This is a genomic window from Kitasatospora sp. NPDC043949 (assembly GCF_056435365.1).
The window spans coordinates 1-56488 of the sequence record NZ_JBWKEQ010000046.1 but is presented as its reverse complement, the minus strand read 5'-3'; the positions used below and the strand labels follow the sequence as shown (position 1 = coordinate 56488).

The window sequence follows — 56488 nt, the reverse complement described above, 5'->3', positions numbered from 1 at the left end:
CGTCGGCCGCACGGCTGTTCGCCCGGCGTCAGGGATTCGTCAGGGCGGCGGCGCGGCGCTTGCCCCGGTCCGCGCCCGCCGGTTGGATGAGGAGCATGAACCGCCCGGCACGCCACCACGACCGCCCGCCGCATCCGCGGCCGCCGGTCCGCGTCGCCGCGGCCGCCATCGCCGTGCGCTGATCCGCGCCTCCCCGCCGGAGGGCACGGCACGTGCCGCGCCCCGCCCCGTCGCCCGATCGGCGCGGGGTGCGGGCGGGCGCGCGAGTTCCGCATCTCATCAGGTCTTTTGAGCCCGCACCCCGGCCCGGACAGGGCCGGCGGTGCCCCGCACCCTGGGAACGGTCATGTCCGAATCCGCCCTGTCCGCTCGTACCGCCCTCGTCACCGGCGCCTCCTCCGGCATCGGCTGGGAGACCGCCCGGCTGCTCGCCGGGCTGGGCGCCACCGTGCTGGTGCACGCCCGGACCACCCCGGAGGCCGAGGCGGCCGTCGCCCGGCTGGTCGACGCCGGCGCCCGCCGGGACCAACTCGTCGAGCTGGCCGCCGACTTCACCCGCCTCTCGGAGGTCGCGGTGCTGGCCGGTACGGTCGTCAAGCACTACCCGGCGCTGGACCTGCTGGTCAACAACGCCGCCGCGATGGCGCCCGAGCGCTGCACGCTGACCGACGACGGCAACGAGGTCTCGCTGCAGGTCAACTTCCTGGCCGCGCACCTGCTGGCCAGGCTGCTGCGGGCGCCGCTCTCGGCATCCGGCGACGCCCGGATCGTCAACGTCTCGTCCTCGCTGCACCGGACGGCTTCGATGAACTGGTCGGACCCGCACCGGGTGAAGAGGTACTCGCGGGTGGCCGCGTATGCGCAGTCGCAGCTCGCGCTCACCATGGCGACCGCCGACATGGCCCCGGCCGGCTCCGGCATCACCGCCGTCAGCCTCAACCCGGGCCTGTGCGACACGGCGCTGCTGCCGCTGTACGGGCGGGCCGGCGCGCCGGCGGCGGAGGGTGCGGCGGCCGTCGTCCGGCTCTGCCTGCCGGACGTCGCGGTCGCCAACGGCGCCTACTACGACGGCGGTTCGGTGGCGCCGGTGGCGCAGGCCGCCCAGGAGGAGCGCTCGCTGAAGCGCCTGGTCAAGCTGGCAGACCAGTTGGTCGGCCAGGCCGCTTGAAGCCCTTCCCCGGAATCGGAGAGCACGCGATGTCCAAGCGCGCCCGCAAGAAGAGGGCCCGGCGGAAGAACACGGCGAACCGCGGCCGCCGGGCCGGGCAGGGCTGACCCGCCCACCACCGCGGGCCACCACCCATCACCACTCACCACTCACCACTCACCACTCACCACCGCCGAGAACCACCGCGAACCGGCGGACACCGCCGGGCGCCGGGGACGGTCGCTAAGGATGCGTCAAGAACGGCGCCCGGCGGCGTCAAGGAGCCGTCAGGGGGCGGCTTCCCGCAGGTGGCGCGGCACTAGCGTCGCCCGGCGGAGAGAAACGGTTCTGCTCCGGTTTCAGCAGGAAACCCCGGCGGACCGTGCAGCGGGGGAGAGGAACGTGCGGCCATGACCACCTCGGCAGCGGGCACGACGGCCACCACGGGGGAGGCGGCCCCGGGGACGGAAACCGGTCCGGCGGGGGAACCGGCCCCAGCCGGACCATTGGCCAGGACAACGGCCACAACAACGGCCCGGACATCGGCCCGGACAGCGATTCGGACAACGGCCGCCCCGAGCGCCCTGGCCCGGCTCCGGCACGGCGCACGGACGGTCGGCGGCCGCGCCTACTGGACCACTCCGCGCCTGGTCCGAGGCCTCACTACGCTCAGCCTGGCCGCCCTGATAGGCCTCGGCGCGGCCGCCACCACCGTCCTCGGCGGGGCCCGCGACGGCACCGACACCATCGGCCACCGGGCCGCCCCGCAGGCCACCCGCGCCGCCGACCTCTACTTCGCGCTCAGCGACATGGACGCCCAGGCCGCCAACCTGCTGCTGGTCGGCGCCGACCCCGACTACACGGCGCTGCGCAAGCAGACCCTCGACACCTACGAGCAGCGCCGTGCGCAGGCCGACGGCGACCTCCAGCAGGCCGCCCAGGCCGCCGCCGCCGACCCGGCCGGCCAGAGCGCCGTCCAGCAGGTGCTCGGCCGGCTCGGCAGCTACGAGGCCCTGGTGGCCCGCGCCCAGCTGCTGGAGGAGCAGGCCAAGGCCTCGGCCGGCCAGCCCTCGCCCGCCGCCCTGGACGCCTACCGCCAGGCCACCGACCTGCTGCGCCAACAGCTGCTGCCCGCCGCCGACCAGGTCACCGCCGCCAACGAGGCCACCGTCGAGCAGGTCTACACCGAGCGCCGCGACGCCCTCGGCAGCGGCTGGTGGTGGCTGCTCGCGGTCGGCCTGCTCGCACTCGCCGCGCTGCTCGGGCTCCAGCGCGTCCTGGCGGTGCGCTACCACCGCGTCGTCAACCCGGCGCTGGCCGCAGTCACGCTGCTCACCGGCGTCGTGCTGGCGATCGGCCTGCACCTGGTCAGCCGCGCCGACGACCACCTGGTGACCGCCAAGAGCAACGCCTACGACTCGGTGATCGCGCTCAGCCGCGCCCGTGCCGTCGCCTTCGACCTGAACGCCGACGAGAGCCGCTACCTCACCGACCCGTCCCGCGCGGCCGCCTACGAGCAGAGCTTCCTCGACAAGACCCAGGCGATCGCCCGCCTGGACGGCGCCACCCTCGCCGACTACAACGCCCAACTGGCGGCCGCCGCCGCCCGGCACCGCGCCGACCACGCGGCCGTCCCCTTCGGCGGCTACCTCGGCACCGAACTGCACAACATCACCTTCCCCGGCGAGCAGGACGCCGCAGAGCGGGTGCTGGCCGCCTTCCAGCAGTACCAGCAGGACGACCGGAAGATCCGCGCGCTGCGCGACGAGGGCCGGCTCAAGGAGGCGGTGACGCTCAACACCGGTCTCTCCCAGGGGCAGTCCAACTACGACTTCGACCAGCTGAGCACGGCCATCGGGGACACCATCGCGGTCAACGCCATGGCGATGGACTCGGCGGTCGCCGCGACCGACGGCGACCTCGACGCCAGCACGGCGGCCCTGGCCGCGGGGGCGCTGGCGGCGGCGCTCGCCCTCACCGCGCTGGGCGTCCGGCCGCGCCTGCGCGAGTACCGGTAGCCGCCGGCACCGACTCCGCGGCGGGGCCCGGTAGCGACGCACACCGCCACCGGGCCCCGCCGCGGGGCAGCCGGTCATGCCCCGGGCGGGCGTCGGCGGAGCCCCGGCGGGCTCCGGTGCCCCGGTCTCAGCCGGCGGCGAGCCGGTCGTACTCGGCGTCCGGGTCCAGCTGGCGCCGGTACTCGGCGTGCAGCCGGACGTCGCCCTCCGGCCCGGCCAGACGGGCGAGCGGGCCCCGGACGCCCGGGAGCGGCCGGGCGCGCGGCCACTGCTGGGCGAGTACGGCGAGCGGGGTGCCGTCGCCGGAGCGCAGGATCCAGCTGGCGCGGCCGCCGCCGATCAGGGGCAGGTACGGCCGGGGGAGTCCGAGGGCGGCGAGCGCCTCCGGCAGGTCGAGGCCGTCGGGTAGGGCGAGCGCCGCGGCGTGCGGGGCGTCGGCGTCGTCGCCGGCCGCGACGCTGTCCCGGGTGAGGTGGATGCGCATGGCCGGACAGCATAGGGCGCGCCGACGGGCCCGCGCGCCCGTGCACCGGTGTGCCGGTTTGACAAACACCCTTGCCGTCCCGGCGAATGGCAGGCATGGCCGACGAAGACTTCGAGAACGTCCTCACCACGGTGGGCCCCCGGCTGCGCGCCCTGCGACGCGAGCGCGGCACCACCCTCGCCAAACTGGCCGCCGCCACCGGGATCTCGCTCAGCACGCTGTCCCGGCTGGAGTCCGGGCAGCGCAAGCCGACCCTGGAACTGCTGCTGCCGCTGGCCCGGGAGTACCGGGTGCCGCTGGACGAACTGGTCGGCGCCCCGGCCACCGGTGACCCCCGGGTCCATCCCCGCCCGGTGACCAGGAACGGCCAGACCATCATCCCGCTCACCCGCCACCTCGGCGGTCTGCACGCCTTCAAGCAGATCATGCCGCCCGGCCGGGGCACCGAGCCCGAGTTGGAGCTGAAGGTGCACGAGGGCCACGAGTGGCTGTACGTCCTGTCCGGCCGGCTGCGGCTGGTGCTCGGTTCGCACGACCTGGTGCTGACGGCTGGTGAGGCCGCCGAGTTCGACACCCGGACCCCGCACGCCTTCGGCAACGCCGGGCCGCAGCCGGTGGAGTTCCTCAGTCTGTTCGGTCCTCAGGGTGAGCGGATCCATGTCAGGGCGCGCCCGGGAACCTCCGTTCGGTAGGTTCGTTCCCTGACAGCGGGGGTTTTCCGTTCCGGTCTCCCGCCAGGCCGTCGGGAGGGGCCGAGAAGATGAGCGTCCAGCAGAGCACGGAGTCCGGCGAGAGCGGTGGAACCGGGGAGCGCGGTGCGGTGGGTGCGCCCGAAGTCCCGGGCGCGGCGGGGGCCTTCGGGGCCTCCGGCGGCGGATCCGGCCGGGCCGGCGGTGGTTCCGGCGGCGGCGACGGCAGCGGCGGCAGCGGTCCGACCGGTGGGGCCGACGGGACCGGCGGTGCGGAGCCGGACGCCAAGAGCGGGCGGAAGAAGCGCCCGTTCTGGCAGGAGCTCCCGATTCTGCTGGTGATCGCCCTGCTGCTCTCGCTCGGCATCAAGACCTTCTTCGTCCAGGCCTTCTCGATCCCCTCCGGTTCGATGGAGCAGACCCTGGCGATCGGCGACCGGGTGCTGGTCGACAAGTTGACGCCGTGGTTCGGTGCCGAGCCCGAGCGTGGCGAGGTGGTGGTCTTCCGTGATCCGGGCGGCTGGCTGGAGAGCGTGCCGACGCACGCGGACGGCTCGGTCATGAGCTCGGTCCAGAAGGTGCTGAGCACCGTCGGCCTGATGCCTTCGGCGGACGAGAAGGACCTGATCAAGCGGGTGATCGCGGTCGGCGGGGACACCGTCGAGTGCAAGGCGGGAAGCCCGCTGAAGGTGAACGGCGTCGCGCTGGACGAGCCGTACCTGTTCCCCGGCTCGGCGCCCTGCGACCAGGACCCGGTGGGCATCGTCACCGTCCCCAAGGGCAAGCTCTGGGTGATGGGCGACCACCGCAACAACTCGCGGGACTCCCGCCCGCACCACAACGAGACCGGTGACGGCTTCGTGCCGGTGGGGAACGTGATCGGCCGGGCGTTCGTCGTCGCGTGGCCGCTCACGGACTGGTCCACCCTGCCCGTCCCGGACACCTTCGGCAAGGTGCCGGCGGGCGCGGCCGCGCCGGTGCAGGCGCCGTCGGCGCCGGACGCGCTCGGGCTGGCCGCCGTCGTGCCGTTCGCCCTGTGGCGCCGCCGCCGTAGCGCGCGCCGGAGCCGCCACTGAGCCGGGTGAGGGCTTCGGCGGAACTCCTCCCGTCCTTCTCTACACGCCTGTAGAGTTTCCGGGGTGAGCTGCACGCCTGGTCGCGTGGCCGCCCGACCGGGGAGGCCGCGCGCCGGGGCCGGGTCGGGAGGCGGAACCGTGGTGGAGAGTCGGCGCAGTCCTGTGGCCGTCGGGGAACCGGCGGACCCGGACGTCCAGTGGGTGTACCAGCCGGTCGAGGTGGACCTCGGCGACGGCGCCTGGGCGTCCGGGCGGATCAGCGGCTGGTGGCAGGACTCCGCCGGGCAGCGGTGGTGCCGGTTGCGGGTGAGTCGCAGCGGGCGGCCGGCGGGCTGGGAGCGGTTCGATCCGGCGCGGGTCCTGCTGCTGCCGGTCGCCGGGCTCTGAAGAGACGTCGGCCGGTTTCGACGAGACCGGTTCCGATCGGACCGGAACCGGCCTGATCGGTACCGGCATGATCGGAACCGGACCGGTGGGCCCGGACGTCCCTCGGTGCGGCGATCACGAGGCGTTGTCCATAAGAGATTCACAAAATATGACGGCATGTGCGATTCTGTGCAGCGCCCCCGTGACCCGCCCCATCCGTGTCGGCACCTTGGGGGGCCCGGGGACCGCCGACATGCCACTTCATCGACCGGGGACGACGTGAGTTCCGAGATCTACTTCAGCAGCAACTACCGCGACCTGTGCGAGCAGCACGGCACCGGCGCGGGCTTCCAGTTCGAGTTCTCCTGCTACCGCTGCTCCGACACCTGGCGCTCGTCGTTCGAGGCGTTCACCACCGGTCAGGTGGCGGGCTGGATCGGCAAGGGCGTCAGCGCCGCCTGGAACCTCATCGGCGGCAACGCCAACACCATCAGCAACGCTGCCGACGGCCTGGCCGGCCACACCTGGGGCAACGCGCGCGACGCCGCCTTCCAGCGCGCGATCACCAACGCCCAGGTGCACTTCAACCGCTGCGCCCGCTGCACCCACTACGTCTGCGGCCGCTGCTTCGACCCGGGCCAGGGCCTGTGCCACAACTGCGCCCCGGACACGGCGGCCGAGGCGATGGCGGCGCAGCGGCGCGGCCTCAACGACATGGTGTCCGACCGCTCCTACCAGCAGGGCCAGCAGTCCGGCGCCGAGTTCGACGTGCGGACGCCGCGCCAGCTCGTCTGCCCGCAGTGCTCGGCGGAGACGCACGGCACGCCGTTCTGCCCGGGCTGCGGCCACCGGCTCGCCCAGCCGACCCAGTGCGGCCAGTGCCACCAGGACATCCCGGAGGGCGCCGCGTTCTGCCCGTCCTGCGGCATCAGGCGCTGACCCCGCAGGCCTCGTAGACCTCACAGGCCCAGCACGCCCCGCGCACCTCGCGACGGCGGGGCGCCTCCGGATCGGGATCCGCAGGCGCCCCGCCGTTGTCGTGCGTCCCGTCCGGGTCAGCCGTACGACACGTTGGCGCACGGGTCGTCGTCGGCCGACCGGGCGGCGTTGGCGACGCTGCTGGGCACCGGGGCCGGAGCGGCCGGGGCGCCGGCCGACGCGGAGGCGGCCGGGTCGGCGGCACCGGCCGGATTGGCGGCGGCGAAGTCGTGGCCGAGCACCACGCTGACACCCTTGCCGCCGGCCTGGACGGTGGCACCCGGGAACAGCTTCGCGACCGCGTCGGCCGCGGCGCGCTCGCCCGCGCCGTACTCGACGACCGTGGTGGAGCGCGGCTTGCCGGTCGCGTTGCCGACGCTGGTCACGGTGTAGCCGGCGCCCTTGACAGCCTCCGCGGCCTTGCCGCCGAGCCCGGTCGCGCCGGTGCCGTTGAGCACGGCGACCTTCACGTCGGCGGGCTTGGCCTCGCCGCCCTTGGCGTCCGGCACGGGGGTGGTGGCGGTGGGGCTGGGGGTGGCCTCGGCGGCGGGGGTACCCGGCGCGGCGGAGTCCGCGGCGGTGGCGCTGGCGTCCTGGCCGTCCAGGGTGCGGTCGGCCTTGAGCGCGGCCCAGAGCTGGTCCGCGTCGGGGTGGACGAGGGCGACCCGCGGGCCCTCGTAACGCCACGGCGCCGTCACGAACTTGACGTCGTGCAGGTTGACGTCCTTGAGCGACATGGCGAAGGAGAGCAGCTTGGCCGCCGAGCCGAGGTCGGGGTCGACGGTGAGCGACTTGGTCGCGGCGTCGGCGAGCGGCAGGAGGGTGGTCGGGTCCATGCCGCGGGACTTGACCTCCTTGATGAGCGAGGAGAGGAAGGCCTGCTGACGCTTGGTGCGGCCGATGTCGGAGCCGTCGCCGATGCCGTGCCGCACTCGGACGAAGTCGAGCGCGGACTGGCCCTCCACCTTCTGCTTGCCCTTGGGGAAGACCAGCTTGCCCTTCTTGCCCAGGTTCGGGTTCAGATCGCCCTCGTGGATGTCGTTCGGCAGGCAGACCTCGACGCCGCCGACCGCCTTCGTCATCGAGGCGAAGCCGTTGAAGTCCACCACGATGGTGTGGTCGACCCGCAGGTTGGTGAGCTTCTCGACGGCGTTCTGGGTGCAGGCCGGGTTGCCCTGGTCGCTGTCGCCCACCGAGAAGGCGCTGTTGAACATCACATTGGTCTGCTCCTTGGTCCACTTGCCGTTCGGGAGCTTGCACGGCGGGATGGTGACCAGGGAGTCGCGGGGGATGGAGATGCCGACGGCGTGCTTGTGGTCGGCGTAGACGTGCAGCAGGATCGCGGTGTCCGAGCGGGCGCCGCCGTCCCCGCCGCCGCCCAGGTCGCTGTTGCCGTTGCCGCGGCTGTCCGAGCCGATCAGCAGGACGTTGACCGGGGAGCGGCCCTGGGCGTCCGGGGCCGCGGCGGCCGGCCGGTCCTTGCTGAGGGCATCGCCGTCGAAGGTGGTGAGGTTGCTGTTCAGGCGGTAGTAGACGGCGCAGCCGCCGAGGACGAGGAGGGCGGTGCAGCCGGCCGTCACCCAGAGCACCTTCTCCTTGGTGCTGCGCTTGGCCTTCGGCTTCGCCCGGCTCGTGCGGCCCGCCTGACCGGCCCTGCGTGCCTGACCGGTCCGGTCGGCCTGGCCGCCGTCCGCCGGGCGGCCCTCCGCGGTGCGGTCCTCGGGTGTGCGGCCGTCGGGTATGCGGCCCTCCGGCGAGCTGCCGGCTGCCCGGCGCGGCGATTTTCCGGCTCCGGGGGAACCCCTGCGACCAGACACGTCGTCATCCTCCACAGTTGCCACGAAACCCCCGTCGAACCGGCGGGCGTGCGTGACCGGGGCCGGAGCCGATCCGGGCAGGCCCGTCGCTAAACTTTTACACCGCTGTAGAAACTCAGTGGAGCATACTAGGCGCAGATGAGAAAACCACCTGGTCAGACCAGCGGATCCGGTCGGCCAGGCTCCTCCGCGCTGCTCAGAACCCGTACGAGGAGCACGATGACTCACCGGATCGCACGTTCGATAGCCGGCGCCCTGGTGGCACTGCTGGCCGCCGTCGGCCTCACCGCCGCGGCGTCGAGCGCGACGGCGACGGCCGCACCCCGGCCCGTCGCGGCCGCCGCCACCACCGTTTCCGTCACCGGCTCCGGCCCGGCCGCCCCGGCGGCGGGCCCGGCCGTCTCCGTCAGCACCCGGAGCGGTCAGACCGCGCCGGCCGCCCACCTCGCGGCCAAGGACGAGAAGAAGAAGTCGGGCTTCTTCGCCAAGCTCGGCAAGTTCCTGATCGTCGTGGTCATCCTGATCATCCTGTTCTTCGTGCTGCTGATCGTCGGCATCGTCTACGCCGCGAAGCGGATCTTCGGCCGCCGCAAGTGAGCCGCGGTGGCCCGCCCCGGCGCCGCAGCGGCACCGGGGCGGGCCACCCGGGCGCGATTGGCCCTGGGCGCGGCGTGCGACCGGCCCGACGATGGGCGGCATGAGCGACTACCTCGGCCACCGGGCCCCCGACGGACAGCAGGCTTCTGGCGGACAGCAGACCCCCGACGGACACCGGACCCCCGACGGACACCGGACCCCCGACGGACACCGGACCCCCGGCGCGCTGCGCCCCGAGAGCCGGATCGTCCACCCGCCTCTCGCGGACATCACCGGCAGCCGCCCGATGGGCGTGCCACTGCACCAGAGCCACCTCTTCGCCTTCGACACCAGCGACGCGCTCACCCAGGCCTTCAGCGGCCCGGGCGGGGCCTTCTTCTACAACCGCTACGGCAACCCGACCGTCCGCTCGCTGGAGACGGCGGTGGCCGACCTCGAAGGCGGCGCCGGTGCGATCGCCACCGCCTCCGGCATGGGCGCGATCAACACCGTCCTGCTCGCCCTGCTGCGCTCCGGCGACCACGTGATCGCCCAGCGAAGCCTGTACGGCGGTACCTTCGCCGTGCTCGCCGACCTCGCCGAGCGCTGGGGGGTGGAGGTCACCCACGTCGGGGGCGACGACCCGGCCGAGGTCGAGGCGGCCCTGCGGCCCACCACCCGGCTGCTGCACCTGGAGACCATCTCCAACCCCACCACCAGGGTCACCGACCTGCCCGGGCTGATCGGCGTCGCCAAGCGGGCCGGGGTGGTCAGCGTCGTGGACAACACCTTCGCGACGCCGCTGCTCTGTCGGCCGATCGAGTACGGCGCGGACGTCGTCATCCACTCGGCCACCAAGTACCTCGGCGGCCACTCGGACGTCCTGGCCGGCGTCGCCGTCCTCGCGGACGCCGAACTGCACCGCAAGGTCTGGCGCTACGCCATCGAACTCGGCGCCGCCGTCGACCCGTTCGCCGCCTGGCTGACCCTGCGCGGCCTCCAGACCCTCGCCCTGCGGGTCCGCCGGCACTGTGAGAGCGCCCTCGACCTGGCCGGTCGCCTCGCCGCCCACCCCGCGGTCGGGGCCGTCCACTACCCGGGCCTGCCCGGGCACCCCGACCACGACCTCGCCCGCCGGCTCCTGCCCGACGGCCACGGCGGCGTCCTGGCCTTCGACCTCGTCGGCGGCCGCGAGGCGGCCCGCACCTTCACCGAGTCCGTCCGCCTGGCCGCCCTCGCCCCCTCCCTCGGCGGCGTGCACACCCTCGTGCTCCACCCGGCCAGCACCTCCCACCGCCAGCTCGACGACGCCGAGTTGGCCGCCGCCGGGATCGGCCCGGGGACGGTGCGGGTGTCGGTGGGCATCGAGCACCCCGAGGACCTGTGGGCGGACGTGGAGGGTGCGCTGGCGAAGGTGTGACGGCCGCCCGACCGGCGCCGCCGGGCTGTCGACCGGTTGCGTGCGCGTGCACCTAAATGTATGGTGCGTGCGCACGCACACACTTTTCCCCGGAGAAGCCGGGGAGATCCGAGGAGAGATTTCCATGGACACCGACGCCGCCCCGATCGTCCTCATCACCGGCACCTCCTCCGGGATCGGCCTCGCCGCCGCCGTGGCCGCCGCCCGCGCCGGGTACGGCGTCGTCGCCACCATGCGCGACACCGGACGGGCCGAGGCCCTGCGGCGCACCGCCGCCGAGGCGGGCGTCGACGGGCGGATCGACGTCGAGCAGCTGGACGTCACCGATCCGGCCTCCGTTACCGCCTGCCTGGAGGCCGTCCTCGCCCGGCACGGCCGGCTCGACGCGGTGGTCAACAACGCGGGCGCCGGCCACGTCGGCACGATCGAGCAGGACGGGACGGCGCCGGTGCGGGCCGCCATGGAGGTGAACTTCTTCGGTGTGGTCGAGGTCACCCGGGCCGCACTGCCGCACCTGCGGGCCTCCGGCGGCCGGGTCGTCACCGTGACCAGCGTCGGTGGTGTGGTCGGGCAGCCCTTCAACGAGGCGTACTGCGCCGCCAAGTTCGCCGTCGAGGGCTTCATGGAGTCGCTGGCGCCGGTCGCCGCCACCGTCGGCGTGCACGTCACCGTCGTCGAACCGGGCGCCGTCGCCAGCGAGTTCATCGGCAACCAGGCCATCGACCTGCCCGCGCTGACCGCCGCGGCCGGCCCGTACGCCCCCGCCCTGCGGGCCTATGTCGACCGCACGCAGAAGGCCTTCGCCCAGGCCCAGACCCCGGAGCAGGCGGCCGCCCCGATCGTCGCGGCCCTTACCGCCGAGCGGCCGCCGCTGCGGGTGCAGACCTCCGAGGCGGCCCAGGCCTTCGCCGGCACCAAGCTGGCCGACCTGGACGGCTCGGCGGTGCGGCGGATGACGGGCGGCTGGGTGGTCTGACGAGTCCGGCCCGGGTCTGACACGCCCGACGGGCCCGACAGGTCCGACAGGTCCGACAGGTCCGACGGGCCTGGTGGTCCTGACGGGCCCGAGGATCGCGCTGGGGGCGGCTCGGGGCGGCGCGGGGCCGGCAGCCGGGGTGGGAACGGAATGATCACCGGTCATACTTGGGCGGCGGCACCCGACACCGGACGCCGCGGGCCGTGCCGGCACCACCCGGCGCAGCCCGCCCGCCAGCCTTCCCGCCCAGACCGGAGGAACCGATGAGCAGCCACCTGCCGACCCACCGCCCGGCGGCCGGGGCCCCGGCAGTGCCGTGGAACCGGCAGCGGCTGCGCAGCAACAACGAATGGCTGCTGCTCGAACTGCTGCGCACCGGCGGCGGCTCCTCGCGCGCCCAACTCGCCCGGGACACCGGCCTGTCCAAGCCCACCGTGTCCGCCGCCCTGGCCGCCCTGGAGCAGGCCGGGCTGGTCCGCGAGGCCGGTCGGCTGGCCCCCGAGCGCGGCCGCACCGCGGTGCTGTACGAGGTCGACCCGGCCGCCGGGCACGTGCTCGGCGTGGACATCGGGCGGGCCAGGCTGCGGGTCGCCGTCGCGGACCTCGCCGGGACGGTCGTCGCCCGCCGCGACGTGGCCAACCGGGGCCGCTCGGCGAACGCCGTCGCCGACGCCGTGGTCGCCGCCGCCCACGAGGCCATCGACGAGGCGGGCCTGGCCGCCGACGACATCGTGCACGCGGTGATCGGCACCCCGGGCGTGTGGGACGAGCAGCGGCGCGGCGTGCGCTACGCCACCAGCCTGCCCGGCTGGGGCCGGCCCGGTCTGTTCGACCGGATCGGGGAGGGCCTGGGCGTGGCCGTCACCGTCGCCAACGACGCCAACCTGGCCGCGCTCGGCGAGTACACCCTCGGCGCCGGCCGGGGCAGCCGGATGTTCGCCTACCTGCTGGTCGGCACCGGCCTGGGCGTCGGCGTGGTCAAGGACGGCGAACTGCTGCTCGGCGCACACGGCGCGCTGGGCGAGATCGGTCTGGTGCCGCTGCCCGCCCGCCCCGGTGAGCCTCCGGCGACCATCGAGCAGGAGGCCGCCGCGGACGCCGTGGTGCGCACCGCCCAGGACCTCGGGCTGGGCGGCGCGCCCACGGCCAAGCAGGTCTTCGAGCGGGCCCGGGCCGGCGACCCGGCGGCGGTCCGGGCCGTCGGCCATGAGGCCAGCCAACTCGCCTACGCCGTCGCCGTGTTGTCCGCCGTACTGGACCCGGACCTGGTGGTCCTCGGCGGCGGCATAGGCAACAGCGCGGACCTGCTCCTGGAACCGCTGGAGCAGGCCCTGCACCGGATCGCCCCGATGCGTCCGACGCTCGCGCCGAGCCTGCTGGGGGAGGAGGCGGTCCTCCTCGGCGCGGTCGCCACCGCCCTGGAGACCGCGCGCCCCGAGGTGTTCGAGCGCCGGACGGCGGGGCTGCCTTAGGTCCTGTCCTCACGGTGGCCCGTGGCTCGGTGGGCGGTTCGGCCGATGGCTCGCCCGGGTGCGCGGCTGCTCAGCCGGTCAGCCGCTCAGCCGGTGGCCAGGGTGAGGCCGTAGGCGCTCAGGATCGGGTTGACGGGCTGGAAGTAGGTCTCGCCGCCCGAGGTGCAGTCGCCGGAGCCGCCGGAGGTGACGCCCTGCGCCTGGTTGCCGGAGATGAACGACCCGCCCGAGTCGCCGGGTTCGGCGCACACGCTGGTGCGGGTGACGCCGTAGACGCTGCCCTCCTGGTAGGTGACGGTGGCGTTGACCTCCTCGACGGTGCCGCAGTGCCAGCCCGTCGTGGAGCCGGAGCGGCAGACCGAGGACCCGACGGGCTGCTCGGTCGAGCCGGCGACCGTCACCGCGCCGCCCGCGTAGTCGTTCACCTGCGGCTGCGCCGTCCAGCCCGGGCCGGCCTGCACCCAGGAGTAGTCGTTGCCGGGGAAGGTCGAGCCCTGGAAGGTGCCGATCGAACTGCCGTCGGAGGCCGTCGCGTTGGAACCGGGCTGCCCGCAGTGTCCGGCGCTGACGAAGCCGGGCCGGCCGTTCTGGGTGACGGGGAATCCGATCGAACACCGGGCGGCGTTGTCGATGTAGTACGCGTCGCCGCCGTGCAGGTCGGCCAGCGGCCGGGGCGTGGCGGTGGCCCGCTCGACCCGGACCAGCGCGCGGTCCACCCCGGAGCGGCGCAGGAAGTCCTCGGTCCGGGCGGCGTCGGAGGACCGGACCACGACGGCGTTGGTGCGGACGTCCACGGACCAGAACGGCGTGGCGGTGGGTGTGGCGGCCCGGGCCGCCCGGTCGAGCGCGGCCTTCGCCCGGTCGAGGGCGGCCAGGGCGTTGCGGACGACGGTGGCCCGGCCGCCGTGCGCGGTGATCGTCCGGGCGACGGAGGCGTCCGTGGTGGCGACCACCAGGGCGGCGTCCGGCCCCTCGACCCAGGCCCCGGCCCAGCGGGAGCCCAGGGCGGCGGCGAGCGCGGTCCGAACCCGGGCGGCCCGGCTCTCCCCGGCCAGCCGGTCGGCGGCGGCTTGCGGGGAGAGTCCGAGGTCGCGCTGGAGCGCGGGGAGCAGCGCGGACGGGGCCGGGGCGGTCCGGGCCGCGGGGGAAGCGAGGGCGGCGACTGTGGACGGGTCGTCAGCGGGCGCGCTGACGGCGGGGGCGGCGGTCAGGGCGACGCCCGCGAGCGCGGTGGCGACCGCGAGCACACGGATGCGGAGCATGGGGGATCTCCTCGTTCGGCGTGGGGGTTGCCGGAACGGTAGCGATCCGCTGGCCATGTCAGGAACATGCCGAATTCCCCTGCGCTCCGGCGCTATACCCCTGTTGGGGCGGTCGGCGGTTCGGCGCAGCGTGACGGCGGACCGGAGGGCGGCGACGCTCGGTAGCCGGCAGATCTCGATCTGCCAACGAGTGGGAGATCCGTGCGCGGATCGTGTGCGAGCTCTGCTTGAATCGCACACCTCATCCAAACGGAACGGAGCGTTCTCCACCCATGCCTTCACGCATACGCGGGCGTCGGTGCGCCGGCCTGGCCGGCTTCGCCGGACTCGTCCTCACCGTCGGTCTGGCGCTGACCGGTTGCGACCCGTCGGCCGCCGACGGCGGAGCCAAGGCCTCGCCCCCGGTGACCGCCCCGGCGGCGGCCACCACCCAGTCGACCCCGCCGGCCGCACCGCCTGCGGCGCCGCCCGCCGCGTCCCCGGCCGGCACGCCGCCGCCGGCGTCGGACCCCGCGCCGAGCACGCCGACCGCCCCCGCAGCGGCGGCCCCCAGCACCCACGCGCCGTCGCCCACCCCGAAGGCGCCGCAGCCGAAGACCACCACGGCCCAGCCGCCGACCGCACCGGAGCCGCAGCACACCGCGGCGGCCGGCGGTGCGGAGTGCGAGCTCCGCTCGAACGCGGGGAACTGCTACGCGGCCGGGCAGTTCTGCCGCAACGCCGATCTCGGCAAGAGCACCCATGACGCCAACGGGGGAATGATCTACTGCCGGATGGTCAGCGGCAAGCCGCACTGGCAGGCCTGAGCGAGGCCGATCGGGTGCGGGGGATGAACGCCTCGGCCCCCCCCGCGCCCGGTCGGCCCGTCGGCGTGACCCGGGAGACCCCGGACCCTAGTCGAGCTGTCCGAGAGTGTCCCAGAACAGGTGCTCGTACGCCTGGAGCAGTCGGCCGTACTCGCGGGCCACGGCCAGGGTCGGCCCGTCCAGCGGATCCGGCCCGAGGGCGTCGGCGGCCTGCTGTTCGAGCGCGGGAGCGGGCTGGGCGAAGAAGTACCCCAGTGACCACCCCCACCCGCGCCCCCTGGATACCCGGAGGCGGCAGCGCCCTGGGGTGGGGTCTGCGTAACCCCTGCCCGGTCGGCGTCGGGCCCGCCGGAGCCGACCGGGTGCAGTGGTGGGTGGTCTGGTGCCTTCAGTGCGGTGACCGGTACGCCGGGCGCCCCGCCCAGGTCGGCGACGACCACGGCCACCGTGACGACGCCCGCCACGCCGCCCGCCTCCATGCCGACGACCACGAAGCCGACTTCAGCCGGGTCGTCGCCGCCGAGCGCACCCGGGGCCCGCGAGCAGTCCGGGTGGACCAGCAGGGTGTACAGCCTCGTCGCGGCGGCCACCCTGCACCCCAGCGAAGGCGGCGTGTGGTGGGACGGCACCGGCTACCGCCTCGTCCCCGCCGGGGCCCGGCTCGACGCCAAGGGCCGCCGGGTACGGCGGAAGGTGGTCGAGCTGGTCATCGCCGCCGGGTTTCTCCAGCAGGAGGAGAACGGCGACGTCGTCGCCACAGCGGACGGCCGCGCCATGCTCACCATCTGGCGGCACCACCGCACCGACCTCGCCGAGCCCTGGCCAGCCCGCGCGGAGCCCCAGGCCCTACCCCCGCTGCCCGGCGGCCACGAAGCCGCCCGCCGCCGGGAAGCCGCCCGCCAGCGCCTCGCGGAGCTGGAACGCCAGGCCGCCCAGAGCCGGGCCGAGTTCCTGCGGCGTCGTGAGGAGGCCGAGCAGCAGCACCAGGCCGAGCTGGAGGCCGCCCGCCATCGCAGCGCCGACGAGCAGGCCGAGCGCGAGCGCGCGGAGCGGGCCCGCACCGGTGCGGACATCGGCCTCACGTGGTCCGCGGTGGGTGCCGGCCGCTGGAGCGTCACCGGTGCCGGCCATGACCGCCGCCTGGACGCCACCCTCAACACCACTGACTTCGCGGCGGAGATGTACGAGATCCGGGAGGACGGCTACTTCATCTCCCGCCACCGCTACGAGCACCAGGCCGAGGCCGCCGTCCGGCAACTGCTCGCCGACGGCGTCGAAATCGGCGAGCGGACACCAGAGCCCACCCCCGCCCCACCCACCCAGTCGGCCGTCGACAGCCCCGCCGGCCGATGGCACCAGGCCCCACCCCCACCCACCCGAACGGAAGGCACCATCCCTGAGCATTCACCCCGACAACGTCCTGGCCGAGGGCCGATGGAATCCGCGGTGCTTCGAACTCGACTACGAGGGCCGCAGAGGCCACTACCGGGTCGTACGGGGCCTCGGCGAACAGATCGGCACCGTGGAAAAGCACGGAGGCGTCTGGATGCCCAAGGACACCGCCGGAGCCTGGGTCGGGGCAGCCGCCGGCCGACGCGGCTACCTCACCCGCCGGGTCGCGGCCATCGAGCTGTCCATCACCGTCCCGCTCCCGCCGCCGGAGGAAGAGGAGAAGTACCGAGTGGACCCAGGGCCCGCCCCCTCCTGAGCGCGGCCCTCGCCATGCAAACCTTAAGGCGCCAACCCTGCCCGCTTCGCCATAGCGAGCAGACCGGGCTTAGAGCGTTGGTGCATGACGATCAGCACCCGTAGCACCTCGCGACCCATCGGGTGTATCTGTGCCATCTGCGGAGCGACGGCATGGGCGGCGTTGAGAGCTTCCTCGGCACCGGCGTAGTCGCGCACGGCCAACCGGGCGCGCGCAACGTCGATGTACAACCGGCCTAGGCGGTTTGGCTTCAGCCCGGCTGGTGGGGATGCGATCAGTGAACCGGACATCTGGACAGCGCGGTCGGGGGCGTCGAGTTCGACGTGGGACGCCAGCTCGTACAGTGCGGTGTTTCCCCGGCCGAACGTCAGATGGTGCTGAACCAGGTCCCTGCCGTCCGGAAGCGTCTCGGCCAGGGTCCATGCGTGCCGCAGATGGTCACGGGTGGCGTTGGCATCCTTGGCTCTCGACGCCAGCACGACGCCGCGCAGATGGAGAGAGCCGAGGTGGATGGTCCGAAAGGGGCCACTCGCGGGTACGGCCTCGTAGCGGCTGATAGCCCTCTCGATGATGGCCAACCCGTCCTCATACTGGCCAGCAGACTGGTATGTACCCGCCTCATTCCACGCTGCTGCTGCCTCGGCAGACGGGTTCCAGGTCTGCTGCGCGGCCCACATCTGGCGAGACACGATCATGTCGGCAAGATCGGGTTGTGCGAGTCGGTGTGCAACCGTGTACGCGCAGCTGTACACATCCGCGACGTAGCCCCATGCCGTCGCCTCGCCTCGGGAGTCGAGAGCGGAGGCGGTCGTTTGGCCGAGGAGCGCGGGCAGCATCCGCAGCAATTCCAGGTACTGCGTACTGGCCCTCAGGTCAGCGGCGGTCTGAACGGCCACAGTGGTCTCGGCTGGGGAGAGCGGACTCTCTCGCGGAAGGGTGTGGCGACGAACAGTGTTCCGAAGCTCGTTGAGTAGGTCCGTCTGCTCGGTCGGGCCGACGAAGGGATTCCCGTAAACGCGGGCGGTGGTGACGTGGAGAACCCGAGCGACGGCAGCCACCACCGCAGGGGTCGCAGGCCTGAGCCCAGTTTCAATCTTGGAAAGGTAAGAGAGCGTGATGCCGGCTTCCCGGGCGAGTTTGGCCTGACTCAGGCCGCGCGCTTTCCGGAGTACCGCGATGTTCTCGCCAGCTGACGGTGCTGTGTTCCCCATGCAATCAATCATCCCAACTCGACAGCTAGATGATGGCACATCAGGTTCCGCAAGGGTTGTTGTGCAAGTTTTGTGTTAACTGATCTTGGTCATCCGCCGTTGAATGATTGCAGTCAGTAAGCAAGTCATCACCTTCTAGCCCTCGGGCGGCTCCTGGCCGGCACTCGCGTACCGGCCGGGGGGCAGCCCGATGCGGTCTCCGTGCACACAGGCCGGGATTCCCTCCCGGCTGTACCGGAAGCTGTCGGCCGGGTTGAACGGGTACTCCGCGCTGGGGTGTTCGAGCACATCGAACGCCTCATCGGGGAGCCGAAGGCTGGGGCAGATCCAGCATGCATCGTGATCGTCGTCGTTGGTGATGAACGGCTCGGCGGACATGAACGCAGAGTAGCGATCGAGACACCGGAGCGCACAAGCCCAGGTGTCGCAGGAGTTCCGAGGGCCGCCCCCATACACAGCCGCCCGCGGTGAAGGAGGACCGGCCGATGGCGCGACGCACCCCCAAGCGTGAGTACCGAGAGGTCGTAACCGGGCCCTCGAAGTCCGAGTTGCAGCAGGCCCCCGCCGGCTGGAACCCGCTGGACGACTACAGGGCGGCGAACGCGGCCGACCGGGCCCCGTCCGTGGGTGCTTTCCTTCAAATCGCCGCCGTGCGGTCGTCGTGCTCCTGTGTCAACTGCGTTGCCCGCAGGGGCACTGCATGAGTTCCCGATGGAGAGGTGCAACTGTGAAAGTCGGTGTGATCCAGGGCGACCCGGTCCGGCACCGCAAGGACGGATGGACGGGCACCGTCGCGGAGACCCCGAGCAGGCTCGCTAACCACGCCTGGGTGAACCGGGACAGCTCCAGCGATCCCTACCCGGAAATGGTCCTGCTGGTGGACTTGGAGGCCGCGGATTGAACACGCTGCCGCCCTCCTGGCCTCCGGGCGAGGGGCGCGTCGTGGACCGGCCCGACGGCTACCGCGAGGGGACGTGCTGGGTCTGCTCCCGGGAGACGCTGGTCTGCGCGGGCACCTCGCTCCAGGCCCCCGGTGACCCCCAGAGCACCTGCCACCCGATCTGCAACGACTGCATCATCCGCGCCCGGACGCCCCACCGCCGTGCCGCGCTGCGGGCCGCGCTCGACAAGCGCCCGGCGTAGGTCCCGTGTCGAGACGAGGAGACCCCCGTGGACGACGGCCAGGACGACTACCGGGACACGGCCAGGAAGTCCGCCCGTGGGGACCCGACCCCCGTGACGGTCGCCGTCGCCTACACGGTTTCGCTGCTCGCGGCAAGACGGTGTACGCGGATCTGCGCCTCGGTCGGCGGCCTCGAAGCCGCCGACCCCTAAAGCTCCCAGCCCAGTTGGATGGGGAAGTCCTCTGGGCTGGGCTCCACCGGGAATCCCCGGTGGAACGTTGCACCACCTGGCAGGAAGGAACAGAGAGATGAGCGTGAACGAGCCCATCGTCACGGCCGACGAGGACGACGACGTGGCTGTCACCGTGATCGGCGACGCGGCGGCCCTCACCATGGGCGGCACCTCCGACGGCGGCGAGGGCAAGCGGTACGTGTACCAGTACGCCGGCTGATCCGCCTTCTGCGGTGCGGCCCTTCGGGGCCGCACCGCTCCGCTTTCTGCCATTGATCTGCCAAGGGGAGGGCCACCATGGCTTTCGGGGGCTTCAGCGGCTCCGCAACGGGCACGCCACGCCCGTCAGGAGCGACACGGCTGCATCCGCAGTCGAGCGTATGGATGACCGGCATGACGCTGACTCAGCTCCACGTCACGGAGGGTGGACCGGCCCGTCGGCTGTTCGTCCTCGGGCTGAGCGGTGCGCGGCCGGCGGATCTGAAGGCGTTGGGCGCTGGGCCTCTGCCGACCGATCTGGCGTGGCGCTGGCCGGGGGCTTACGCCGTGGTGAGCGAGGCCGAACACGAAACTGTGATCTTCACCGACCCTGCTGCCGCGCAGCCGGTCTATGTCACCCGCTTCGGTTCGGGGTGGGCCTGGTCGTCGTCGGCGCGACTCCTCGCGGGGCTCAACAGGGCCCCTGTCGATACGCGGCGGCTCGTGACAGCGGTGTTCGCGCCGCTGCTCCCCGCTCTCGTTGCGGGCCGGTCGTACTTCTCCGGGGTCGAGCAGTTGCCGCCGGGCGCGCGTATCCGGCTCGCTCCGGGCACAGCACCTCAGATCACGAACCTATGGCTGCCGCAGTCGGACATCGGACCCGAGCCGACCAGGCGCTTCCGGGTCGAGCTTGAGAAGGCGGTGGGCCTAGGACTGGGCGACGGCCCGTTCAGCACTGACCTGTCGGGCGGACTCGACTCATCGTCCATCACCCTCCTGGCAGCTCGCCGAACACCCGACAACGTGTGCGTCAACGCCGTCACGGTCCACCCTGAAGGGGACGAGTCGGGAGCAGACCTTCGATTCGCTCGGCTCGTGGCGAACTCGATGCCCGGCAGGATCGAACATCACCTACTGCCCACACAACGCGAGCATCTGCCCTACACCGGGATCACCGACGTGCCCGCCGCTGATGAACCGGCCCCGTCCACAATGGCCTGGGCTGGGCTGCTTCGGCAGTTGGAGTGGATGGCCGAGCGATTCGACACCACGCTTCATCTGACCGGTGACGGCGGGGACAGCGTCTGCTCGCAGCCGCCGGTCCATATCGCGGATCTGGTTCGACACCGGCAGTTCCAGGCCGCCTTCCACCAGGCCGCGGGCTGGGCCCGGCTCCGGCATCTTCCGTTTTCGAACATCCTCCGGCAGGCAGTCGCGTCGGCCCGACTCTCCAGAGCCGACGCACTGTCCGTACTTGCCGAACGGATCGTTCAAGGCTCGTCCTCGGCGGTCGGCACCGTTCACTGGTTCGCGCCCGTGCAGCTCCCTGCCTGGGCTGGTGCCGAGATCCTGCCGCAACTGCGAGGTGAGATTGAGCGGGTGGCCGCCGCCCCTGACCCGCTTGTGGGACTCGATGCCGGGGTCCGCACGGTTGTTGACGAGATTCGTGAGATAGCCCGGACGGCACAGGCGGATGCCGCGCTGGCGGAGGAAATCGGTATCCGACTTCGCAACCCGTTCCTGGACGCCAGCGTGGTCAACTCCCTGCTGCGTGTCCCGCTCGAAGCCCGCCCATCCGTGTACGCCTACAAGCCGCAACTGGTGCGGGCGATGAGTGATCTGCTGCCGGCCCCGCTCGCCGCCCGCAGTACCAAGGGCTCGTTCAACGCCGACTTCTACACCGGCCGGCGGGAGAACCTGGATGCCCTGCTCGGCCTGGCGGACGGGTTCCTCTCCGCCCTCGGTCTGGTCGAGCCCAGGGCCCTTCGCCGCGTGCTGAAGCAGGCCGCGATGGGCATGCCCGTGCCGATGGGCATTCTGGACCGGACGCTCGCCGTCGAGGCGTGGCTTCTGGCGCTTGACCGCGAGTCGGAGCCGCAATGGATTGAGGAAGTGGGAGACCGTGACTGACTCGCCTTCGTTCGTGAGCATGCCCCGCCATGTCCGTGGTCTGGACTTTGGGCACGCCGTTGTTCTGGTGAACTACTACAACGGCCAGGTCAGCACGCTCCCCGCGTCGGCCGGCGCGGCTCTCCGTCACGCGGTGGAGTTCGACAACATCCGGCTCCTCCCGGAGCCGCTGTTGAAGTCGCTGCTGGCGGCGGGCTTGCTGGTCGTGACTGACCGGCCTCGGCCGTGGCGGAGCGTGCGCGAGGTGGAGGTGCCGAAGGCAAGCTGGGGCGGCGACGAGTTCCGGGCCGGGCTGACTCCTCCCGTGCCCGTCCCGCGTACCCGGACACTGGCGGCGGCTACCGCCCTCTCGGTGGTCCACGCTGTGAAGGCCGCAGGCCCGGAGCATGAGGCGATGGGCCGTGTTCTCAAGCTGGTTCACTCCGCCAGCACGACGGGGCGGAGAAGGCCGGCGACCGCCAGCGAAGCCGAACAGGCCGTCCACGCCGTGCGTAGCGCGGGCTGGTACTCGCCCGGACGAACCAACTGCCTGGAGGAGTCGGCGGCCGCGATGCTGCTGCTCCAGCTCACGGGTAAGGCCGCGGTTTGGCGTCATGGCGTCGCGCCTGACCCGATACGGTTGCACGCCTGGATCGAGACCGTTGACGGCACGCCGGTCGCCGAGTCCACGTCAGTTGGGTTGTTCACAGCGATTCTTAGCGTCCCCGGAGCACACTATGTCCGTTGAACAGATGATCTGGCTTTCCGATGGCACCTGCGGGCTCGGCCCCCTTCGATCTGACCTGGCAGAGCAGTACTGGCGCTGGGAGGAGAACCCGAGTTCCCTGATCGGGTTCGGCCGCCCGGTTCCTGAGTCGCTGCAAAGCCGGACCCAGGGACTTCAGCAGCAGCTCGCCGGCAGGAACATCAGGTTCACGGTCTACGACCTCACGGACGCCGAGACCCCGGTGCCCAGCGGCATGACCACGCTCCAGCCCGATACCTACGCCCGCACCGCCGAATTCATCCTCGTCATCGCGCCCGAGGCGCGCGGCAAGGGCCACGCCACCCGAGCCACCCGGCTGACGCTGGACTTCGGGTTCCACGTCGCCAACCTTCGGTCCGTCTGGCTCAAGGTGCTCGCGCCCAACAAGGCTGCCGTCCAGGTCTACGAGAAGGCCGGCTTCAAGCACGTCGGCGCGATGCGCCAGGCCGGGTACTGGCGCGGCGCGGTGTGCGACGAGCTGATCATGGACGCGTTGGCCTCGGAGTTCTCGGGCCCCAGCGTCTTGGCATCGGCGGACTGACCGGCGAGTCCTGACCATCTCGCACCCCCGCCGCCCTCAACCCCCAGCGGCGGGCCCACCCCCGCCCTGCGGCTGCCCCCGCTGCCGCAGGGCGGAGGACTCTCCACCCTCCTCAGGAGTAGCCATGTGGGCCACCACCGAACAAGACCGGCAGGCCATGCTCAGGGCACTCGTGATCGCCGCGCTGCCGGCCATCGCCCTCCGGTACGCCTCCGGCGTCGGCGTCAGAAGGCTCGCGACGGTTTACGGGTGCGATTCCAACTGGCTCCAGGCCCAGATGATCAAGGCCGGGTACCGCGTCCGGCCGCTTGAGGAAGCAACCGGTCTGCGCCCCGCACCCTGGCCGTGGATGCCTATCAGCATGCCAGGGCGGAAGACGATGCCCTGATTGGGCGCCCCGCTCAAACCGGAGCCTCCAAGCTCACGCGACGAGCGCGTAGCTGGTGAGCTGTACGTGTTTCCGCAGGCCAGGGGTTAAGTCTACGTCTGTATACTTACTCCAGGCCGTGAAGTTGGCGACCAGCGCGGCGGCCGCGGCGGCGGGCTCGCCGTTCAGTGCGAGCCAGGCGAGGTAGGCCGGGTAGGCCGGGTAGGCCGGGTAGGCCTGGCAGCCGGCCAGTGGTGGCCGGGCGGCGAGTTCGTCCGGGCCGAGGCCGCAGGCGGCGGCGAGGCCGGGCAGGGTGCGCAGCGCGGCGCTCTCGCCCCGGCGAGGGCGGCGAACCAGGCGCTCACCGGAAGGTCGGCGCTGCGGGTGGCGAGCAGCAGCAGGCTGCGCCGGTCGGAGGCGATGATCCGGTGCTGCTGGGCGGCGAGTTCGGCCAGGGCCGGGCGGGGCGCCGTGCCGTCGGCGAGCGCCGTGACGAGTGCCGGGGCGGCGTCGCCGGGCGCCAACTCGGCGCGCAGGTCGCGGATCTGGTCGAGGATCGGGTGGTTCACCGGTGCCTCCGTGGTGCGGTTCGATCCCGGTGCCATTCCTACCGCCTGGCGGGGCCCGGTCGGTGGCGACAGGCCGGGGCGGGCCCCGGGTTGCTCCCGGCCCCGCGGGTGCGGGGCCGGGAGCGGGCGGTGCGGTCGGTGGCTCAGGACCCGGCGCAGGCGCTGGTCACGTCGCCGGCGGCGTCGGTGATCGCCCCGATGTCGGGCATCTTGCCCTTGGAGACGTTGTCCTGGGCGCTGGAGACGGCCTTGTTCAGCTTGTCGGTGGCCTTGTCGAGCTTGTCCCCACTGTTGTGGTCGCGGAGCTTCTTGATGTCGTCGCCGACCTTCTTCAGGGCGTCGGAGGTGTGTTTGCGGCGATCCTGGTCGGTGAGTTGGCCGACGTTGATGGCCGATGAGGCGAGGTCCTGGATGTCGCCGGTGATGCTGACGGCCTGTTTGCCGCAGTCGAGTGCCTGGTCGACGTCCTTGCATGCGCTGAGCAGTGGAGCGGTGGCGAGCAGCGCGAGTGCGGCGGCGGCCAGTCGGTACGGTTTCCTTGTCATGTCTGTATCCCTCCCGCCGGCAACAACGCCTGATCGCCCGCTCGTGGTTCCGCCCGATCGGGTGAATCATGGGTGAACCTTTACTGTCGGCCAGGAAAGGGAGTTGATGGAACATCAGATTCCGGACTCGACTTCGCCGACTTCACGTCAGGGGTGCTGCCCATGACGTGAAGTCGGCCGGGACTGCTACCGGTTGGCCGGTCCGGAGAGGTCGCGCACCAGTCCGGCGAGGGTCGGGGTGTCGACCCCGTGTGCGGCGGCGGCCCGCAGGACGGCGCCGCCGATGGCGTCCAGTTCGATCGGACGGCCTGCCTCCACGTCGCGCTGCATCGAGGACTTCATCGACCCGGGCACCCGGTCGAAGGCGGCGAGCAGTGCCTGTGCGTCCGCCGGGGCGCCCGCCGCGCCGGAGACGGCCGCGATCTCGTCGAGGACGGTGAGCAGTTCGGACCGGTGCTCGGTGCGTACGACGCCGACCTCGCTGCGGTGGCGGGTGGTGAGCAGCGCGAACGGGGCGAGGAAGGAGAGCTTGCTCCAGAGCATCGCGGTCTCGTCCTCGCGAAGCGTGACATCGAGGCCGGTGCGCCGCAGCTGCTCGGCCAAGTCCGCTGCCGGTCCGGCCAGTTCGAGCACGGTGAAGGGGCTGGTGTGCTCGATCCGCCCGGGCGCGGTCCGAGTGGCCTCGACCCGGATCGTGCCGGCCGCGACCTGCCCGGCCGGGTAGCGCTCGCGCAGCGCCGCGACGTGGTCGAGTCCGTTGAGCAGCGGCACCACGACGGCGGAGCCGAGGGCCTGCGGCGGCATCCGGTCGAGAGCGTCGGCCAGCGCCGTCTCCTTGACGGTCACGAACGCGGCGTCGACCGGCTCGCGCAGTTCGGTGGCGGCTTCGACCCGGGCGGTGAACTCGCCGAACTGCCCGCTGTGGACGTGCAGTCCGTCCCGGTTGAGGACGGCGGTGGTCTCCTCGCCGGCCAGGCAGATCACCCGGTGCCCGGCGCGCGCGAGCAGTCCGCCGATCAGGCCGCCGACGCCGCCCGGCCCGAGGACGGCGATGGTCAAGGGGGTGGTCGCGGAGGTGGACGCGGGGGTGGTGGTCATGTCGACTCCTGGTGAAGGGGTGAGGGGTGGGCTTCCGGGGAGGAGAGGGAGACGAGGCCGAAGGTGAACGGCGGTTCGTGGCGCGGCTTCCGCCCGCCGGCCGGGGTCCAGCGCACGGGGGTGTTTCGGCTGAGGCGCAGCGTGTCGTACCGGACGTTGCCGTGGGCGGGATCGGGGACGGGCAGGCCCCCGGCGCGCAGCGCCTCGACCACCTCGTGGGCCGGCCGGCCGAAGACGTCGACGCCGTGGAGGCCGACCGGGCAGGCGGTCGCACCCTCCAGCGGTTCCACCGGGCGGCGCGAGAGGAAGACGGCCCGGAGGCGCTCGCCCGAGCCCGAGCAGAGGGTGACGCCGACCCCGGGCAGGGTGAAGTGCAGAGCCCAGCTGGAGCCGCAGACGAAGATGGGGCGCACACCGCCCGGGAGCGCCTCGTGGTGCGGGGCCAGCAGGCGGCGGACCGTCGCCTCGGTGAGGCCGAAGCGCAGTCCGGGCAGCGGCGCGGGCAGGCGGACGCCGTGGCCGGGCAGCAGGTCGATGGTCACCCGTTCATGATCCCTCGTCGGATGGGCGGCGCGGGGCCCGGGGGCGGGCGAGGCTCAGCTCGCGGGCGTACCGAGGCGGTGGCCCGAACCGCGTCCTGCCGTCGGGCGTCGCGGTCGGTGAGCGCCGGCACCGACTCTCCGGGCGGGAGGGGGCGGCGGTCCGGGCGCCCACCGTGCCGGTCAGCCGGCCGTCAGACCGTTCAGCGCGTCGGTGACCTGACGGGCGAGGGCGGGCGGCAGTGCGGCGTAGCCCAGCTGCGTCGCGGCCGGCTGGCCGGCGGCGCTCACCGCGTGGGAGAGCAGACCGGCCAGTGCCTGGGTCGGGCGGTTGCCGCGGTTGTCCGGTGCGTTGGTGTCGCAGAACACCGCGTAGCCGACCTGGACGAGCGGGTACGCGCCGGAGCCGGGGTTCGCGTAGTCGACGTCGACCGTCAGGCCGGCGCCCGTGCCGGTGACCTTGGCGCCGACCAGGGCGGCGGTGGCGGCCTCGGTGGTGGCGGCCACCGGGCCGGAGCCGGCGGACAGTTTCGCGGTCCGCAGCCCGTCGGCGTCCTTGAGCGGGAGGAAGGCGATCGCGCCGGACTTGCCGGTCACCGTCTGGCGGACGGCGCCGAGATCGCCGACCGCCAGACCGCCCGTCGCCTGGGCGGGCCAGGAGCGGGCGGCCGTCGGGTACGGCCAGGCGGCGGACGCGGCCTTGGCGAGGTAGCGGGTGAAGCCGAGCGTGATCGGCGATTCGGCCGACGGGTGGACCGCGGTGATGGCCGAGTCGGGCAGCACCCGGCCGGGGTTGAGCGTCGCGATCGCGGGATCCCGCCAGCTGGTGATCTGGCCGTTGAAGATCCGGGCCACCGTCGGGGCGTCCAGTACCAGCGAGTCGAGCCCGGGGACGTTGTAGACGACCGCGATCGGCAGGGCGGCGAGCGGGAGTTGGGCGGGCCGGGCGGCCGTGCACCGCTTGCCGAGGCCGTCACCCTCGTCGCCCAGGGGCGCGTCGTCGAGGGTGACGGCGTCGACCTGGCCGGCGACGAACTGCTGGTCGGCGGTGCCGCCCAGGTCGGCGGTGGCCACGTTCGCGGTGGGGCACGCCTGGTGGTAGTCGGCCGTCCAACGGCTCATGACGGTCTTCAACGGCCCGTCTCCGCCCACGACGGCGCGGGCCGAGGGGCAGTCGGGCGGGCCGGACCGGCCTGACTGACCGGGAGTGGACGGAGCCGAGGCGGCCGGGGGCAGGGCACCGGCACCGCCGCTGTCCTTCTCCTGCTGCCGCAGCAGGACGGCCGCGCCGCCGGCCGCGGCCAGCGCGACGGCGACCGCGACGACGAGCGCGGCCGTCCGGCGGCGTGGCCTGGGGACGACGGGGTCGGTCGGCGCCGGTATGACGGCGGGCCCGGCGGGCGGGGGGAGGGCGGGTGCGAGGGGTGCCGAGCGGACGTCCGGCTCGGTCGGTACGGGCGGCACGGCGGGCCGCTCCCACACGGTCGCGGGCCGGGTGTCGGGCGCGGCCGGGGGAGGCTCCACGCCCGCGACGGACCACGTCAGCAACGTCTCCAGGGTGGGCCGTCGGGTCGGCTCCTTGGCGAGGCAGGCCGCGACCATGGGGAGCAGCTCCGCCGCCAGCCCGGCGAGGTCCGGCTCCTCGTAGACGACCCGGAAGCCCACCGCGTGCGAGGAGTCCGCGCCGAACGGACCGCGCCCGGTGCCCGCGAAGGCCAGCACCGAACCGAGCGCGAACACGTCGGTGGCCGGGCTGGTGTCGCCGCGCCGGAACTGCTCCGGCGCCATGAACGGCGGTGTGCCGACGGCGACGCCGGTGCTGGTGAGCTGGGTGCCGTCCAGGGCGCGGGCGATGCCGAAGTCGATCACGCGGGGGCCGTCCTCGGCGAGCAGGACGTTGCCGGGCTTGAGGTCCCGGTGCACCAGCCCGGCACGATGGATGTCCCGCAGCGCCTCCGCGAGGCCCGTCGCCAGCCGCCGTACCTCCGGCGGGCTCAACGGGCCCTGCCGGGCGACCCGTTCGGCCAGCGAAGGGCCCGGGACGTACAGGGTGGCCAGCCAGGGCGACGGGGCGTCGGGGTCCGCGTCGACGACGGGTGCGGTGAACGCCCCGCTCACCCGGCGGGCGGCCTCGACCTCGTGTCGGAACCGGGCCCGGAACTCTTCGTCCCCGGCGAGCTCGGGGCGGATCACCTTGAGTGCCACCTGCCGCCCGGACAGCGACCGCGCGCGGTACACGACGCCCATCCCGCCCGCGCCGATCCGGCCCTCCAGCCGGTACCCGCCGATCTCGCGCGGATCGTTCTCCAGCAAGGTCACGTGACCCCCGTCCTCAGACACCCGTCCCCCGTCCCCCGGTCAAACGGGAGCCAGCCTAGTACCGCACCGGCGGGCGCCGTGACGGTGGCTCGGGTCGGTCGGTCGGTCGGTCGACCTCGACGGCGCCGGGATGGGACCGGACCGCGACGGTGCCGGGGTGGGACGGGACCGCGACGGCCTCGACCCGACGTACGCGTCCTGGGTCCGGAGGTAGGGCCACCTGCGGGGTTCGGTTTTCCGAACCCCGAATTGGGGGGCCAGCCCAATCGATCGTGCGGCCGTTCATGCCCAGGATGGAGGGCATGAACGGGATGACGACAGCCGCCGCGGCGGCGAGCGGCGAGGTGGCGGGCGCGACCCTGACCGGGGACGGGCTGCACCGGGAGTACGGGCGGGGCACGGCCGCCGTCCGGGCGTTGCGGGGGGTGTCCGTGGCCTTCGCGCCGGGGACGTTCACGGCGGTGATGGGGCCCTCGGGTTCCGGCAAGACGACGCTGCTGCACTGCCTCGCCGGGATGGACCGCCCCACCCGGGGCACCGTCCGCTGGGGCGGGACGGAGGTGTCCCGGCTGCCCGAGCGGCGGCTCGCGCAGCTGCGCCGTACCAGGGTGGGGTTCGTGTTCCAGGCGTTCAACCTGATGCCCGCGATGACCGTCGCGCAGAACGTCGAACTTCCCGGGCGGCTCGCGGGGGCGCGGCCGGACGGGGCGCAGGTGCGGGAGGCGCTCGCCAGGGTCGGCCTGTCCGGGCGGGAACGGCACCGGCCCGGGCAGCTGTCCGGCGGCCAGCAGCAGCGGGTGGCGATCGCCCGGGCGCTGGTCGCGCGGCCGGCCGTGCTGTTCGCGGACGAGCCGACCGGCGCGCTCGACCGGGCGACCGGGCACGACGTCCTCGACCTGCTGCGTTCCGGTGTGGACGTGGACGGGCGGACGTGTGTGATGGTCACCCACGACCCGGTGGCCGCCGGCTACGCGGACCGGGTGCTGCTGCTGGCCGACGGGCTGCTGGTGGACGAGCTCGACCGGCCGACCGCCGCACAGGTCGGCGAGCGGTTGAGCCGGCTGGGCGGGGGAGCGCGATGAGCCCCGTCCTCTCCCTGGCGGCCGGTCAGATCCGGCGCCGACCGGCCGCCTTCGCCGGGCTGGCGGTGGCGCTGTTCCTGGCGGTGGGGACGGTGACGCTGTTCGGCTCGCTGGTCGCCGCCCAGGCCATGGCCTCCGCGGTGGCCCGCCGGGCGGTGGCCGGGCCGGGCCTGCTGCTGATCGCGGGGGCGTTCGGTGAGATCGCCGTCCTGGTCGCGCTGTTCGTCGTGGTCAACGCGCTCGGCTTCACCCTCCGCCAGCAGCACCGCGACCTCGCCCTGCTGCGGACGGTCGCCGCGACACCCCGTCAGGTGCGTCGGCTGGTGCGGGCCCAGGTCGCGGCGACCGTCCTGCTGACAGCCGTGCCCGGCGGCGCGGCGGGCACCCTCGCCGCCCGGGGCTTCCTCGCCGCGCTCCGACGGCGCGGGCTGGCCGCGCCCGGCCTGCGGATCCCCGGGACGCCGGTGCCGATGCTGGTCGCACTGGCGGTGGCGCTGCTGGTCGGCCTGGCCGCCGCCGCCCTCGCCGCCCGACGGATCACCCGGCTCACCCCGGCCGCCGCGCTGACCGCCGACACCTCGGGCCAGCGGCGCACGGGCGTGCTGCGGGTGCTGGCCGGGCTGGCCGTCCTGGCGGGCGGGGTGCTGCTGCTGCGGCTCGCCGCCACCAGAGGGGCCGGTGAACTGGACAAGGCGGGGCAGGCGGCGATGCTCGGCTCGCTGGTGCTGCTGGTCGCCCTCGCCCTGCTCGGGCCGCTCGCCGCACGGGCCGTGGCCGCCGTGCTCGGCGCGCCAGTACGGGTGCTGGCCCCCGGGGCGGGCTGGCTCGCCGACGCCAACCTGCGCGGCTACGCGGCCCGGCTCTCCTCGGCCGTGGTGCCGGTCGCGCTCCTGGTCGGGCTGTCGGGCACCATGTTGATCATGACGAGCACCGCCGAGCACGTGGTCCGTACGACCGGCGCCGCGACCAGCGTCACCAAGGTGACGGACGTCTGGCTCCGGGAGGCGGAACTGGGGATGCTGGTCTGCTTCGCGGCCGTCTCCACCGTCAACACGCTGGTCGCCCTGACGGCCGACCGGTGGCGCGAGTTCGCGCTACTGCGCCTGGTCGGCGCGACCAGGCGGCAACTGCTGCGGATGCTGTCCGTCGAGGCGGCCCTCACCACGGCGGTCGGCGTGCTGCTGGGTGCGGCGGTGGCGGCCATCGCCACGGGGGCGTTCGCCCGGGCGGTGACGGGGTCGGTGCTGCCGGTGGTGCCCGGCGCTGCGTGCGGCTGGGTGGTGGCGGGCGCGGCGGCGCTGACGGTACCGGGAATCCTGGGCGCCGGCCTGCGGGCGATCCGGGGGCGCGCGGTCGAGGCGGTCGGCGGTGAGCGGGGGTGAGCGGGGGTGGCCGGGCCCTTCGCCAGGTGCGGTGGGGCCGGGTCGAAGCCGCCTGGGTGTGTCGTCGAAGCGGTGAGTGGTGAGTGGTGAGTGGTGAGTGCGGTGAGCGTGGTGAGTGGGAGTGGTGAGGTGGACGGTGGCTGAGCGTCGGCGGTATCTGTCGGTGCGCGGTGGCGAGTTGGCCTTCGCGCTGCTCGGGCTGCCGATCGGCGTGCTCGGCGGGGTCTACGCCGTGGCCGTCCTCTATGCCGGGGCGTTGCTCTCGCTCACCGTGCTCGGGCTGCCGTTCGTGGTGGCCGCCCTGGCTGGGGCGCGCGGGCTGGGCGGGCTGCACCGGCGACTGGTCGGGCGGCTGCTCGGCGAGCGGGTGCCGGCGCCGGGCGCGCTGCCCCTCCCGTCCGGGGCGATCGCCCGGGGCCGGGCGGTGCTGACCGACCCGGTGGCCTGGCGGGCGCTGCTCTACCTGCTGCTGCGGCTGCCACTGGGGGTGCTCGGCTTCCTGGTCGCGGTCGGACTGCCGCTCAGCTGCGTCTGGTTGGTGGGCTTCCCGGTGTGGGTGCGGCTGCTGGAGCCGGGGCCCAGACCGGTCGGCTGGCTGGACGTGGCCGGGGCCCCGGCCGGGCTCGCCGTACTGGCGGCGGTGCCGGCGGCGCTGCGGGCGGTGAGCGCGGCCAATCGGGGCCTCGCCCGGCTGCTGCTCGGCCCGGTGCGGTCGCAGGAGCGGGTGCGCGAGCTGGAGACCGCCCGGGCCACCCTGCTCGCCGAGAACACCGACCGGTTGCGCCGCCTCGAACGCGATCTGCACGACGGGACGCAGGCGCAACTGGTCGCGCTCGCCATCACCCTCTCGTTGGCCGGCGACGCCCTCGGTGCGGTCACCGGTGAGGCCGTTGGCGACGCCCAGCCCGGGCTGACCGGGCTGCCCGGCCCGCCCGGCGCTCCGGACGCCGAGCGCCTGCGCACCCTGGTCGACCGGGCCCGTCGGCAGACCGACGACACCATCGCGGAGCTGCGCCGGCTCACCCGGGGCATCCACCCGGTGGCGCTGGACGGCGGCCTCGCCCAGGCGCTGCCCGGGCTCACCGCTACCGCGCCGGTGCCGGTCACGGTACGGCTGGACCTGAGGGAGCGGCCGGACGCGGCGATCGAGCAGGCCGTCTACTTCTGCGCGGCCGAGTTGCTGACCAACGTCGGCAAGCACAGCGGCGCGGCGGCGGCGGAGCTCGCGGCGAGCGCAGCCGACGGGCGGGTGCGGCTGACGGTGCGCGACGACGGCCGCGGGGGCGCCGCCCCGGGCGGGGGCTCCGGTTCGGGCTCCGGGTCGGGTTCGGGCTCGGGCCTGGCGGGCCTGGCCGAACGGCTCGCGGCGGTGGACGGGGTGCTGCGGGTGGACAGCCCGCCGGGCGGGCCGACGACGGTCACCGCCGAACTGCCGAGCCGCCTGTGACGGGTGGCCGCGGCGCGGCCGTCCACGGAACCGCTGCTCCCGGCTCAGCCGCCGGTCTCGGCGAGGTAGGTGAGGACGGCTTTGACGCGCCGGTTGTCGGTTTCGGTCGCCGGCAGGTCGAACTTGGCGAAGACGGCGGCGACGTGCTTCTCCACCGCCCGCTCCGAGACCACGAGCAACCCGGCGATCGAACGGTTGGAGTGGCCCTGCGCCATCAGCTCCAGTACCTCCCGTTCGCGCGGGGTGAGCGCGTCGACACGGTTTCGCCGCCCGCCGTGCATCAGGCCGTTGACGATCTCCGGGTCGAGCGCCGTGCCGCCGGCCGCCACCCGGTGCAGCGCGTCCACGAACTCCGAGGTGCGGGCGACGCGTTCCTTGAGCAGATAGCCGACGCCGGCGGCGCCACCTGCGAGCAGCCGGGCCGCCCAGGCGGGCTCGGCGTGCTGGGAGAAGACCAGGATGCCGACCCCGGGCGAGGTGGAGCGGAGCTCGACGGCGGCGCGGATGCCCTCGTCGGTGTGGCTGGGCGGCATCCGGATGTCGACCACGGCCACATCGGGCCGGTGCTCGTCGACGGCGGCGATCAGTTCGGGGGCCGTCCCGGCGGTGGCGACCACGGCGCACCCGCGTGCGGTGAGGAGTTCGACCATGCCGTCCCGGAGGATCACCGAGTCCTCGGCGAGGACGACGCGGAGCTGCTTCTCGATCATGTCGCCATTATCGGCGGTGGCCGGTCCGCCGCCGGTCGGCGCCCGGCCGCCCGGGGCCGGCTGTCGGCCGGCTCCGCCGTCCAACTCGCCGCCCGTGCCGTGCGGCTCCTCCTCACCCTGCCCGGCGGCTCGCTGCGCGGGGCGTCGGTCCCTTCGTCAGAACAGTATTGACGGTACGTCAGTGTTCGCCCCCCTGCTGTCCGCGCCAGGCGTGGACGCCGGGGGCGACCTCGACCACCTCGAACGGGTAGGCGTCCCGGACGAGTTTGAGCAGGGCGCGCTGCTCGTCCAGCCAGCCGGGGGCGGGGGACAGGACGACCCGGAGGGTGACGCCGGAGTCCTCGGCGTCGGAGACGGTCACCCAGAGGCCGCCGGGTCGCCCCGGCTCGATCCGCAGCTCCGGGCCGTGCTCCTCGTCCAGCCAGCGCACCGCCTCGCGTCGCGCCAGACGTTCCAGGGCGGCTTCCCACTGCTGGAGTTGACGTCCAGTCACCAGTGTGACGAACTGCCCGCGGGCCGAGTCGGCGGTGACGGTGATCTCGCAGTCCAGCCAGTCGTGGCCGAGCAGGGAGCCCGGTGCGTGCCGCCCCAGCACCCGCACCCGTACGCTCCGCCCGCCGGTGCGCCCCTCGTGCCCGGTGGCGTCGTCGGTGCCGGGGCGGTCCGTCAGTCTGATCAACTCGTTCTGGTGCGAAGCGACTTCACGCACTGTGTACTCCCGGTCACTGCGAATCCAAGGGCTGACATCCTCGCGCAGGTGTTCGTCCGGTGCCAGTCCGTGGGAGGGGTTCGTCTCCGGCGCGCCGACGGCCCGCCCGACCGTGGAGGTCGGACGGGCCGGGTGGGGCGGTGGTCGGCTGGTGGTCCGCGCTGCTCAGGGCTGGTCCGCCCTGGTCGGGACCGGCCGGGACTGGTCGGGGCCGGCGCGGGTCGACGGGAGTCCGTCGGCGCCCGTCAGTGCCCGTCAGTGCCCGTCAGTGTCCGGCGGCGCCGGTCACCGCTGGTCGGCGTGGCCGGTCAGGACGGTGGTGAAGATCGGCTCGCCGTTCTGGTGGCCGGTGACGGTGGTGGTGAGGGCGTCCGGGTCGTCACCGGGGGTGTGCCGGGCGGTGATCGTGGTGGCGGCGTCGTGCTCGGCGTACCGGTGGTAGGTGGTCGCGGCGGAGGCGGGGATGACGGTGGCCGGTGAGACGAGCGCGTTGGTGGCCTGGCGGGCGGCCTCCAGTAGGACCATGCCGGGAATGTGGTCGTTGGCGTGGTCGAAGAGGATCGGGTGCCAGAGGTCGGGGGTGAGGTGCCAGGTCCCGGGTGCGTCGGCCGGGGTCAGGACGACGTCGCAGGGGCGGATCCGGCCCACTCGGCCCGGGGCCAGCGGCTCGCCGGAGACGGCGGGCGCCGGGTCGACCTCGCGGCGTGCCCCGCGCAGCCGCCGGTAGGTGGAGTCCGGCACGGTGGTGAACCGGGCGTGTCCGGTGGCGGCGAGGTGGGCGCCGCGTCGGATGACGGTGCTGAGGGTGAAGTCGATGGTGGTGCCGGCCCGGCGCGGCTGTGGGACGAGTCTGGCCTCGATGGTGAGGTCGGTGGGCGCCGCGCCGATGAGCAGTTGGCGGGGGCGGGTGGTGTAGTCGAGGTTCCACATCATGAACTTGTGGTCGAGCGGGACGCCGAACCGGGTGTGCGCGAGGTAGAGCCCGGCTTGGCGGATCGTTTCAGCGGCCTGGATCGGGTCGTGCCGGGTTCCGTCGGGGGTGGTGAAGAAGGTGTGGGCGCGCGGCCACTGCGCGGTGACGGCGAAGGTCGTCTCGTTCAGCTGCTCGCTGCCGGTGAGGAAGACCTCGGCGTGACAGGCCCGGTGGACGTACTCCTTGGCAACGGTGCTGGTCAGGCGCGGTGCCGGTCCGGTCGGCACGGCCGGTCCGGCGGTGCGGCCGGGGGTGGTGCCGTGGTCCGCGCCGGCGACGCGGGAGATGGCGGGGGCGCGGTAGGCAAGCAGGGTCATGGGAGCGCTCCGGAAGGCCGTGGCGGGCGGGGTGGGCTGCTCAGGGCTCGTAAGATACGTACCTTCCGGTTTGGTTTTCAAGGAGCCCGAACGAAGGTTCGTTGGCGGCCGAGCGTGGTCGGGTGGTCGCTCCAGGTGCCGCGCGATGGCCGTCCGGGTGGCCTGAACCTGGGGCGGATGCCGCCTGGCCTGCAAAGGAATCCCCAAAAGTGGGGTGACAGGTGCATTATCACGGCGGGCCGTTTTCGGTGGGATGCGGCCGGAAGTGGGGAGCCGGATTCCGGCTCTGTCGGCCGGGGGAGGGGTGGCGGTCGCTTTCCCGCCCTGTAGCGTCCACGCGGTTTTCCTTCACTCGAAGGCGGGTGCATGCGACCTGGGGGCGAGGGATCGCCGGTTGACCGGCGGGTAAGATACAGGGTGTTTGGTTTTGTTTGCCGAGCGTTTCGGGCGGGGTGGTTGCGGTGGTGCGGCAGGAGCGGGCGATCCGGACGCGTCGGCTGATCCTGGAGGCGGCGGCCTCGGTCTTCGACGAGCACGGGTACGAGGGGGCGACGATCGGTGAGGTGGTCGCCCGTGCGGGTGTGACCCGGGGTGCGGTGTACTTCCACTTCGCGTCGAAGCGGGAGCTCGCGCAGGGCGTCGTGGAGGAGCAGTTCGGTCGGGACGAGATCCCCGAACGGCATTGCAAGCTCCAGGAGTTCGTCGACCTGGGGATGGTCGTCGCCCATCTCATGCCGGGTGACCCGCTGTTGAGCGCGGGCGCGCGGCTCTCGCTCGGCCAGGACGTGTTCGGCGACCTCAGTGGCGGTGCCACGCCCGGGTGGATCGCCCGGCTGGAGGCGGTGCTGACGGCGGCCGGCGAGCGGGGCGAGCTGCTGCCGCACGTGCTGCCGGCCGAGACGGCGTGGCTGATGACGGGCGCCTGGACGGGCGTGCAGATCCAGTCCCAGAAGATGTCCGGCCGGGCGGATCTGGAGCGCCGGGTGGCCGTGCTGTACCGGCACGTGATGCCGAGCATCGCGGTCCCCGGGGTGCTGGCCGCGCTGGATCTGGGCTCGGACCGTGGTGGGCGGGTGGTGGCCGAGCTGGCGGCGGCCCGTGCTGGTGGCGCCTGACGGCTTGCGCCCGGGGCTGACGCGGCGGCACTTGTGGCGGCGGTCGGTCCGGTCGGTCGCCGCAGTCCGGAGCTCGATGGTCCGTTCAAAAACAAACAGCTCGTTCGGTTTTGTATTGACAAACCGTCCGTCCTGTTTTTGGATGAGCACCTGGTGCTCGGCTGTGCGGTAGCCGCAGCGCCGGCCGGCCGGTGGCCGTCGGGGTCGCCGATCCGTCTGGATTGGGGTGGACGTCATGGAGATCCGGGTGTTGGGGGCCTTGGGGGTCCAGGTGTGCGGGGTGTCGGTGGTGCCCTCGGCGCCGAAACCACGGCAAGTGCTCGCCCTGCTGGCCCTGCGCGCCGACCAGGTCATCTCGGCGGGCGTCCTCGCGGAGGAACTGTGGTCCGGCCATCCGCCACGCAGCGCGCGCACCACCGTCCAGACCTACGTCCTCCAACTGCGCGACCTCATCGACCGGGCGCTCGCCCACCGCGATGACGCCGGAGGAGGGTGCGGAGCCAAGGACGTCCTGGTGACCTCGCCCGGCGGCTACCGGCTCGACAGCGGCGGCGGACTGGTCGACCTCCAGGAGTTCGACCGCCTCGCGGGCCTCGGCTACCGGGCCATGGACGGCGGCGACTTCCCGCTCGCCGCCCGCCAGTTGGGCGAGGCGCTCGGCCTGTGGCGCGGTCCGGCGTTCGCCGACGTCCCGCTCGGCGGTCAACTCGCCGTCGAGGCCAAGCGGTTGGAGGAGACCCGGCTCTGCGCGCTGGATCAGCGGATCGAGGCCGACCTGCGGCTGGGCCGCCACCGCGTCCTGCTCGCCGAACTCACCGTCCTGGTCGACCGCTACCGCACCCACGAGAGCCTGCACGGCCAGTACATGATCGCCCTGCACCGCTCCGGCCGACGGGGCGAGGCCCTGGAGGCCTACCAGCGCCTGCGCAACACCCTGGTACGGGAGTTGGGCATGGAACCCTCGGCCGGACTGCGACGGCTCCAGCGCTCCATCCTGCTCGCCAACCCCGATCGCCCCGAGCCCGACCGTGCCGCCGGCCCCGCCACCCCCGCCGACCAGACCCCTCCTCGCACCACCCGGCTCACCCGCGTCGGCTGAGCCCGCCACGGAGGCGGCCCGCCGAATCGCTGATTAAGACCCCAGGTCCGGCCGCGGGTGGCCGGTCAGGCCCAGGTAGTGGCCGAGCCGGGCGGCCGCGTCGAGCATGGCCAGGCCCTGGGCGGTGAGCCTGCGCTGCCAGCCGTCGAGGGCGTCGGCCAGGGAGGCCGTGCCGCCGGCCGTCCGCACCTGTCGGACCACGGTGGCGATGTGGTCCAGCGGGTAGCCGCCGCGCCGGAGCAGGTGGGCGAGTTCGGCGTCGCGGATGTCGTCGGCGCGGAAGACGCGGTGCCCGGTGGCCTGGTCCCGGGCGGGGGTGAGGATGCCCGCGCCCTCCCAGTTGCGCACGGTCGCCGGGGTGACGCCGAGCCGGTGGGCGAGTTCGCCGATGCTCAGGACGGCGCCGTCCACCGCGGGCTCCGCCGATGGGCCCGCCTCAAGATCCGTCTCAAGATCCGCTGCAAGGTCCGCTGCAAGGTCCGCCGAGAGATCCCGCGCCGCGTCGGGTCGCGCCGTCAGGTGGTGCACGGCCTCCCGCACCGCGTCCAGGGTGTCCCGGTCGCGGAGCAGTTGGCCGTGGCCGCGGTCGATGGCCGTCAGGGCGTCGTCGAGCCCGCCCCGGTGGAGTGCGGTCATGATCCGGCCGCCGGTCGCGTGGCCGTACGCCGCGACCAGGGAGCGGTAGGCGTCGAGCGCGGCCGCGTGCACCTCGGTGTAGATGCGGTAGCCGCTGGCGGTGCGTTCGGCGGGCGGGAGGAAGCCGTCCCGCTCGTAGTTGCGCACGGCCTGGGTCGAGAGGCCGTGCCCGCGGGCGAGGTCGGAGGGGCGCATGGTGGTCACCGGTTTGAGACTTCAGCGGAGGATCGGGCGGTCGGAGCAGGAAAAGTCTCAACCGTTCTTTCAAGGATACGCTTGAGGGTCATGAGTCAGGACTTGCGAGACCTCGTCCCTCCGTCATGCGCACTGCTGGCGCTCGGTGAACCCACCCACCGGGAACCGGCCTTCGCGCGGATCCGCAACGAGCTGTTCGCCCGACTGGTCGACCGGGGATTCCGGTCGATCGCCCTCGAAACCGACCGGGTGGCCGCGCTCACCGTGAACGACTTCGTCCAGGAGGGGGTGGGCACCCTCGACTCGGTGATGGGCGAGGGTTTCTCCCACGGCTTCGGAGAACTGGACGGCAACCGGCGGCTGGTCGCCTGGATGCGCGAGTACAACCGGAGCCGGCCGCCGGCGGACCGTCTGGCCTTCCACGGCTTCGACGCGCAGACGGAGAACACCAGCGCACCCAGCCCGCGGCGCTACCTCGAACACGCCCGCGACTACCTCGGGCTCGACCTCGACCTCGCCGGCCTGGTCGGCGAGGACCAGCGCTGGAGCCGCCCCGAGGCGGTCCTGGACCCGGAGATGTCGCCCGGCGCCTCCGCCGAGGCGGAGAAGCTGCGGACGGTCGCCGACGACCTGCTCACCCTGCTGTACGCGCGGGCCCCGGAACTGGTCGCGGCGACCTCGCGCGCCGAGTGGCTCAGGGCCAGGACGCACCTCACCGCCGGCCTCGGTCTGCTCCGCTACCACCGGCAGTCGGCCGAGCGCCTGGAGCCGGGCGCCCGGCTGTCCGGCCTCCTCGGCACCCGGGACGTGCTCATGGCCCAGAACCTCCTCGACATCCGCGGCGGCGAGGCCCGCCGAGGGGGGACCCTGGTCTTCGCCCACAACCTCCACCTGCAGCGGCAGCCGAGCGCCATGCGGCTGGCGGACCTGGACCTGACCTGGAGCGGCGTCGGCGCGATCCTGAACTCCCTGGACGAGCCGTACACCTTCGTCCCCGGCAGCCTGGGCCGCAGCGAGGCCGTCGGGCTCCAGGAGCCCGAGCCGGGCACCCACGAGGGCGCGCTCCAGCGCGGGGCCGCCACCTGGGGACTGGTCGAGCCCGGTGCGGCCGCCGGTGGCCGGACGCGCACCGACACCACGCCGGAGCAGGGCTACTTCCCGCTCGACCGGGCGGTCCTCGACGGGGCCGACGCGATCCTGCACATCGGCGACGGGACCGCCGCCGCCGAGCTCTGACGGCGGCCTGCGGAGGACGGACCCCCGGCAGCGTCAGGTGCGGGCCCCCGGGCCCGGATAGGACGTCCGCAAGTGGCCCAGGAGCGCGGCCGTGGGCGGCGCGGTGGGGCGGCCGGTCGGCCAGGCCAGCGCGATCCGCACCAGCGGGACGGGGTCGGTGAGCGGCCGGATCCGCAGCCCGGCGGCGGGCGGCGGATCCGGCAGCACGGCCACGCCCAGCCCGTGCGCGGCGAGTTCGGCCAGCTGCGGCGGGGCGGACGCCTCGACCGCGACCGTGGGGCGTGCCCCGGCCGCGGCCAGGGCCTGCTCCAGTGCCGTCCGCAGGCCGGTGCCGCGCGGGGTGCTCACCAGGGCGTGCCCGGCCAGTGCGGCGACCGGCAGGGGGCCGTCCGGTCCGCCGGCCAGCGGGTGGTGCCCGGTGAAGGCGGCGACCAGCGGGGCTTCCAGCACGGTGTGCAGGGCGAGCCCGGCCAGCGTCCGCCAGCCGTCGTCGTCGTCCCGTCCGCTCGCGGTGGTGGGCAGGCCGATCACGGCGAGGTCCAACCGCCCCTCGCGCAGGGCGCCGAGCATCCGCGCGGTACCGTCCTCGGCCAGCGAGAGGTCGATGCCCGGGTGGTCGCGGCGGAACGCGGCGAGCGTGGTGGCGAGTCCGGGAAGGCCGTCCGCCCCGGCCGGCGGGACAGGACCCAGGGCTGCCCCGGAGACCAGCCCGAGCCGGACGTGCCCGCGCCGCAGTCCGCCGAAGTCCTGCGCCGTCTGCCGCGCGGCCGCGGCGGAGGCGAGCGCCGCCCGCGCGTGCGGGAGCACCGCCTCGCCGACCGGGGTGAGCCGGACGCCGCGCCCGCCGCGGTCCAGCAGCCGGTGGCCCAACTCCCTCTCCAGCTGCCGGATCTGGGCGCTGACCCCGGGCTGGGTGAGGTGCAGCAGCTCGGCGGCGCGGGTGAAGCTGCCCTGCTGGGCCACGGTGACGAAGTACTGGAGCTGCCGGAGTTCCATAACTTCTGATGATAGGTGGAAGAACTCCCCGGTCTTGGACGTCCGGAGGGTCCCGGCCGCAGGCTGGAGGCATGGGAACCGTGCAGCACGACCAGGCCGTCGACTGGGTCCGCGAGCAGATCGCGGCCGAACGCCGGGAACTCGCCGAGGTGTTCACCACCTTCTCCCGGGAGCAGTGGAACTCCCCTTCGCTGTGCGCAGGTTGGCGCGTTCGCGAGGTCGCCGCCCACATGAGCACCGGCTTCCGCCACTCCACCGCCCGCAGTCTCGCGGACCTCATGCGGGCCGGCGGCTCCCTCCACCGGATGACCGACCGGGTGGCGCGCCGCGACGCCGCCGCCCTCACCGACCGTCAACTCGCCGCCGCTCTCGCCGACCACGCCGAACACCCCTGGCGCCCCCCGGTCGGCGGCCGGATCGCCGCCCTCGCCCACGACGTCGTGCACGGCCTCGACATCACCACCGCGCTCGGCCTGCCCTCGCGCCTACCGCTGCCTCGGGTCACCGCCCTGCTCGCCACCGTCTCCCGGCGCAGCCTGCGCTTCTTCGGCGCCCGACTCGACGGTGTCCACCTGCGGGCCACCGACACCGCCTGGGCGTACGGCGAGGGCCCGGCCGTGGTGGAGGGCCGGGCCGAACACCTCCTGCTGCTCACCTACGGGCGCCGGCTGCCGCCCGGCCTCCTCACCGCCCCGGGCGCGGGGCGGTTCACCCTGGACGGGTAGCGGGCGCGTCCGCTCTCGCGTGCCCGGCCGTCGGCGGGAGCGCTGTGCGGGTGCCGGAGCAGATCACCGGGCTGACCCACGGCCCCGCCCCGGTGGCCGAGGGGCGCCACCGCGCGGTTCGCTCCCCGCGGCGCAGTCGGGCGCGCGCGGGGGCGCGCAGGGGTGGCTAGGATCGGAATCGCCAATTCCGGATAGGCGGTGAGACGGGAAGCAAGGTCTCCGATGGCCCCGAGGTCCGAGCAGTGGCCGCCGTACGTGCGGTTCGCGCCGTGGTTGCTGATCGTCGCCGGGCTCGTCTGGAACTCCCTGGATCCCGCCGATTACTGGGGCGACCCGCTCCTCGCGGCCGCCGCCGTCCTGACCGGCGCCCTGCTGACCTTGCGGGACACCCTCGCGGTGGGCGTCGCCAATGTGACCGGCATCCTCGTGCTGGCCGTGCGGGACGGCTCGATCGGCACCCAGGACGGCTACCTGGAGCTGGTGAACACGGCCTTCGCCGCGCTGCTCGGCGTCTGGGTCAACCGCGTCGTCGCCCGGCACGGGGAGCGGCTGGCGCAGGTGCGGTCGGTGGCCGAGGCCGCCCAGCGGGCGGTGCTGCCCGAGCCGCCCGCGCGAGTGGGCCGACTGTCGGTCGCCGCCTGCTACCGGGCGGCGCAGACCGAGGCGCTGATCGGCGGCGACGCGTACGCGCTGCAGGCGACCCCGCACGGCGTACGGGTGCTGATCGCGGACGTGCGGGGCAAGGGGCTGCAGGCGGTCGGCGCGGTGTCGGTGCTGCTCGGCGCGTTCCGGGAGGACGCCCACCGGGCGCCGGACCTCGCGGCGCTGGCCGACGGGCTGGAGCGGGCGCTGACCCGGGAGAGCACGCTGCTGGCCGAGGAGGTGCGGCTGGAGGGGTTCATCACGGCGCTGCTGGTCGAGTTCCCGCCGGGTGAGGACGTCGTGCGCACGCTCGACTGCGGGCACCCGGGACCGTACCTGCTGGGCGGGCCGGAGGCGGTGCGCCGGCTGGATGCCGCCGACCCGGGGCTGCCGCTCGGGATGGGCTCGCTGGGCGTGGCCCGGCCGGCGCCGGAGACCCGGCCGTTCCCGCCGGGGTGCACGCTGCTGCTGGTGACCGACGGGGTGACGGAGGCCCGGGACGCGGCCGGGGAGTTCTACGATCCGCTGCTCGCCCTCGGCCCGCTCGGCCCGTTCGACGGCCCCCAGGAGGCCGTCGACGCGCTGGTGGCGGACGTGGAGCGGTGGACGGGCGGGCCGCGGGACGACGACATGGCGGTGCTGGCGGTGACCTGCCGGGAGGCGGACTGAGCGGCGGGGCCCGGTCCGGCCCGTTCGGCGGCGCGGGTGCTTCTTCCCACGGCCTCCCGCGACGCGGCCGATATCACGATCAGATGACGGACAGTCAGTGTTTCGCATGATCCAGCCAAGTTGAGTGACGGCGTCCGGTGGCCGGAATGCGAATGCCCGCATAGCGGACGGCGAATTGGACGTGCGGGGCCCGCGGTGCGCCGGGTGGCCGTGCGAGTGGTCCGCCCCAGGTCGGCGGCCTGCGCGGACGTCCCGGCGGGAGCGTGCTCGGTCGTATGGGGTCCGTAAGGGCGGGTCGCGGGAGTGGCGCGATCCGGCCGACCCGTGGTTCGTCCGGAAACGGACGCGATGCTTGCCCAGTAGCGAAGTGGTGACCGAAAGTCGCACTGATGAACGAGACGCCAAGCCCCCGCCGCGACCGCCTGCTCGGCCACCGCGACTTCCGACTCCTGCTCACCGGAGCCGCGACGGCCCAGACGGGCAGCCAGGTGACCCTGGTCGCGCTCCCGTTGGTGGCGGTGATGGTGCTCGACGCCACACCCTTCGAGGTCGGCCTGCTGACCGCCGCCGAGACCGCCGCGTTCCTACTGGTCGGCCTGCCGGCCGGCGCCTGGCTGGACCGGATGCGCAAGCTCCCGGTGCTGATCCGCGCCGACGTGGTGCGCTGCCTCGCCGTCGGGTCGATCCCGCCGGCCGCCGCGCTCGGCGTGCTGACCATGGCCCAGCTCTACCTGGTGGCGCTGGTCACCGGGGTGGCGACGGTCTTCTTCGACGTCGCCCACCAGTCCTTCCTGCCGTCCGTCCTGCCGCGCGAGCAACTGGTCGGGGGCAACGGCGCGATCGAGACGGTCCGCTCCTCGGCGCAGATCGTCGGGCCCGGGCTCGGCGGCGGCCTGGTCCAACTGCTCGGCGCGTCGCTCGCCATCGTGGCCGACGCCGTCGGCTACCTCGCCTCCGCCCTGCTGCTCGCCCGGATCCGGGTCGAGGAGCCCCGACCGGAGCCGGCGCCCGGACGGTCGCTGCGTGCCGAGGTCGCCGAGGGCGTGCGCTTCGTGCTCGGGCACCCGCTGCTGCGCGCGATCGCCGCCGCGACCGCCGTGTCCAACCTGTTCGCCGCCGTGCTGGCGGCCGTGCAGACGGTGTTCTGGGTGCGGGTGCTCGACCTCGCGCCGGGCGCCATCGGTCTGCTGCTGTCGGCCTCCGCCGTCGGCGGCCTGGCCGGGGCGCTGTGCGCGGGGCGGCTGGCGGCGTGGCTCGGCCAGGCCCGGCTGATCTGGCTCGCCACCGTGGTGACGGCGCCGTTCGCGCTGCTGTGGCCGCTGTCCGGCCGGGGCGCGGGCGTGGTGCTGTTCGGAATCGCCTCGGCGGTGGTGCTGTTCGGCGCGGTGGCCTACAACGTCGCCCAGGTGAGCTTCCGGCAGAGCCTGTGCCCGCCGGAGCTGCTCGGCCGGATGAACGCCACCATGCGCTTCCTGGTCTGGGGCACGCTGCCGATCGGCGCGCTCGTCGGCGGCACCGTCGCCGACGCGGCCGGACCGCGCGCCGCGCTGTGGCTGTGCGCGGCGGGCTTCCTGCTCGTCCCGGTGCCGCTGCTGCTGTCGCCGCTGCGCCGGCTGCGGGACCTCCCGGCGGACACCGCCGCCACGGCCGGGGAGGAGCCCGTCGCGAGCCCCGCCGCCTGACGCACCCGGCCGCCCGACGAGCCCCGCCGCCTGACGTCCGAACCGAACCGAAACCGGAAACCGGAGACCGTTCCGTGCACGCCAGCATCACCGCCGCCTACCTCGCCCGGTACCGTTCCGCCGCCGCCGACTCCCCGATGGATCTGCTCCCGCTCACCGGCGCCCAGCGGCGCTTCCTGATCACCCGCAGGCTCGCGCCGCAGGGCCGGCCCGATGTCGTCCCGCTGTTCCACGCCTACCCGGGCGGCACCCTCGACCTGCCCCGGCTGGCCCGCGCCGCCGCCGCCACCGCCGCCCGGCACCCGGCGCTGTGCGGCGGCTTCGGGACGGTGCGCGGCACGCCCGTCCTGCGGGTCGGCGCCCCCTCGGCCGAGGCCGCCCGGATCGCCGTCCCGCCCGGCGGTACCGCCCGCTCCGCCCTGCGCGAGGCCCTGCTGGACTGGCCCGCCGACGGGCCCGCGCTGCGCCTGCTGGTGGCCCGGGAGCCGGACGGCGAGGAGGAACTGCTCGCCCTCGCGGTGGACCACGCCGCCTGCGACGAGCAGTCGCTCGGCATCCTCACCGCCGACCTCACCGACGCCTACGCCCGGGACGACCACGCCCAGGAGGCCGTCGCCGCCCCCGACCAGGACGCCCTGGCGGCCTACCGGGAGGCCGTCGAACGGCAACTGGCCGCCGAGGACGCCGCCGCCGGCCCCGCCGCACAGGCCCACTGGGGCCGCAGGCTCGGCGGCGTCACCGGGACGGGCGGGGGAGCGGCCGGCTCCACCGGCATGCTCAGCCACCGGCTGCCCGCCGCCGAGGGGGCCGCTCGCACCGCTATCTTCCCCGCCCTGCTGGACGCCACCGCGGCCGCCGCCCACCGGCTGCACCGGACCGACGGGCAGCTCGCCCTCGGCTACCCGTGGGGCGGCCGCCCGCCGGGTGCGCCCGCCGCGCTCGGCTGTTTCCTCAACACCCTGGTGCACCCCGCCGCACCCGGCGCGGCCGCCGCCCTGGAGGACCTCGCCGACGCCTGGTGGGACGACCTCGACCACGCCGACACCCCGTTCGACGAGGTGGTCCGGGCCGCCCGCACCGCCGGCGCCCCGTGGACGGGCGCCCTGGACGGCATGCTCACCCTGGAGGACCTGCACCGCCGCCCGCCGCTGGTGTTCGGCGGCGTGCCCGGCCGGGAGACCCACCTGGCCGGGCGGCCGCTCGCCGCGCCGTTCGCGGTCGCCGCCTCGCACGGCGACGACCTGCTGGTGCGCCTCGCCTGGGACCGCGAGCGGTTCCCCGAGGACGCCGCCACCGCCGCCTTCGACGACCTGCTCGCCACGTTGCGCCGCCACCTGCGGGCGGCCTGACCCGCCCCGGCCTGACCCCGTTTCCCGGCCTGACCCCGCGTCGGACGCCTGATCCGCACGCCCGCTCCGGACGCCTGATCCGTACCCGACCCGAAGCCGCCCCGGACCCGACCCGAAGCCGTACCGGACCTGCACCGGACGTCCGCATCAGGACGCCCGCCCCGGACGCCTGACCCGCCCCGGACCGAAGCCGCCACCGAGCCCCCACACCGACCGCCGGGCCGCGCCACCACCCCGGCGTGCCCGGAACCAGGGCCGGGCCATCCACGCCCGCCCCGCCACCACAGGGCCAACACGCCCACCACACAAGGGAGTCACCGATGTTTGCGCTCTCCTCCTCGCAGGAGATCGTCTGGCTGCACGAGCAGATGCTGCCCGGCAGTCGTGCGTACAACTTCACCGCCGTGCTCGACCTCTGGGGCACCCTCGACGAGGACGCGCTGCACGCCGGACTGGCCGCCGTCCTCGCACACCACCCGGGCCTGCGCCTGGAACTGGTCGCCCGCCCGGAGGGCCTGCCCGGCCAGCGGGTCGCCGAGCACTGCGAACCGACGCTGCGCCGCAGCGACTTCGCCGCCGAGGCCGACCCGGAGGCCACCTTCCGCGAGCTGCTGGCCGCCGAGGCCGAGGAGCCGGTGGACACCGAGAAGGCGCCGGTGCTGCGCTGGCACCTGGTGCGCCTCGGCACGGACCACCACCGGCTGATCCACGTCGAGCACCACCTCGTCCACGACGGCCACTCCTTCGCGATCCTGCTGCGCGACCTGTTCACCGTCTACCGCGCCCACGTCCTCGGCGAGCCCTACCAGCTGCCCGAGGCGCCCTCGTACGAGCAGCACGCCCGCACGGCCGTCGACCCGGACGCCCGCGAGCGCGCGCTCGCCTTCTGGCTGCGGGAGCTGGCCGACGCCCCGCGCGAGGTCACCCTGCCCGGGCTGGCCAACCCCGGCGCGGTGCGCCGCCACCGCGGCGGCCAGATGCGCCAGGCGATCGGCGCCGACCTCGCCGAGCGGCTGCGCACCCGCAGCAAGGAGGACGGGCACACCCCGTTCAGCACCCTGCTCACGCTCTTCGCCGAACTGCTGCGCCGGCACTCCGGGCACCGCGAGCTCGTCGTCGGAACCGCCGTCGGCAACCGCCCGGAGGGCTTCGAGGGCACCGTCGGCATGTTCGTGAACACCGTGCCGCTGCACCTGCGGCTGGACCCGGCCGCCCCCGGCACCGAGGCCGTCGACGAGGTGACCGACGTCCTGCTGCGCGCGCTGCCGTACCAGGACCTGCCGGTCCAGGAGCTGACCCGCCGGCTCGGCCTGCACACCGGCGGCGCCGACAACCCGCTGTTCAACGTGATGTTCAGCGCGCACGACGCCGCGCTGCCGGACGTCCAGGCGCCCGGTCTCGAAGTCTCGCTGTACGAGGGCTTCAACACCGGCACCACCCGCTTCGACCTCGACCTGGTGCTGCTGCCCGACGACCGCCGGGTGGTCGGCGAGAAGCACGGCGGCGCCGGGATGACCCTGGTCTGGGACTACGACGCCGACCTGTTCGGCGAGGCCGAGGCCACCCTGCTGGCCGACCGCCTGCTCCAGCTGCTGCGCTGCTACCTCGACCGGCCCGAGGCCACGCTCGCCGCGCTCGACCCCGCCCCGGCCGCCGAACCCGCCACCGCCGTCGCCCGGGCCGGTCTCGACCCGGCCGCCGCCCACGACCCCACGGCCATCGCGATGATCGCCGGCACCGAGCGCCTCAGCTACGGCGAGCTCGACCGCCGCGTCACCCAGCTGGCCGAACGCCTGCGCGCCGCCGGCGTCACCCCCGGCCAGCCGGTCGCCGCCGTGCTGCCGCGCGGCGTGGACAGCGTCGTCGCCCTGCTCGCCTGCCTGCGGTACGGCGCCGTGTACGCGCCGCTGTCCGCCGAGGACCCGGCCGCCCGGCTCGGCCTGCTGCTGGACCGGCTGGCCCCGGCCCTGGTGCTGGCCACCCGGCAGAGCGCGCTCGCCCTGCCCGCCGAGGGCGTCACCCCCGCGCTGCTGGACGGCCCGGCCTTCCCCAAGGCCGAGCCCGCCGCCGTGCTGGACGGCGCCGCCTACCTGATCCACACCTCCGGCTCCACCGGCGTGCCCAAGCCCGTCCTGGTCGGCCGCGACGCGCTCGCCGGGTACGTCGCCGCGATCGCCGCCCGCTACGAACTGACCCCCGCCGACCGGGTGCTGCTGTTCGCCCGCCCGTCCTTCGACGTGGCGTTGGAGGAGGTGCTGCCCGCGCTGGCCGCCGGCGCCGCCCTGGTCGTGCCGCAGCGCGAGGTGCCCACCGGGCCCGAGCTCGTCGCCGTGCTCGCCGCCCGCGGCGTCACCGTCGCCAACCTGCCGACCAGCTACCTGCTCGCCGTCCGCGAGGACCTGCGCGAGGCGCTGCGCGACGGCCGCTGGGCGCCCCGGCTGCTCGTCCTCGGCGGCGAGCGCCTGCCCGCCCGCGCGCTGGCCGGCCTGACCGAGGCGACCACCGTGCTGAACGCCTACGGCGTCACCGAGGCCACCGTCACCTCCACCGTGTACGAGGTCACCGCCGCCGACGTGGCCGAGGACGGCGAGATCCCGCTCGGCGCGGAACTGGACGGCGTGCGCCTGCACGTCCTGGACGAGGCGCTGCGCCCGCTCCCGGCCGGCTGTGTCGGCGAACTCGCCGTCAGCGGAGACCTGTTGGCCGATGGCTACCTCGGCCTGCCGGAGCCGACCGCGGCCCGCTTCGTCACCGTGCCCGCCCTCGGCGGCGAGCGCGTCTACCGCACCGGCGACCGCGGCTACCGCGACCTGCGCGGTCGGCTGTGCTTCCTCGGCCGCGCCGACAACCAGGTCAAGCTCCGCGGCCACCGGATCGAACTGGAGGAGATCGAGGCCGCGGCCTCCGCCGAACTCGGCGGGCGCTCCTGCGCGGTGGTGCTGCACACCGACCCGCAGGCCGGCCCGCGCCTGATCGGCTTCCTGGAGGGCGCCGACCGCCCCGACCAGGCCGCCCTGCACGCGGCGCTCGCCCAGCGGCTGCCCGGCGGGCTCGTCCCCGCGACCTGGACGGCCGTCGAGACGATGCCCACCCTGCCCGGCGGCAAGCCCGACCGCGCAGCCCTCGCCCGGCTCGCCGACGAGGCCCCCGCCCAGGAGGCCGCCCCGGCCGCCGAGAGCGCCTTCGCCGACCCCGGCCAGGAACTGATCGCCGCCGCCTGGCGCGAGGTGCTCGGCCACGACCGCTTCACCGCCGAGTCCCACTTCTTCGAGGTCGGCGGCCACTCGCTGCTCGCCGCCCAGCTCGCCGCCTGGCTGGAGCCGCACCTCGGCAGCCGCCCGCCGCTGCGCACCCTGTTCCGCCACGCCGTCCTGGCCGACCAGGCCAGCGCGCTCACCGGCCAGCACCCCGGAAAGGCAGACCGCGCATGACCGCCCCCTCCGCCGTCCTCGAAGACGGCCACCGCGAACTCGTCGACGCGTTCGAGAGCTTCGTCCGCCGCGAGCTCGTCCCGCTGGCCGCCGAACTGCCCGAGACCGCCGACGAGGTGCCCGCCGAACTGCGCGCCTACGTCCGCAAGCGTTCCGCCGCGCTCGGCTTCTACGCCGGCGACTACCCCGAGGAACTCGGCGGCGCCGACATGCCGTTCACCGCCGTCGTCCTGCTGCACCACGCCGCCGGGCGCAGCGGCTGCCCGCTCGCGCCGTACGCCCTGGCCGGCTCCGACGGCCCCAGCCCGTTGCTGCGGCACGGCACCCCCGAGCAGATCGAGCGCCACCTCGTGCCGCTGGTGCGCGGCGAGCAGACCCGCTGCCTCGCCCTCACCGAGCCGCACGCCGGCTCCGACGCGTTCCGCCTCACCACCACCGCCGTGCGCACCGCCGACGGCTGGGTGCTGAACGGCCGCAAGACCTTCGTCAGCAACGCCGACCGGGCCGGCCTGGTGCTCGTCGTCACCGCCACCGACCTCGGCGAGGGAGCCGGGCCCACCGCCGGCGCCACCGCCTTCGTCCTCCCGATCGACCAGCCCGGCCTGCGGATCGGCCAGCGCTACGAGGGCATGTCCGGCGAACCGCTGTTCGAGCTGCTGCTCGACCAGGTCACCGTCTCCACCGACGCCGTGATCGGCGGCGAGGAGGGCGTCGGCGCGGCCACCGCCCTCGCCATGGACAGCCTCTCCCGGGGCCGCCTGGTCGTCGCCGCGATGTGCAACGGCATCGCCGAGTACGCGCTGCGCATGGGCGTCGAGTACGCCCGCGAGCGGCGCGCCTTCGGCAAGGTCATCGGCGAGTACCAGCACGTCCAGGAGCACCTGGTGGCCACCCGGGCCGAGGTGGAGTGCTCCAAGCTGCTCACCCTCGCCTGCGCCCGGCTGGTCGACGACGGCACCGAGGCGCCGGAGAACGCGGCGCTCGCCAAGCTCACCGCCTCCGAGACCGCCGTGCGCGCGGTGGACCGCTCGCTCCAGGTGCACGGCGCCACCGGCTGGGTGCGCGGCCACCCGCTGGAGTTCCTGTACCGCTACGTGCGGATGACCACGATCATCGAGGGGACCTCCGAGGTCCAGAAGGTGATCATCGCCCGCTCCATGGGCCTGAACTGACAGTCCGTCAACGGCCTGTCAACGGCCTGAACCACCTGGAGACGATGATGGAAACCCTGAGCATCGAATACGGTCGCCCGCACCAGGACGGCGCGGTCCTCGACCTGTTCGCCACCTGGGTGCACCGGACCCCGGACGCGCCCGCCCTGATCGACGGCGCCCGCACCTACAGCTACGCCGAACTCGACCGCCTCGCCGACACGGTGGCCGCGGCGCTGCGCGACCGGATCCGCCCCGGCGACCTGGTCGGCGTCTGCCTCGGCCACTCCGCCGCCCTGGCCGCCGTCACCCTCGCCACCGCCAAGCTCGGCGCCGTCCACCTGCCGCTCGGCCCGCGCCCCGGCGAGCGCCGGCTCCAGGCCGTCGCCGAGCAGCTGCGGCCCGCCTGCCTGGTCGGCGACCCGGCCCGACTGCCGCATGGCGGCGAGCAGTTGGCGCTCGACCTGGACCCGGCCAGCGACGTGGTCGCCGCGTTCGTCCCCGGCGAGCAGGTCCACGTGCCCGCCGGCACCCACTACGCGGTGCTCACCTCCGGCTCGACCGGCACCCCCAAGGCCGTCGCCGTCGGCGAACCCGCCCTCGGCGCGCTGCTCCACTGGTACCGCGAGCTGACCGGCCTCGGCCCCGGCGAGCGGCACAGCCTGCTGATCGGCGTCTCCTTCGACCCGCACGTCCTGGAGCTGTGGGCCACCCTCACCTCCGGCGCCGCGCTCACCCTCGCCCCCGAGGCCGTCCGCTGGGACCCGGGCGCGCTCACCGACTGGTGGCGCGAGGCCGGCGTCACCGTCAGCATCCTGCCCACCCCGCTCGCCGAACCGATCCTGGCGCGCGGGTGGCCGGACGGGCTGGCACTGCGCCACCTCACCATCGGCGGCGACCGGCTGCGCCGCGCCCCCGGCCCGGACGTCACCGCGGCCGTCCACAACGCCTACGGTCCCGCCGAGGCCACCGTCACCACCACCGTGCACACCATGGCGCCCGGCCTCGACCACGGCGCCGGCGCACCGCCGATCGGGCTGCCCGTCCCGGGCGCGGTCGTCCTGGTCACCGACGAGGAGGGCCGACCGGTGCCGCGCGGCCAGGCCGGCGAACTGCGCATCGGCGGCCGGGGCCTGGCCGCCGGCTACCTCGACCCCGAGCTGACCGCCCGGCGCTTCGTCGGCGTGCCGCCCGGCGTGGACGGCATCGACCGGGTCTACCGCAGCGGCGACCGAGTGGTGATGCGCGCCGACGGCGTGCTGGAGTTCCACGGCCGGCTCGACGACCAGGTCAAGGTCAGCGGCGTCCGGGTCGAACCCGCCGAGGTCGAGGCCGCGTTCGAGCGCGACCCGCGGGTGCGCCGGGCCGTGGTGGCCGCGGCCCCGGCGCCCACCGGCGGCGTCCGGCTGCTCGCCTTCGTCCAGACCGTCGAGGGGTCCTCGGCGGCCGACGCCGACGAGCTGCTGGCGGCGGTCCGGCCGTGGCTGCCCGAGCAGGCCGTCCCGTCGGCCGTCCGCCTGGTCGACACCTTCCCGCTGGACGCCAACGGCAAGGTCGACCGCGCCGCCCTGCTCCTCGCCCCGACGGCGGACGAGCCGGTCGCGGCGGAGGAGGGCGCCACGCCCACCGAGCGCACCGTGCTGCGCCTGTGCCGCGACCTGCTCGGCCGCGCGGACCTCGGGCCCGGCGACAACTTCCTCGCCTCGGGCGGCAACTCGCTCGCCGCCGCACGGCTGCTGGAGGCCCTGGAGGAGGAGTGCGGGGTGCGGCTGCGCGCGCCCCTGGTGCTGCGCCAGCCCGACCTGCGGGCCGTCGCCCGGCTGGTGGCGGAACGGCAGCCGACCGCCGCCGCCGCCGTCTGACCGCCCGCCCGCCCGTACGACCTGCGCAGGGCGCCCCGGCCGTTCGCGGCCGGGGCGCCCGGAAGGGACCCACCATGCCCACCGCGACCCTCCCGGACCTGATCGCCCGGCACGCCCAGGAGCGCCCCGACGCCCTCGCCGTGACCGACGGCTCCACCGTTCTGACGTACCGTCAACTCGTCGACTCCTCGGCCCGGCTGGCCGCGACCCTGACCGCCCGGGGAATCGGCGCCGGCAGCGCCGTCGGCCTGCTCTGCGCCCGTTCCACCCGCCTGGTCGTCGCCCAGCTCGCGATCTGGCGGACCGGCGCCCACGTCGTCCCGATCGACCCGGCCTACCCGCGCCAGCGCATCGCCGAGATGACCGGGGACGCCGGAGTCCGGCTCGTCCTCGGGGACAAGACGCTGCTCGCCGAGGCCGGACTCGCCGAGGAGCAGACCCTCGCGCTGACCTCGACCCTCGTCCTGGCCGAGCCCGCCGCCCCGGCCGGGAACGGCCCCGACGCCATCGGTGCGGCCGCCCCCGACGCCGCCGACCCGGCCGCGCCCGCCCTGCTCTTCTACACCTCGGGCTCCACCGGCCGGCCCAAGGGCGTCATCGTCCCGCACAGCGCCGTCGCCGACCTGGTCACCGCCCAGGACGCGTTCACGCTCGGCCCCCGCGACCGGGTCCTGTTCCACTCCACGATCAGCTTCGACGCCTCCACCTTCGAACTGTGGGCCCCGCTGGCGCGCGGCGCCGCCGTCGCCGTCTCGCCGTCCGACCGGCCCACCGCCGAGGAACTCGTCCGCGACATCGAGCGGTTCGGCGTCACCACCGTGTTCATCACCACCGCCCTGTTCCACCACCTGGCCGCCCGGCAGTCCCGGATCTTCGGTGTGCTGCGCTCCCTGGCCGTCGGCGGCGAAGCCCTGTCGCCCGAGTACGCGGGGGCGGTGCTGCGCGCCTTCCCCTGGCTCGAACTCTTCAACGTCTACGGGCCGACCGAGGCCACCACCTTCACCACCCTGCACCGGATCACCCCGGCCGACTGCACCACCGGCCCGGTCCCGATCGGCCGGCCCTTCGGCGGCGCCCGCACCCTCGTCCTCGACCAGGAGCTCGCACCGGTGCCGCCCGGCACCGTCGGCGAACTGTGGATCGCCGGCGGCCGGCTCGCCCAGGGCTACCTGGACCGGCCGGAGCTGACCGCCGAGCGCTTCCGCGACCTGCCCGGCACCGGCCGCGCCTACCGCAGCGGCGACCTCGTCCGCCAACGCCCCGACGGCGCACTGGAGTTCCACGGCCGCACCGACGACCAGGTGAAGGTCCGCGGCTTCCGGATCGAACCCGGCGAGGTCGAGCACGCGCTGCTGCAGTTCCCCGAGGTCGCCGAGGCGGCCGTCGTGGTCCGACGGCCCGGCCACACCGACGCCGCGCTCACCGCCTGCCTGGTCCTCGCCGACGGCAGCCGACCGGCCGTCGAGACCCTCCGTGCCCGGCTCGCCGACCGGCTGCCCGCCCACCTGGTGCCCACTGCCTGGACCGTACTCGCCGCCCTGCCGCTGACCGGTACCGGCAAGATCGACCGCCGCGCCCTCGCCGCCGCCGACGAGACGGCCGCCGACGGACCCGGCACCGCCGCCGCCCTCACCCCGATCCAGCAGGCCGTCGCCACCGCCTGGACCCGCGCCCTGGAACGCCCGATCACCGACCCGGCCGCCGACTTCCTCGCCGAGGGCGGCCACTCGCTGCTCGCCATGTGGGTCGTCGACGACCTCCGCGAGGACCTCGGCGTCGAACTCTCGCTCGCCGACTTCCTCGGCCACCCCACCGTCGCCGGCCAGGCCGACCTGCTCGAACGAGCCCTGCGCGCCGCGCACGACGACACCCCGCAAGGAGCCACCCGATGACCGCCGAGCACCCGGCCGTCGACCAGACCGCCGACCAGGCCGACCTGCTGCGCCGCGCCCGCCGCAACCGCCCCGCCGCGGGCGGGCGCCCGGCGGCCCCGCAGAGCGCGCCGACCGGCCAGGGCGACGGCCCGGCCGGCCCCGCCCCGCTCTCGCACGCCCAGCAGCGGATGTGGCTGATGGACCACCTCGGCCAGGGCGGCGCCCTCTACAACGTCCCGCTCGCCACCCGCCTGCGCGGACCGCTCGACCCCGCCGCCCTCGCCACCGCCCTCACCGGCCTCACCGAGCGCCACGCCGTCCTGCGCACCCGCTACGGCCGCCAGGGCGACCAGCCCCACCAGCAGACCGACCCGGTCACCCCGGTGCCGCTGCGCACGGTGGACGCCACCTGGGAGAACGGCGCCGGGAACAACGCCCCCGCCCTGCTCGCCGCCGAGGCCGCCCGCCCCTTCGACCTCGCCACCGGCCCGGTCCTGCGCGCCCTGCTGCTGCGGCACGGCCCGCAGGACCACACCCTGCTCCTGAACATCCACCACATCGCCGTCGACGGCGGCTCGCTGCCCGTCCTCGCCGCCGACCTGGCCGCCCTCTACGCCGCCGCCCGCGACGGCGTGGCGCCCCAACTCCCGCCGCCCGGACCGTCGTACGCCGAGTACGCCCGCGAGGAGCGCACCCGCGACGCCGAACTCACCAGCGCCGCCGACGCCCGCGCCCGACACCTGGCCGGCGCCCGCCCGCTGGCGCTGCTGCGGCCCACCCCGCCCGGGGCACGCGAGCGCCGGGCCACCCTGCACGCCGCCCCGCTCGCCCCCGCCACCGTGGAGGGCCTGCGCCGGCTCGGCGCCCGGCACGGCGCCACCCTGTTCGCCGTCGTCCTGGCCGCCGCCTTCGCCACCCTGCGCACCGCCGCCGACCAGGCCGACCTCACCCTCGGCTGCGCCAGCGGCCAGCGCCTGCGGCCCGAGCTGCGCCGTACCGTCGGCCTCGGCGTCAACACCCTCGCGGTGCGCGCCGACCTGGCCGGCGATCCCACCTTCACCGAGGTGCTCGGACGGGCCCGGACCGCGCTGCTGGACGCGCAGCAGCACCACGAGATCCCGTTCGACCTGATCGTCGAGCGGCTCGGCGCGGCGGCCCGCGGCGCCGACGGCACCCCGCTGCTGTCCGTCAGCTGCGACCTCGTCCACCCCGCCGAGCCGCTCACGCTGCCCGGCCTCACCGCCGAGGACGTCGAACTCGACCTGGGCCTGGCCAAGTTCGGCCTCGCCCTGCTGGTCGAGGACGGCCCGCAGCCGCGCTGCCTGGTCCAGCACGACCGGGACGCCCTCGACGAGACCACCGCCGAGCAACTGCTCACCGCCTTCGCGGACCTGCTCGCCGCCGTCGCCGCCGACCCCGACCAGCCCCTCTCCGCGCTCCCCGGCACCCGCCTGGCCACCGCCCAGCACCCGGCCCTCGCCGCACTGTCGGCCGACTCCCGGGTGGTCGAGGCGGCCGTCGTCGAGACCGCCGACGGCCCGCCGCTCGCCTATGCCGTGGTGCGCGGCCCGGTCGCCCCGACCGGCGTCGAACTGCGCGCCGCACTGCGCCGCCACCTCGCCCCCGCCCACCTGCCGTCCGCCGTCACCCTGCTGGACCGGCTGCCCCGGCACGCCGACGGAACCCCGGACCGCGGCCGGCTGCCCGGCGCGGCCCCGACCGCCCCCGAGCGGTCCGGCCCGCTCGACACCGTCCGGACGGCCTTCGGCGAACTGCTCGGCACCACCCCGCCCGCCGACGGCGACTTCTTCGCCCTCGGCGGCCACTCCCTGGTCGCCGTCCAGCTCGCCGAACGCCTGCGCACCCGCACCGGCCTGCCGCTCACCGGCCTGGACGTGCTGGAGCAGCGCACCCCGCGCGCCCTCGCCGCCCTGCTCGCCACCCGCGAGGACGAGCGCCGCGCCGCCCCCGCCCGCACCGGCTCCCGCCCGGGTACCCGCACCCGCGCGGGCACCGTGCTGCTCACCGGCGCCACCGGCGGTGTCGGCGCGGCCGTCCTCCAGGAACTGATGGCCCAGGGCCGCCCGGTCCGGACCCTGGTCCGGCCCGAGTCCGCCCACCTGCCCGCCCTGCACGGCGCCGAACTGGCCGAGGGCGACCTCGCCGACCTCGACAGCCTGCGCCGCGCGGTCGAGGGTGTCGACGCCGTCATCCACGCCGCCTGCACCTTCACCGAGCACGCCGTCGACCTCGCCGCGATGCGCGCCCTGGTCGAGGGCTGGCGCGGCGGCCCGTTCGTCTTCGTCAGCAGCATCGACGCCTACGGCCGCCCGTCCGGCACCGACATCCCCGAAGGCGGCCCGACCGGCGAACCGGTCAGCCCCTACGGACAGGCCAAGCTGGACTGCGAGCGCATCCTGTTCGAGGCGGCCGCCACCGGCCGGGGCCCGGCCACCGTGGTCCGCGCCCCGATCGTCTGGGGCCCGCACCAGCGCCTGCGCGACCAGCTCCGCTGGGGCTCCACCGGCGACCTCTACCAGGCCGCCCTGGCCGGCCGTCCGATCGCCCTGCCCGCCCCCGCCCCCGGCGACCGCTCCGCCTGGTACGGCGCCGCCTGGGTGCACTCCGCCGCCCTGGCCCGCGCGCTCGCCGCCTGCGTCGCCGACGGAAACCCGGCGGCCGGCCGGATCGTCAACGCCGTCAACGGGCACGTCTCCTGGGCGGACTTCACCGGCGAGCTCGTGCGCCTGCTCGACTCCGGCAGCCCGCTGGACCTGCGCCCCGACGCCGATCCCGAACTCCGCCGCCCCTGGCACTACCGCGCCGAGACCCTCGCCGCCCCGCTGAGCCCCGAGCCGGGCGAGGACTGGCGCACCGTCCTGGCGGCGATGGTCGGCTGACCTGCACCGCTCCGCGTCGTGGGGGGGGGGGGGGGGGGGGGGGGGGGGGGGGGGGGGGGGGGGGGGGGGGGGGGGGGGGGGGGGGGGGGGGGGGGGGGGGGGGGGGGGGGGG

52 protein-coding genes are annotated in these 56488 nt (G+C 74.5%); 36 read left to right on the top strand and 16 right to left on the bottom strand.

Going from position 1 to position 56488, the window contains the following annotated elements; genetic code table 11:
* Positions 1–346: 346 nt before the first annotated feature.
* The gene (locus AC07AL_RS29845; RefSeq protein ID WP_363582675.1) at positions 347–1168 is read left to right on the top strand and encodes an SDR family NAD(P)-dependent oxidoreductase; all 822 of its coding nucleotides are present in this window, start codon (positions 347–349) and stop codon (positions 1166–1168) included.
* A gap of 485 nt (positions 1169–1653) precedes the next feature.
* On the top strand, positions 1654–3165 hold the full coding sequence (locus tag AC07AL_RS29840; RefSeq protein ID WP_400805736.1) for a hypothetical protein: 1512 nt from the start codon (positions 1654–1656) through the stop codon (positions 3163–3165).
* Positions 3166–3292: 127 nt separating this feature from the next.
* Here AC07AL_RS29840 and AC07AL_RS29835 read toward each other — a convergent pair whose 3' ends face one another.
* Entirely contained in the window at positions 3293–3649 is a 357-nt protein-coding gene (locus tag AC07AL_RS29835; RefSeq protein WP_363631319.1) for a hypothetical protein, read from the bottom strand.
* A 95-nt stretch (positions 3650–3744) separates the two neighbouring features.
* Here AC07AL_RS29835 and AC07AL_RS29830 point away from each other — a divergent pair, with 95 nt between their 5' ends.
* The 4 genes from AC07AL_RS29830 (at position 3745) to AC07AL_RS29815 (ending at position 6719) form a co-directional block, all read left to right on the top strand.
* Positions 3745–4341 (top strand): helix-turn-helix domain-containing protein, encoded by a 597-nt coding sequence (locus tag AC07AL_RS29830; protein ID WP_063350727.1) that lies wholly within the window; start codon positions 3745–3747, stop codon positions 4339–4341.
* 68 nt (positions 4342–4409) lie between these two features.
* A complete protein-coding gene (gene lepB / locus AC07AL_RS29825) occupies positions 4410–5414 on the top strand; it encodes a signal peptidase I (protein WP_400984929.1) in 1005 nt (334 codons plus the stop codon).
* A gap of 138 nt (positions 5415–5552) precedes the next feature.
* The gene (locus AC07AL_RS29820; RefSeq protein WP_363631316.1) at positions 5553–5801 is read left to right on the top strand and encodes a hypothetical protein; all 249 of its coding nucleotides are present in this window, start codon (positions 5553–5555) and stop codon (positions 5799–5801) included.
* A 258-nt stretch (positions 5802–6059) separates the two neighbouring features.
* Positions 6060–6719 (top strand): double zinc ribbon domain-containing protein, encoded by a 660-nt coding sequence (locus AC07AL_RS29815; RefSeq protein WP_478318852.1) that lies wholly within the window; start codon positions 6060–6062, stop codon positions 6717–6719.
* Between the two features lie 116 nt (positions 6720–6835).
* Here AC07AL_RS29815 and AC07AL_RS29810 read toward each other — a convergent pair whose 3' ends face one another.
* A complete protein-coding gene (locus AC07AL_RS29810) occupies positions 6836–8575 on the bottom strand; it encodes an LCP family protein (RefSeq protein WP_478318851.1) in 1740 nt (579 codons plus the stop codon).
* Between the two features lie 219 nt (positions 8576–8794).
* Here AC07AL_RS29810 and AC07AL_RS29805 point away from each other — a divergent pair, with 219 nt between their 5' ends.
* The 4 genes from AC07AL_RS29805 to AC07AL_RS29790 all read left to right on the top strand — a co-directional run bounded on the left by AC07AL_RS29805 (position 8795) and on the right by AC07AL_RS29790 (position 13019).
* Positions 8795–9172 (top strand): hypothetical protein, encoded by a 378-nt coding sequence (locus tag AC07AL_RS29805; protein WP_063350731.1) that lies wholly within the window; start codon positions 8795–8797, stop codon positions 9170–9172.
* Positions 9173–9272: 100 nt separating this feature from the next.
* Complete coding sequence (locus AC07AL_RS29800) at positions 9273–10571, top strand: trans-sulfuration enzyme family protein (RefSeq protein ID WP_478318850.1); 1299 nt, start codon at positions 9273–9275, stop codon at positions 10569–10571.
* 124 nt (positions 10572–10695) lie between these two features.
* The gene (locus AC07AL_RS29795) at positions 10696–11547 is read left to right on the top strand and encodes an SDR family NAD(P)-dependent oxidoreductase (RefSeq protein WP_478318849.1); all 852 of its coding nucleotides are present in this window, start codon (positions 10696–10698) and stop codon (positions 11545–11547) included.
* Positions 11548–11810: 263 nt separating this feature from the next.
* Positions 11811–13019, top strand: a complete 1209-nt coding sequence (locus AC07AL_RS29790) for an ROK family transcriptional regulator (protein ID WP_400805726.1) — start codon at positions 11811–11813, stop codon at positions 13017–13019.
* 86 nt (positions 13020–13105) lie between these two features.
* Here the strand turns inward: AC07AL_RS29790 and AC07AL_RS29785 are convergent, their stop codons facing one another.
* Entirely contained in the window at positions 13106–14281 is a 1176-nt protein-coding gene (locus tag AC07AL_RS29785) for a S1 family peptidase (protein ID WP_363631313.1), read from the bottom strand.
* Between the two features lie 272 nt (positions 14282–14553).
* On the opposite strand from AC07AL_RS29785, the gene AC07AL_RS29780 reads away from it, so the two are divergent.
* Both AC07AL_RS29780 and AC07AL_RS29775 read left to right on the top strand, forming a co-directional pair.
* Complete coding sequence (locus tag AC07AL_RS29780) at positions 14554–15087, top strand: hypothetical protein (RefSeq protein ID WP_400332819.1); 534 nt, start codon at positions 14554–14556, stop codon at positions 15085–15087.
* Positions 15088–15207: 120 nt separating this feature from the next.
* Positions 15208–15345 carry a hypothetical protein gene (locus AC07AL_RS29775; RefSeq protein ID WP_363582697.1) on the top strand — a complete coding sequence of 46 codons (138 nt, stop codon included), beginning with the start codon at positions 15208–15210 and terminating at the stop codon, positions 15343–15345.
* Positions 15346–15933: 588 nt separating this feature from the next.
* On the opposite strand, the gene AC07AL_RS29770 is transcribed toward AC07AL_RS29775, so the two are convergent.
* Entirely contained in the window at positions 15934–16218 is a 285-nt protein-coding gene (locus AC07AL_RS29770; RefSeq protein ID WP_363582699.1) for a hypothetical protein, read from the bottom strand.
* 415 nt (positions 16219–16633) lie between these two features.
* On the opposite strand from AC07AL_RS29770, the gene AC07AL_RS29765 reads away from it, so the two are divergent.
* The gene (locus tag AC07AL_RS29765; protein ID WP_363582701.1) at positions 16634–16795 is read left to right on the top strand and encodes a hypothetical protein; all 162 of its coding nucleotides are present in this window, start codon (positions 16634–16636) and stop codon (positions 16793–16795) included.
* A 23-nt stretch (positions 16796–16818) separates the two neighbouring features.
* On the opposite strand, the gene AC07AL_RS29760 is transcribed toward AC07AL_RS29765, so the two are convergent.
* Positions 16819–18006 carry a helix-turn-helix domain-containing protein gene (locus AC07AL_RS29760; RefSeq protein ID WP_363582703.1) on the bottom strand — a complete coding sequence of 396 codons (1188 nt, stop codon included), beginning with the start codon at positions 18004–18006 and terminating at the stop codon, positions 16819–16821.
* A 135-nt stretch (positions 18007–18141) separates the two neighbouring features.
* The gene (locus AC07AL_RS29755) at positions 18142–18384 is read right to left on the bottom strand and encodes a hypothetical protein (protein ID WP_363582705.1); all 243 of its coding nucleotides are present in this window, start codon (positions 18382–18384) and stop codon (positions 18142–18144) included.
* 349 nt (positions 18385–18733) lie between these two features.
* Here AC07AL_RS29755 and AC07AL_RS29750 point away from each other — a divergent pair, with 349 nt between their 5' ends.
* The 8 genes from AC07AL_RS29750 (at position 18734) to AC07AL_RS29715 (ending at position 23145) form a co-directional block, all read left to right on the top strand.
* Positions 18734–18907 carry a hypothetical protein gene (locus AC07AL_RS29750; RefSeq protein WP_363582707.1) on the top strand — a complete coding sequence of 58 codons (174 nt, stop codon included), beginning with the start codon at positions 18734–18736 and terminating at the stop codon, positions 18905–18907.
* Positions 18904–19149, top strand: coding sequence for a hypothetical protein (locus AC07AL_RS29745; protein ID WP_478318847.1), 246 nt, complete (start codon positions 18904–18906; stop codon positions 19147–19149). The genes AC07AL_RS29750 and AC07AL_RS29745 overlap by 4 nt, the downstream gene beginning before the upstream one ends.
* 27 nt (positions 19150–19176) lie before the next feature.
* The gene (locus AC07AL_RS29740) at positions 19177–19341 is read left to right on the top strand and encodes a hypothetical protein (protein ID WP_363582711.1); all 165 of its coding nucleotides are present in this window, start codon (positions 19177–19179) and stop codon (positions 19339–19341) included.
* A gap of 97 nt (positions 19342–19438) precedes the next feature.
* Positions 19439–19582, top strand: a complete 144-nt coding sequence (locus AC07AL_RS29735; RefSeq protein ID WP_400332802.1) for an albusnodin family lasso peptide — start codon at positions 19439–19441, stop codon at positions 19580–19582.
* A 77-nt stretch (positions 19583–19659) separates the two neighbouring features.
* A complete protein-coding gene (locus AC07AL_RS29730) occupies positions 19660–21471 on the top strand; it encodes an albusnodin/ikarugamycin family macrolactam cyclase (protein ID WP_478318846.1) in 1812 nt (603 codons plus the stop codon).
* Positions 21464–22198, top strand: coding sequence for a lasso peptide biosynthesis B2 protein (locus AC07AL_RS29725; protein ID WP_478318845.1), 735 nt, complete (start codon positions 21464–21466; stop codon positions 22196–22198). Before AC07AL_RS29730 ends, AC07AL_RS29725 begins: the two co-directional genes overlap by 8 nt.
* Complete coding sequence (locus AC07AL_RS29720; RefSeq protein ID WP_478318843.1) at positions 22188–22757, top strand: GNAT family N-acetyltransferase; 570 nt, start codon at positions 22188–22190, stop codon at positions 22755–22757. The genes AC07AL_RS29725 and AC07AL_RS29720 overlap by 11 nt, the downstream gene beginning before the upstream one ends.
* 124 nt (positions 22758–22881) lie before the next feature.
* Entirely contained in the window at positions 22882–23145 is a 264-nt protein-coding gene (locus AC07AL_RS29715; RefSeq protein WP_363582719.1) for a hypothetical protein, read from the top strand.
* Positions 23146–23309: 164 nt separating this feature from the next.
* Here AC07AL_RS29715 and AC07AL_RS29710 read toward each other — a convergent pair whose 3' ends face one another.
* The 5 genes from AC07AL_RS29710 to AC07AL_RS29690 all read right to left on the bottom strand — a co-directional run bounded on the left by AC07AL_RS29710 (position 23310) and on the right by AC07AL_RS29690 (position 28194).
* Positions 23310–23693 (bottom strand): hypothetical protein, encoded by a 384-nt coding sequence (locus AC07AL_RS29710; RefSeq protein WP_478318841.1) that lies wholly within the window; start codon positions 23691–23693, stop codon positions 23310–23312.
* 143 nt (positions 23694–23836) lie between these two features.
* Positions 23837–24238 (bottom strand): hypothetical protein, encoded by a 402-nt coding sequence (locus AC07AL_RS29705; RefSeq protein WP_363582723.1) that lies wholly within the window; start codon positions 24236–24238, stop codon positions 23837–23839.
* 186 nt (positions 24239–24424) lie between these two features.
* The gene (locus AC07AL_RS29700) at positions 24425–25336 is read right to left on the bottom strand and encodes a ketopantoate reductase family protein (protein ID WP_400984910.1); all 912 of its coding nucleotides are present in this window, start codon (positions 25334–25336) and stop codon (positions 24425–24427) included.
* Positions 25333–25878 (bottom strand): hypothetical protein, encoded by a 546-nt coding sequence (locus AC07AL_RS29695; protein WP_400984908.1) that lies wholly within the window; start codon positions 25876–25878, stop codon positions 25333–25335. Before AC07AL_RS29695 ends, AC07AL_RS29700 begins: the two co-directional genes overlap by 4 nt.
* Positions 25879–26058: 180 nt before the next feature.
* Entirely contained in the window at positions 26059–28194 is a 2136-nt protein-coding gene (locus AC07AL_RS29690) for a serine/threonine-protein kinase (protein ID WP_478318838.1), read from the bottom strand.
* 311 nt (positions 28195–28505) lie between these two features.
* Here AC07AL_RS29690 and AC07AL_RS29685 point away from each other — a divergent pair, with 311 nt between their 5' ends.
* The 3 genes from AC07AL_RS29685 to AC07AL_RS29675 all read left to right on the top strand — a co-directional run bounded on the left by AC07AL_RS29685 (position 28506) and on the right by AC07AL_RS29675 (position 32105).
* Positions 28506–29276: an ABC transporter ATP-binding protein gene (locus tag AC07AL_RS29685; RefSeq protein WP_363633693.1), complete on the top strand. Its 771-nt coding sequence runs from the start codon at positions 28506–28508 to the stop codon at positions 29274–29276.
* The gene (locus AC07AL_RS29680) at positions 29273–30658 is read left to right on the top strand and encodes an FtsX-like permease family protein (protein WP_478318836.1); all 1386 of its coding nucleotides are present in this window, start codon (positions 29273–29275) and stop codon (positions 30656–30658) included. The genes AC07AL_RS29685 and AC07AL_RS29680 overlap by 4 nt, the downstream gene beginning before the upstream one ends.
* 136 nt (positions 30659–30794) lie before the next feature.
* A complete protein-coding gene (locus tag AC07AL_RS29675; protein ID WP_478318834.1) occupies positions 30795–32105 on the top strand; it encodes a sensor histidine kinase in 1311 nt (436 codons plus the stop codon).
* Between the two features lie 44 nt (positions 32106–32149).
* On the opposite strand, the gene AC07AL_RS29670 is transcribed toward AC07AL_RS29675, so the two are convergent.
* From AC07AL_RS29670 to AC07AL_RS29660, 3 genes are all read right to left on the bottom strand, one after another.
* The gene (locus tag AC07AL_RS29670) at positions 32150–32815 is read right to left on the bottom strand and encodes a response regulator transcription factor (protein WP_478318833.1); all 666 of its coding nucleotides are present in this window, start codon (positions 32813–32815) and stop codon (positions 32150–32152) included.
* Positions 32816–32993: 178 nt separating this feature from the next.
* On the bottom strand, positions 32994–33524 hold the full coding sequence (locus AC07AL_RS29665; protein ID WP_478318832.1) for a DUF5959 family protein: 531 nt from the start codon (positions 33522–33524) through the stop codon (positions 32994–32996).
* A gap of 285 nt (positions 33525–33809) precedes the next feature.
* Entirely contained in the window at positions 33810–34814 is a 1005-nt protein-coding gene (locus AC07AL_RS29660) for a ScbA/BarX family gamma-butyrolactone biosynthesis protein (protein ID WP_363633689.1), read from the bottom strand.
* Positions 34815–35275: 461 nt separating this feature from the next.
* Between AC07AL_RS29660 and AC07AL_RS29655 the strand changes: the two genes are divergently transcribed.
* Together AC07AL_RS29655 and AC07AL_RS29650 are read left to right on the top strand one after the other, a co-directional pair.
* Positions 35276–35929: a ScbR family autoregulator-binding transcription factor gene (locus tag AC07AL_RS29655; RefSeq protein ID WP_363633690.1), complete on the top strand. Its 654-nt coding sequence runs from the start codon at positions 35276–35278 to the stop codon at positions 35927–35929.
* Between the two features lie 235 nt (positions 35930–36164).
* Positions 36165–37028, top strand: coding sequence for an AfsR/SARP family transcriptional regulator (locus AC07AL_RS29650; protein WP_478318830.1), 864 nt, complete (start codon positions 36165–36167; stop codon positions 37026–37028).
* Positions 37029–37061: 33 nt separating this feature from the next.
* On the opposite strand, the gene AC07AL_RS29645 is transcribed toward AC07AL_RS29650, so the two are convergent.
* On the bottom strand, positions 37062–37859 hold the full coding sequence (locus tag AC07AL_RS29645; RefSeq protein WP_478318858.1) for a TioE family transcriptional regulator: 798 nt from the start codon (positions 37857–37859) through the stop codon (positions 37062–37064).
* Between the two features lie 90 nt (positions 37860–37949).
* Between AC07AL_RS29645 and AC07AL_RS29640 the strand changes: the two genes are divergently transcribed.
* Entirely contained in the window at positions 37950–39095 is a 1146-nt protein-coding gene (locus tag AC07AL_RS29640; protein ID WP_478318828.1) for an erythromycin esterase family protein, read from the top strand.
* Positions 39096–39128: 33 nt separating this feature from the next.
* Here the strand turns inward: AC07AL_RS29640 and AC07AL_RS29635 are convergent, their stop codons facing one another.
* Positions 39129–40091 carry a LysR family transcriptional regulator gene (locus AC07AL_RS29635; RefSeq protein ID WP_478318826.1) on the bottom strand — a complete coding sequence of 321 codons (963 nt, stop codon included), beginning with the start codon at positions 40089–40091 and terminating at the stop codon, positions 39129–39131.
* A 71-nt stretch (positions 40092–40162) separates the two neighbouring features.
* Here AC07AL_RS29635 and AC07AL_RS29630 point away from each other — a divergent pair, with 71 nt between their 5' ends.
* From AC07AL_RS29630 to AC07AL_RS29590, 9 genes are all read left to right on the top strand, one after another.
* The gene (locus tag AC07AL_RS29630) at positions 40163–40816 is read left to right on the top strand and encodes a maleylpyruvate isomerase family mycothiol-dependent enzyme (RefSeq protein WP_478318825.1); all 654 of its coding nucleotides are present in this window, start codon (positions 40163–40165) and stop codon (positions 40814–40816) included.
* A 222-nt stretch (positions 40817–41038) separates the two neighbouring features.
* On the top strand, positions 41039–42127 hold the full coding sequence (locus tag AC07AL_RS29625; RefSeq protein ID WP_363633541.1) for a PP2C family protein-serine/threonine phosphatase: 1089 nt from the start codon (positions 41039–41041) through the stop codon (positions 42125–42127).
* A gap of 389 nt (positions 42128–42516) precedes the next feature.
* Positions 42517–43809 (top strand): MFS transporter, encoded by a 1293-nt coding sequence (locus AC07AL_RS29620; protein ID WP_363582753.1) that lies wholly within the window; start codon positions 42517–42519, stop codon positions 43807–43809.
* Between the two features lie 74 nt (positions 43810–43883).
* Positions 43884–45158, top strand: coding sequence for a non-ribosomal peptide synthetase (locus tag AC07AL_RS29615; RefSeq protein WP_363582755.1), 1275 nt, complete (start codon positions 43884–43886; stop codon positions 45156–45158).
* A gap of 320 nt (positions 45159–45478) precedes the next feature.
* The gene (locus tag AC07AL_RS29610; RefSeq protein ID WP_478318824.1) at positions 45479–48589 is read left to right on the top strand and encodes a non-ribosomal peptide synthetase; all 3111 of its coding nucleotides are present in this window, start codon (positions 45479–45481) and stop codon (positions 48587–48589) included.
* Entirely contained in the window at positions 48586–49761 is a 1176-nt protein-coding gene (locus AC07AL_RS29605) for an acyl-CoA dehydrogenase family protein (protein ID WP_363582759.1), read from the top strand. Before AC07AL_RS29610 ends, AC07AL_RS29605 begins: the two co-directional genes overlap by 4 nt.
* Positions 49762–49808: 47 nt before the next feature.
* A complete protein-coding gene (locus tag AC07AL_RS29600) occupies positions 49809–51602 on the top strand; it encodes an AMP-binding protein (protein WP_363582761.1) in 1794 nt (597 codons plus the stop codon).
* 74 nt (positions 51603–51676) lie between these two features.
* Positions 51677–53494 (top strand): non-ribosomal peptide synthetase, encoded by a 1818-nt coding sequence (locus AC07AL_RS29595; protein WP_478318821.1) that lies wholly within the window; start codon positions 51677–51679, stop codon positions 53492–53494.
* Positions 53491–56376, top strand: a complete 2886-nt coding sequence (locus tag AC07AL_RS29590) for a condensation domain-containing protein (RefSeq protein ID WP_478318819.1) — start codon at positions 53491–53493, stop codon at positions 56374–56376. Before AC07AL_RS29595 ends, AC07AL_RS29590 begins: the two co-directional genes overlap by 4 nt.
* The last annotated feature ends 112 nt before the right edge of the window (positions 56377–56488 follow it).

Coding starts and splice junctions, on each gene's coding strand:
- AC07AL_RS29845 (WP_363582675.1), top strand. CDS start 347: ATGTCCGAATCCGCCCTGTCCGCTCGTACCGCCCTCGTCACCGGCGCC.
- AC07AL_RS29835 (WP_363631319.1), bottom strand. CDS start 3,649: ATGCGCATCCACCTCACCCGGGACAGCGTCGCGGCCGGCGACGACGCC.
- AC07AL_RS29830 (WP_063350727.1), top strand. CDS start 3,745: ATGGCCGACGAAGACTTCGAGAACGTCCTCACCACGGTGGGCCCCCGG.
- lepB (WP_400984929.1), top strand. CDS start 4,410: ATGAGCGTCCAGCAGAGCACGGAGTCCGGCGAGAGCGGTGGAACCGGG.
- AC07AL_RS29805 (WP_063350731.1), top strand. CDS start 8,795: ATGACTCACCGGATCGCACGTTCGATAGCCGGCGCCCTGGTGGCACTG.
- AC07AL_RS29800 (WP_478318850.1), top strand. CDS start 9,273: ATGAGCGACTACCTCGGCCACCGGGCCCCCGACGGACAGCAGGCTTCT.
- AC07AL_RS29795 (WP_478318849.1), top strand. CDS start 10,696: ATGGACACCGACGCCGCCCCGATCGTCCTCATCACCGGCACCTCCTCC.
- AC07AL_RS29790 (WP_400805726.1), top strand. CDS start 11,811: ATGAGCAGCCACCTGCCGACCCACCGCCCGGCGGCCGGGGCCCCGGCA.
- AC07AL_RS29785 (WP_363631313.1), bottom strand. CDS start 14,281: ATGCTCCGCATCCGTGTGCTCGCGGTCGCCACCGCGCTCGCGGGCGTC.
- AC07AL_RS29780 (WP_400332819.1), top strand. CDS start 14,554: ATGCCTTCACGCATACGCGGGCGTCGGTGCGCCGGCCTGGCCGGCTTC.
- AC07AL_RS29770 (WP_363582699.1), bottom strand. CDS start 16,218: ATGGCCGGCACCGGTGACGCTCCAGCGGCCGGCACCCACCGCGGACCA.
- AC07AL_RS29765 (WP_363582701.1), top strand. CDS start 16,634: ATGCCCAAGGACACCGCCGGAGCCTGGGTCGGGGCAGCCGCCGGCCGA.
- AC07AL_RS29760 (WP_363582703.1), bottom strand. CDS start 18,006: ATGGGGAACACAGCACCGTCAGCTGGCGAGAACATCGCGGTACTCCGG.
- AC07AL_RS29755 (WP_363582705.1), bottom strand. CDS start 18,384: ATGTCCGCCGAGCCGTTCATCACCAACGACGACGATCACGATGCATGC.
- AC07AL_RS29735 (WP_400332802.1), top strand. CDS start 19,439: ATGAGCGTGAACGAGCCCATCGTCACGGCCGACGAGGACGACGACGTG.
- AC07AL_RS29730 (WP_478318846.1), top strand. CDS start 19,660: ATGGCTTTCGGGGGCTTCAGCGGCTCCGCAACGGGCACGCCACGCCCG.
- AC07AL_RS29720 (WP_478318843.1), top strand. CDS start 22,188: ATGTCCGTTGAACAGATGATCTGGCTTTCCGATGGCACCTGCGGGCTC.
- AC07AL_RS29715 (WP_363582719.1), top strand. CDS start 22,882: ATGTGGGCCACCACCGAACAAGACCGGCAGGCCATGCTCAGGGCACTC.
- AC07AL_RS29705 (WP_363582723.1), bottom strand. CDS start 24,238: ATGACAAGGAAACCGTACCGACTGGCCGCCGCCGCACTCGCGCTGCTC.
- AC07AL_RS29700 (WP_400984910.1), bottom strand. CDS start 25,336: ATGACCACCACCCCCGCGTCCACCTCCGCGACCACCCCCTTGACCATC.
- AC07AL_RS29685 (WP_363633693.1), top strand. CDS start 28,506: ATGACGACAGCCGCCGCGGCGGCGAGCGGCGAGGTGGCGGGCGCGACC.
- AC07AL_RS29680 (WP_478318836.1), top strand. CDS start 29,273: ATGAGCCCCGTCCTCTCCCTGGCGGCCGGTCAGATCCGGCGCCGACCG.
- AC07AL_RS29670 (WP_478318833.1), bottom strand. CDS start 32,815: ATGATCGAGAAGCAGCTCCGCGTCGTCCTCGCCGAGGACTCGGTGATC.
- AC07AL_RS29660 (WP_363633689.1), bottom strand. CDS start 34,814: ATGACCCTGCTTGCCTACCGCGCCCCCGCCATCTCCCGCGTCGCCGGC.
- AC07AL_RS29650 (WP_478318830.1), top strand. CDS start 36,165: ATGGAGATCCGGGTGTTGGGGGCCTTGGGGGTCCAGGTGTGCGGGGTG.
- AC07AL_RS29645 (WP_478318858.1), bottom strand. CDS start 37,859: ATGCGCCCCTCCGACCTCGCCCGCGGGCACGGCCTCTCGACCCAGGCC.
- AC07AL_RS29640 (WP_478318828.1), top strand. CDS start 37,950: ATGAGTCAGGACTTGCGAGACCTCGTCCCTCCGTCATGCGCACTGCTG.
- AC07AL_RS29635 (WP_478318826.1), bottom strand. CDS start 40,091: ATGGAACTCCGGCAGCTCCAGTACTTCGTCACCGTGGCCCAGCAGGGC.
- AC07AL_RS29630 (WP_478318825.1), top strand. CDS start 40,163: ATGGGAACCGTGCAGCACGACCAGGCCGTCGACTGGGTCCGCGAGCAG.
- AC07AL_RS29625 (WP_363633541.1), top strand. CDS start 41,039: ATGGCCCCGAGGTCCGAGCAGTGGCCGCCGTACGTGCGGTTCGCGCCG.
- AC07AL_RS29620 (WP_363582753.1), top strand. CDS start 42,517: ATGAACGAGACGCCAAGCCCCCGCCGCGACCGCCTGCTCGGCCACCGC.
- AC07AL_RS29610 (WP_478318824.1), top strand. CDS start 45,479: ATGTTTGCGCTCTCCTCCTCGCAGGAGATCGTCTGGCTGCACGAGCAG.
- AC07AL_RS29605 (WP_363582759.1), top strand. CDS start 48,586: ATGACCGCCCCCTCCGCCGTCCTCGAAGACGGCCACCGCGAACTCGTC.
- AC07AL_RS29600 (WP_363582761.1), top strand. CDS start 49,809: ATGGAAACCCTGAGCATCGAATACGGTCGCCCGCACCAGGACGGCGCG.
- AC07AL_RS29595 (WP_478318821.1), top strand. CDS start 51,677: ATGCCCACCGCGACCCTCCCGGACCTGATCGCCCGGCACGCCCAGGAG.
- AC07AL_RS29590 (WP_478318819.1), top strand. CDS start 53,491: ATGACCGCCGAGCACCCGGCCGTCGACCAGACCGCCGACCAGGCCGAC.